Annotated in this window: 59 protein-coding genes (2 of these 59 cut by a window edge); 22 read left to right on the top strand and 37 right to left on the bottom strand. The window is 64.8% G+C overall.

Translation table 11 applies throughout. The features are described from left to right. From HAH_RS03390 to HAH_RS03365, 7 genes are all read right to left on the bottom strand, one after another. Positions 1 to 482 carry the start of a mechanosensitive ion channel family protein gene (locus HAH_RS03390; RefSeq protein ID WP_014039650.1) on the bottom strand. It extends 487 nt beyond the left edge of the window, so only the first 482 of its 969 coding nucleotides appear in the window; its start codon is at positions 480 to 482; its stop codon lies beyond the left edge, outside the window. A 149-nt stretch (positions 483 to 631) separates the two neighbouring features. Further along, positions 632 to 943, bottom strand: a complete 312-nt coding sequence (locus HAH_RS03385; protein ID WP_023843141.1) for a DUF7126 family protein — start codon at positions 941 to 943, stop codon at positions 632 to 634. Beyond that, the gene (gene guaA, locus HAH_RS03380; protein ID WP_008310611.1) at positions 940 to 1,857 is read right to left on the bottom strand and encodes a glutamine-hydrolyzing GMP synthase; all 918 of its coding nucleotides are present in this window, start codon (positions 1,855 to 1,857) and stop codon (positions 940 to 942) included. The genes HAH_RS03385 and guaA overlap by 4 nt, the downstream gene beginning before the upstream one ends. Next, a complete protein-coding gene (locus HAH_RS03375) occupies positions 1,857 to 3,518 on the bottom strand; it encodes a CTP synthase (protein ID WP_044951697.1) in 1,662 nt (553 codons plus the stop codon). Before HAH_RS03375 ends, guaA begins: the two co-directional genes overlap by 1 nt. Positions 3,519 to 3,595: 77 nt before the next feature. After that, entirely contained in the window at positions 3,596 to 3,787 is a 192-nt protein-coding gene (locus tag HAH_RS03370; protein WP_008310615.1) for a hypothetical protein, read from the bottom strand. Positions 3,788 to 3,835: 48 nt separating this feature from the next. Further along, positions 3,836 to 4,009 (bottom strand): hypothetical protein, encoded by a 174-nt coding sequence (locus HAH_RS19840; RefSeq protein ID WP_014039646.1) that lies wholly within the window; start codon positions 4,007 to 4,009, stop codon positions 3,836 to 3,838. A gap of 82 nt (positions 4,010 to 4,091) precedes the next feature. Further along, positions 4,092 to 4,685 (bottom strand): alpha/beta hydrolase, encoded by a 594-nt coding sequence (locus HAH_RS03365; protein WP_014039645.1) that lies wholly within the window; start codon positions 4,683 to 4,685, stop codon positions 4,092 to 4,094. 60 nt (positions 4,686 to 4,745) lie between these two features. On the opposite strand from HAH_RS03365, the gene HAH_RS03360 reads away from it, so the two are divergent. Next, the gene (locus HAH_RS03360; RefSeq protein WP_014039644.1) at positions 4,746 to 5,588 is read left to right on the top strand and encodes a PspA/IM30 family protein; all 843 of its coding nucleotides are present in this window, start codon (positions 4,746 to 4,748) and stop codon (positions 5,586 to 5,588) included. Positions 5,589 to 5,607: 19 nt separating this feature from the next. Here HAH_RS03360 and HAH_RS03355 read toward each other — a convergent pair whose 3' ends face one another. The 5 genes from HAH_RS03355 to HAH_RS03335 form a co-directional block, all read right to left on the bottom strand. After that, positions 5,608 to 7,536 (bottom strand): SLC13 family permease, encoded by a 1,929-nt coding sequence (locus tag HAH_RS03355; RefSeq protein WP_023843140.1) that lies wholly within the window; start codon positions 7,534 to 7,536, stop codon positions 5,608 to 5,610. Between the two features lie 90 nt (positions 7,537 to 7,626). Further along, the gene (locus HAH_RS03350) at positions 7,627 to 8,529 is read right to left on the bottom strand and encodes a diacylglycerol/lipid kinase family protein (RefSeq protein WP_014039642.1); all 903 of its coding nucleotides are present in this window, start codon (positions 8,527 to 8,529) and stop codon (positions 7,627 to 7,629) included. Positions 8,530 to 8,580: 51 nt separating this feature from the next. Beyond that, positions 8,581 to 9,621 (bottom strand): hypothetical protein, encoded by a 1,041-nt coding sequence (locus tag HAH_RS03345; RefSeq protein WP_014039641.1) that lies wholly within the window; start codon positions 9,619 to 9,621, stop codon positions 8,581 to 8,583. A gap of 95 nt (positions 9,622 to 9,716) precedes the next feature. Then, positions 9,717 to 11,645 carry a threonine--tRNA ligase gene (thrS, locus tag HAH_RS03340; RefSeq protein WP_014039640.1) on the bottom strand — a complete coding sequence of 643 codons (1,929 nt, stop codon included), beginning with the start codon at positions 11,643 to 11,645 and terminating at the stop codon, positions 9,717 to 9,719. Positions 11,646 to 11,703: 58 nt separating this feature from the next. Beyond that, a complete protein-coding gene (locus HAH_RS03335; protein ID WP_014039639.1) occupies positions 11,704 to 12,270 on the bottom strand; it encodes an HTH domain-containing protein in 567 nt (188 codons plus the stop codon). A gap of 181 nt (positions 12,271 to 12,451) precedes the next feature. On the opposite strand from HAH_RS03335, the gene HAH_RS03330 reads away from it, so the two are divergent. The 4 genes from HAH_RS03330 (at position 12,452) to HAH_RS03315 (ending at position 16,080) form a co-directional block, all read left to right on the top strand. After that, positions 12,452 to 12,883 carry a universal stress protein gene (locus HAH_RS03330; protein ID WP_014039638.1) on the top strand — a complete coding sequence of 144 codons (432 nt, stop codon included), beginning with the start codon at positions 12,452 to 12,454 and terminating at the stop codon, positions 12,881 to 12,883. Positions 12,884 to 12,993: 110 nt separating this feature from the next. Beyond that, complete coding sequence (locus tag HAH_RS03325; protein ID WP_014039637.1) at positions 12,994 to 13,506, top strand: gamma carbonic anhydrase family protein; 513 nt, start codon at positions 12,994 to 12,996, stop codon at positions 13,504 to 13,506. Between the two features lie 68 nt (positions 13,507 to 13,574). Then, positions 13,575 to 15,521, top strand: a complete 1,947-nt coding sequence (locus HAH_RS03320; protein WP_014039636.1) for a hypothetical protein — start codon at positions 13,575 to 13,577, stop codon at positions 15,519 to 15,521. An 85-nt stretch (positions 15,522 to 15,606) separates the two neighbouring features. Next, entirely contained in the window at positions 15,607 to 16,080 is a 474-nt protein-coding gene (locus tag HAH_RS03315; protein WP_044951693.1) for a peroxiredoxin, read from the top strand. Between the two features lie 50 nt (positions 16,081 to 16,130). On the opposite strand, the gene HAH_RS03310 is transcribed toward HAH_RS03315, so the two are convergent. From HAH_RS03310 to HAH_RS03290, 5 genes are all read right to left on the bottom strand, one after another. Beyond that, the gene (locus tag HAH_RS03310; protein ID WP_014039634.1) at positions 16,131 to 17,168 is read right to left on the bottom strand and encodes a dipeptide epimerase; all 1,038 of its coding nucleotides are present in this window, start codon (positions 17,166 to 17,168) and stop codon (positions 16,131 to 16,133) included. Next, complete coding sequence (locus tag HAH_RS03305) at positions 17,165 to 18,175, bottom strand: DUF1611 domain-containing protein (protein WP_014039633.1); 1,011 nt, start codon at positions 18,173 to 18,175, stop codon at positions 17,165 to 17,167. The genes HAH_RS03310 and HAH_RS03305 overlap by 4 nt, the downstream gene beginning before the upstream one ends. 75 nt (positions 18,176 to 18,250) lie before the next feature. Then, positions 18,251 to 19,144, bottom strand: coding sequence for a Vms1/Ankzf1 family peptidyl-tRNA hydrolase (locus HAH_RS03300; RefSeq protein WP_014039632.1), 894 nt, complete (start codon positions 19,142 to 19,144; stop codon positions 18,251 to 18,253). A 71-nt stretch (positions 19,145 to 19,215) separates the two neighbouring features. Continuing rightward, complete coding sequence (locus HAH_RS03295) at positions 19,216 to 19,881, bottom strand: helix-turn-helix domain-containing protein (RefSeq protein WP_008310652.1); 666 nt, start codon at positions 19,879 to 19,881, stop codon at positions 19,216 to 19,218. Between the two features lie 480 nt (positions 19,882 to 20,361). Next, entirely contained in the window at positions 20,362 to 20,727 is a 366-nt protein-coding gene (locus HAH_RS03290; RefSeq protein WP_008310655.1) for a DUF5802 family protein, read from the bottom strand. A gap of 149 nt (positions 20,728 to 20,876) precedes the next feature. Here HAH_RS03290 and HAH_RS03285 point away from each other — a divergent pair, with 149 nt between their 5' ends. The 3 genes from HAH_RS03285 (at position 20,877) to HAH_RS03275 (ending at position 23,576) form a co-directional block, all read left to right on the top strand. Further along, on the top strand, positions 20,877 to 21,521 hold the full coding sequence (locus tag HAH_RS03285; RefSeq protein WP_014039631.1) for a DUF1405 domain-containing protein: 645 nt from the start codon (positions 20,877 to 20,879) through the stop codon (positions 21,519 to 21,521). A gap of 96 nt (positions 21,522 to 21,617) precedes the next feature. Then, a complete protein-coding gene (locus HAH_RS03280) occupies positions 21,618 to 22,859 on the top strand; it encodes a hypothetical protein (RefSeq protein WP_023843137.1) in 1,242 nt (413 codons plus the stop codon). A 69-nt stretch (positions 22,860 to 22,928) separates the two neighbouring features. Then, complete coding sequence (locus tag HAH_RS03275; RefSeq protein WP_014039629.1) at positions 22,929 to 23,576, top strand: ArsR/SmtB family transcription factor; 648 nt, start codon at positions 22,929 to 22,931, stop codon at positions 23,574 to 23,576. 30 nt (positions 23,577 to 23,606) lie between these two features. Here the strand turns inward: HAH_RS03275 and HAH_RS03270 are convergent, their stop codons facing one another. From HAH_RS03270 to HAH_RS03260, 3 genes are all read right to left on the bottom strand, one after another. Then, entirely contained in the window at positions 23,607 to 25,172 is a 1,566-nt protein-coding gene (locus HAH_RS03270; protein ID WP_014039628.1) for a Na+/H+ antiporter NhaC family protein, read from the bottom strand. 361 nt (positions 25,173 to 25,533) lie between these two features. After that, positions 25,534 to 26,043: a hypothetical protein gene (locus HAH_RS03265; protein ID WP_014039627.1), complete on the bottom strand. Its 510-nt coding sequence runs from the start codon at positions 26,041 to 26,043 to the stop codon at positions 25,534 to 25,536. A gap of 73 nt (positions 26,044 to 26,116) precedes the next feature. Further along, complete coding sequence (locus tag HAH_RS03260; RefSeq protein ID WP_014039626.1) at positions 26,117 to 26,716, bottom strand: DUF5789 family protein; 600 nt, start codon at positions 26,714 to 26,716, stop codon at positions 26,117 to 26,119. Positions 26,717 to 26,911: 195 nt separating this feature from the next. Here HAH_RS03260 and gatD point away from each other — a divergent pair, with 195 nt between their 5' ends. From gatD to HAH_RS03245, 3 genes are all read left to right on the top strand, one after another. Further along, positions 26,912 to 28,159, top strand: coding sequence for a Glu-tRNA(Gln) amidotransferase subunit GatD (gene gatD, locus HAH_RS03255; protein ID WP_014039625.1), 1,248 nt, complete (start codon positions 26,912 to 26,914; stop codon positions 28,157 to 28,159). Between the two features lie 96 nt (positions 28,160 to 28,255). Beyond that, positions 28,256 to 29,146, top strand: coding sequence for a GNAT family N-acetyltransferase (locus HAH_RS03250; protein WP_014039624.1), 891 nt, complete (start codon positions 28,256 to 28,258; stop codon positions 29,144 to 29,146). Between the two features lie 150 nt (positions 29,147 to 29,296). Beyond that, on the top strand, positions 29,297 to 30,853 hold the full coding sequence (locus HAH_RS03245; RefSeq protein WP_044952154.1) for a histidine kinase N-terminal 7TM domain-containing protein: 1,557 nt from the start codon (positions 29,297 to 29,299) through the stop codon (positions 30,851 to 30,853). A 101-nt stretch (positions 30,854 to 30,954) separates the two neighbouring features. On the opposite strand, the gene HAH_RS03240 is transcribed toward HAH_RS03245, so the two are convergent. The 3 genes from HAH_RS03240 to HAH_RS03230 all read right to left on the bottom strand — a co-directional run bounded on the left by HAH_RS03240 (position 30,955) and on the right by HAH_RS03230 (position 34,434). Further along, positions 30,955 to 31,233: a ubiquitin-like small modifier protein 1 gene (locus HAH_RS03240; RefSeq protein WP_014039622.1), complete on the bottom strand. Its 279-nt coding sequence runs from the start codon at positions 31,231 to 31,233 to the stop codon at positions 30,955 to 30,957. Between the two features lie 121 nt (positions 31,234 to 31,354). Further along, the gene (locus tag HAH_RS03235; protein WP_014039621.1) at positions 31,355 to 33,157 is read right to left on the bottom strand and encodes a TrkA C-terminal domain-containing protein; all 1,803 of its coding nucleotides are present in this window, start codon (positions 33,155 to 33,157) and stop codon (positions 31,355 to 31,357) included. Further along, entirely contained in the window at positions 33,154 to 34,434 is a 1,281-nt protein-coding gene (locus HAH_RS03230) for a potassium channel family protein (protein ID WP_023843136.1), read from the bottom strand. The genes HAH_RS03235 and HAH_RS03230 overlap by 4 nt, the downstream gene beginning before the upstream one ends. Before the next feature lie 29 nt (positions 34,435 to 34,463). Between HAH_RS03230 and HAH_RS03225 the strand changes: the two genes are divergently transcribed. Continuing rightward, the gene (locus tag HAH_RS03225) at positions 34,464 to 35,672 is read left to right on the top strand and encodes an NAD-binding protein (protein WP_044951689.1); all 1,209 of its coding nucleotides are present in this window, start codon (positions 34,464 to 34,466) and stop codon (positions 35,670 to 35,672) included. Here HAH_RS03225 and HAH_RS03220 read toward each other — a convergent pair. Beyond that, positions 35,669 to 37,183 carry an HPP family protein gene (locus HAH_RS03220; protein ID WP_011224800.1) on the bottom strand — a complete coding sequence of 505 codons (1,515 nt, stop codon included), beginning with the start codon at positions 37,181 to 37,183 and terminating at the stop codon, positions 35,669 to 35,671. The genes HAH_RS03225 and HAH_RS03220 overlap by 4 nt on opposite strands. A gap of 117 nt (positions 37,184 to 37,300) precedes the next feature. After that, the gene (locus HAH_RS03215) at positions 37,301 to 38,026 is read right to left on the bottom strand and encodes a nucleoside phosphorylase (protein WP_011224799.1); all 726 of its coding nucleotides are present in this window, start codon (positions 38,024 to 38,026) and stop codon (positions 37,301 to 37,303) included. Positions 38,027 to 38,112: 86 nt separating this feature from the next. Here HAH_RS03215 and HAH_RS03210 point away from each other — a divergent pair, with 86 nt between their 5' ends. Beyond that, entirely contained in the window at positions 38,113 to 38,334 is a 222-nt protein-coding gene (locus HAH_RS03210; protein ID WP_014039617.1) for a hypothetical protein, read from the top strand. Position 38,335: 1 nt separating this feature from the next. On the opposite strand, the gene HAH_RS03205 is transcribed toward HAH_RS03210, so the two are convergent. Beyond that, positions 38,336 to 38,845, bottom strand: a complete 510-nt coding sequence (locus tag HAH_RS03205) for a hypothetical protein (RefSeq protein WP_014039616.1) — start codon at positions 38,843 to 38,845, stop codon at positions 38,336 to 38,338. 311 nt (positions 38,846 to 39,156) lie between these two features. Between HAH_RS03205 and HAH_RS03200 the strand changes: the two genes are divergently transcribed. Next, positions 39,157 to 39,570, top strand: coding sequence for a hypothetical protein (locus tag HAH_RS03200; protein WP_044951686.1), 414 nt, complete (start codon positions 39,157 to 39,159; stop codon positions 39,568 to 39,570). Between the two features lie 8 nt (positions 39,571 to 39,578). Here HAH_RS03200 and HAH_RS03195 read toward each other — a convergent pair whose 3' ends face one another. Then, positions 39,579 to 40,415 (bottom strand): DUF63 family protein, encoded by an 837-nt coding sequence (locus tag HAH_RS03195; protein ID WP_014039614.1) that lies wholly within the window; start codon positions 40,413 to 40,415, stop codon positions 39,579 to 39,581. A gap of 162 nt (positions 40,416 to 40,577) precedes the next feature. On the opposite strand from HAH_RS03195, the gene deoC reads away from it, so the two are divergent. Together deoC and HAH_RS03185 are read left to right on the top strand one after the other, a co-directional pair. Beyond that, entirely contained in the window at positions 40,578 to 41,261 is a 684-nt protein-coding gene (deoC, locus tag HAH_RS03190; protein WP_014039613.1) for a deoxyribose-phosphate aldolase, read from the top strand. A gap of 50 nt (positions 41,262 to 41,311) precedes the next feature. Further along, entirely contained in the window at positions 41,312 to 42,595 is a 1,284-nt protein-coding gene (locus HAH_RS03185) for a tRNA (N(6)-L-threonylcarbamoyladenosine(37)-C(2))-methylthiotransferase (RefSeq protein ID WP_014039612.1), read from the top strand. Between the two features lie 43 nt (positions 42,596 to 42,638). Here the strand turns inward: HAH_RS03185 and HAH_RS03180 are convergent, their stop codons facing one another. From HAH_RS03180 to HAH_RS03165, 4 genes are all read right to left on the bottom strand, one after another. Further along, positions 42,639 to 43,025, bottom strand: coding sequence for a DoxX family protein (locus HAH_RS03180; protein ID WP_014039611.1), 387 nt, complete (start codon positions 43,023 to 43,025; stop codon positions 42,639 to 42,641). 33 nt (positions 43,026 to 43,058) lie between these two features. Next, the gene (locus HAH_RS03175) at positions 43,059 to 43,973 is read right to left on the bottom strand and encodes a cation diffusion facilitator family transporter (protein WP_014039610.1); all 915 of its coding nucleotides are present in this window, start codon (positions 43,971 to 43,973) and stop codon (positions 43,059 to 43,061) included. A gap of 46 nt (positions 43,974 to 44,019) precedes the next feature. Further along, positions 44,020 to 44,907, bottom strand: coding sequence for a Rieske 2Fe-2S domain-containing protein (locus HAH_RS03170; protein ID WP_014039609.1), 888 nt, complete (start codon positions 44,905 to 44,907; stop codon positions 44,020 to 44,022). Positions 44,908 to 45,034: 127 nt separating this feature from the next. After that, complete coding sequence (locus HAH_RS03165; protein WP_014039608.1) at positions 45,035 to 45,571, bottom strand: HIT family protein; 537 nt, start codon at positions 45,569 to 45,571, stop codon at positions 45,035 to 45,037. Between the two features lie 243 nt (positions 45,572 to 45,814). Between HAH_RS03165 and HAH_RS03160 the strand changes: the two genes are divergently transcribed. After that, complete coding sequence (locus tag HAH_RS03160) at positions 45,815 to 46,012, top strand: DUF7835 family putative zinc beta-ribbon protein (protein WP_004518623.1); 198 nt, start codon at positions 45,815 to 45,817, stop codon at positions 46,010 to 46,012. Positions 46,013 to 46,189: 177 nt separating this feature from the next. Here HAH_RS03160 and map read toward each other — a convergent pair whose 3' ends face one another. Together map and HAH_RS03150 are read right to left on the bottom strand one after the other, a co-directional pair. Further along, positions 46,190 to 47,086 (bottom strand): type II methionyl aminopeptidase, encoded by an 897-nt coding sequence (gene map, locus HAH_RS03155; protein ID WP_014039607.1) that lies wholly within the window; start codon positions 47,084 to 47,086, stop codon positions 46,190 to 46,192. A 43-nt stretch (positions 47,087 to 47,129) separates the two neighbouring features. Further along, positions 47,130 to 47,972, bottom strand: coding sequence for an isoaspartyl peptidase/L-asparaginase (locus HAH_RS03150; RefSeq protein WP_014039606.1), 843 nt, complete (start codon positions 47,970 to 47,972; stop codon positions 47,130 to 47,132). A 151-nt stretch (positions 47,973 to 48,123) separates the two neighbouring features. Here HAH_RS03150 and icd point away from each other — a divergent pair, with 151 nt between their 5' ends. Beyond that, complete coding sequence (gene icd, locus HAH_RS03145) at positions 48,124 to 49,386, top strand: isocitrate dehydrogenase (NADP(+)) (RefSeq protein ID WP_014039605.1); 1,263 nt, start codon at positions 48,124 to 48,126, stop codon at positions 49,384 to 49,386. Positions 49,387 to 49,525: 139 nt separating this feature from the next. Here icd and HAH_RS03140 read toward each other — a convergent pair whose 3' ends face one another. Next, positions 49,526 to 49,753 carry a DUF7860 family protein gene (locus tag HAH_RS03140; protein WP_008310699.1) on the bottom strand — a complete coding sequence of 76 codons (228 nt, stop codon included), beginning with the start codon at positions 49,751 to 49,753 and terminating at the stop codon, positions 49,526 to 49,528. A gap of 81 nt (positions 49,754 to 49,834) precedes the next feature. Here HAH_RS03140 and HAH_RS03135 point away from each other — a divergent pair, with 81 nt between their 5' ends. Then, positions 49,835 to 50,059: a hypothetical protein gene (locus HAH_RS03135; RefSeq protein ID WP_014039604.1), complete on the top strand. Its 225-nt coding sequence runs from the start codon at positions 49,835 to 49,837 to the stop codon at positions 50,057 to 50,059. Positions 50,060 to 50,078: 19 nt separating this feature from the next. On the opposite strand, the gene HAH_RS03130 is transcribed toward HAH_RS03135, so the two are convergent. Further along, positions 50,079 to 50,876: a hypothetical protein gene (locus HAH_RS03130; RefSeq protein ID WP_014039603.1), complete on the bottom strand. Its 798-nt coding sequence runs from the start codon at positions 50,874 to 50,876 to the stop codon at positions 50,079 to 50,081. 37 nt (positions 50,877 to 50,913) lie between these two features. Further along, positions 50,914 to 51,252 (bottom strand): cupin domain-containing protein, encoded by a 339-nt coding sequence (locus HAH_RS03125; RefSeq protein ID WP_014039602.1) that lies wholly within the window; start codon positions 51,250 to 51,252, stop codon positions 50,914 to 50,916. Between the two features lie 92 nt (positions 51,253 to 51,344). Here HAH_RS03125 and HAH_RS03120 point away from each other — a divergent pair, with 92 nt between their 5' ends. Beyond that, a complete protein-coding gene (locus tag HAH_RS03120; RefSeq protein WP_014039601.1) occupies positions 51,345 to 51,869 on the top strand; it encodes a DUF5817 domain-containing protein in 525 nt (174 codons plus the stop codon). After that, positions 51,866 to 52,216, top strand: coding sequence for a hypothetical protein (locus tag HAH_RS03115; RefSeq protein WP_014039600.1), 351 nt, complete (start codon positions 51,866 to 51,868; stop codon positions 52,214 to 52,216). The genes HAH_RS03120 and HAH_RS03115 overlap by 4 nt, the downstream gene beginning before the upstream one ends. Before the next feature lie 24 nt (positions 52,217 to 52,240). On the opposite strand, the gene hmgA is transcribed toward HAH_RS03115, so the two are convergent. Beyond that, complete coding sequence (hmgA, locus tag HAH_RS03110) at positions 52,241 to 53,458, bottom strand: hydroxymethylglutaryl-CoA reductase (NADPH) (RefSeq protein ID WP_014039599.1); 1,218 nt, start codon at positions 53,456 to 53,458, stop codon at positions 52,241 to 52,243. Positions 53,459 to 53,539: 81 nt separating this feature from the next. Between hmgA and HAH_RS03105 the strand changes: the two genes are divergently transcribed. Continuing rightward, on the top strand, positions 53,540 to 54,122 hold the start of the coding sequence (locus tag HAH_RS03105; RefSeq protein ID WP_014039598.1) for an amidohydrolase. 914 nt of this gene lie beyond the right edge of the window; 583 of the gene's 1,497 nt are visible here — the first part of the coding sequence; the start codon lies at positions 53,540 to 53,542; the stop codon falls past the right edge of the window.

The raw sequence follows: 54,122 nt of genomic DNA, 5'->3' as shown, positions 1-54,122 counted from the left end.
CCGGGACTGGAGACGAGGCCGGGGACGAGCGTGCCCAGCAGTCGGCCGAGACCGAACCCGACGACCAGGAACACTGCGGCGGCGACGATGTTCGGAACGTACCCGAACAGCGTCGCGGCGAGCGTCCGGAGCTCGCTGATGTTCAGCGTTCTGACCGCCGCAAGAACAGCGACCAGATAGACGAGATATCGGGCGAGCAGACCTGCTGCGGACGCGACCGGGTCCGACTCCGCTGTGACGGCAGACACCGGCGTTTCCTCGGCGCGGTCGTCGAGCCCGCGTTCGAGCGTCCAGTCGTACACCGCGCTGTCGAGGTACTCGCCGACCCCGTAGCCGATGGCGAGGATGACTGCCGCAATCAGTATCGTCCCGACGGCCGATACGCCGTCGGCGATGAGTGTTGACAGATATTTGGCAATTCTATTAGCGACGTTCGCTTGCAGCAACAGCGGTCGTTCCGTGACGGCCTGAATCGCTAGCATAGGTGTATCCAGTAGTTACTCTCTTAATCTATCTATTAAATCCGTCGAAGAATATGTTAAATTATACCCTTCAACAGCAAGAGGGTGCGGCCGGACCGGCTGTTGGTACTGCTGGGCGGACACCATAGACACGAAAAGACCGGGCGAGCCTACAGTTCCTCGGCGACCGCCTCGGCGTCAAGCAGGTCCGGGTCGACGACGAGGTCGGTCTGTCGGCTGGCGAAGTCCGGCAGGGAGCCCGCCGCGTAGACGACGACCCGGAGGTCGGGGGCAAGGTCCTTGGCGACGGCGATGGAGGTCGCCTGCGACATCTCGGTCAGCAGGTAGACCTCGGCCTCGTGGATGCCGGCTTCTTCGAGCCCGGGTCGGTTACCGACGTCGGCGACTGTGACCGTGTGGCCTTCGGCTTCGAGCGCGTCGGTGAGCGCGTTCGGGTCCGAGCCGACGAGAACCACCTTCATTCGTACTCGATAGTCGCTGGCGGTTTGTGGGTCACGTCGTAGACGACGCGGGCGACGTTCTCGTGCGCCCCGGTGATGCGCGACTGGATGCGCTGGAGCGTGTCCCAGTCGAGTTCCTGTGCGCGGGCGGTCATCCCGTCCCGGCTCTCGACGGAGCGGACGGCGACGACCCAGCCGTGGACGCGGTTGTCGCCCTTGACGCCCGTGGCCTTGCCGATGACGGCGGCCAGCGCCTGCCACGGCTCGTACTCCTCCAGTTCCTCCTCGACGACGTGGTTGGCCTCGCGGGCCACTTCCAGTTTCTCCTCGGTGACTTCGCCGATGATGCGGACGGCGAGGCCGGGGCCGGGGAACGGCATCCGCTCTGAGATTATCTCCTCGAGGTCGAGCGCCCGGGCGACCTCGCGGACCTCGTCCTTGTAGAGGTCCCGCATCGGCTCGACGATGCCCTCGAAGTCCACCACTTCGGGCAGGCCGCCGACGTTGTGGTGGCTCTTTATCGTCCCCTCACTCTCGATGCGGTCGGGGTAGATGGTCCCCTGAACGAGGTAGTCGGCGTCGACGTCCTTGGCGACGGTCTCGAACTCCCGGATGAACTGCTCGCCGATGATGTGACGCTTCTCCTCGGGGTCGGTCTCGTCGCCGAGCGCATCGAGGAAGCGGTCCTGGGCGTCGACGATCCGCAGCGAGTCCATGTAGCTGAACGTCTCGCGTATCTGGTCGGTCTCGCCTTTCCGCATCAGCCCGGTGTCGACGTAGACCGGGGTGAGCTGGTCGCCGATGGCCTCGTAGGCCAGCGCGGCGGCCGTCGAGGAGTCGACGCCGCCCGACAGTGCGATGACGGCGTTCTTGTCGCCGATCTCGTCGGCGATCTCGGCTTTCGCGTCGGCGATGAACTCGTCGACGTTCACCATCAGTGGCTCACCTCCTCAGTCGTCACAGTGTGTGGGTCGTCGCCGAGCACCGCTTCGAGCAGGCCGACGAAGGGCGGGCTGGCGCGTGTCGGTCGGGAGCGGAACTCCGGATGGAACTGCGTCCCGATGAAGTACGGGTGGTCCTCGGGCGCGAGTTCGAGTATCTCCATACGGTTTTCGGCGTAGCCAGAGAACTTCAGCCCGGCGGCTTCGAGGTCGTCGATGTACTCGGGATTGACCTCGTAGCGGTGGCGGTGCCGCTCCGTACAGGACTCGCCGCCGTACAGCGTCGCGGCAAGCGTGTTCGCGTCGATTTCGGTTTCGTGAGCACCCAGCCGCATCGTCCCACCCATGTCCTCGATCTCGTACTGCTCGGGCAGGATGTCGATGACGGGGTGTGGGGTGTCTTCGTCCAGTTCGGCGGAATGGGCGTCGTCGAGGTCCAGTACGTTGCGGGCGTACTCGACGACGGCCATCTGGAATCCGAGACACAGCCCGAGGAATGGGATATCGTTCTCGCGGGCGTACCGAATCGCCTCGATTTTACCCTCCGTACCACGGGCACCGAAGCCACCCGGCACGACGATGGCGTCGGCCTCGCGCATCCGGTCAGCGTGGTGGTCGTTCATCTTCTCGGAGTTGACCCATTGGACGTTCACGTCGACGTTCTTCTCCAGGCCGGCGTGTTTCAGCGCCTCGTGGACGGACATGTAGGCGTCTTCGAGGTCGTACTTGCCAACGAGGGCAATATCGACTTCGCCCTCGGTGTTCTGGGTGACAAGGTCGCGCCAGCGGTTCTCCCGCTCGTCCTCGGGCAGGGCTTCGGTCGCGATGTCGAGTTCCTCCATCACGTACTGGTCGAGGCCTTCCTCCTCGACCATCAGCGGGACGTGGTAGATGTCGTCGACGTCGGGATTCGAGAAGACGGCTTCCGTCGGCACGTCACAGAACAGCGCGATCTTCTCTTTCGTGTCGATATCGAGTTTGTCCGAACAGCGGCCGACGAGAATGTCGGGCTGGAGCCCGATAGAGCGCAGTTCCTTCACGGAGTGCTGGGTCGGCTTGGTCTTCTGCTCGCCGTTTTTCGAGTAGGGAACGAGCGTGACGTGGGTAAAGAGAATATCGTCCTCGTCTTCCTCGTGGGCGAACTGACGGAGCGCTTCGAGATACGGCATCCCCTCGATGTCGCCGACGGTGCCGCCAACCTCGATGATACAGACGTCGTTTCCTTCGGCGGCCTCGCGGATGCGGCGCTTGATGTCGTCGGTGATATGCGGGATAATCTGGACCGTGCGACCGAGGTAGTCGCCGGACCGCTCCTTCTCGATGACGTGCTGGTAGGTCTTCCCCGTGGTGACGTTGTGGTCGAAGGTCATGTCGATGTCGAGGAAGCGCTCGTAGTTCCCCAGGTCGAGGTCGACCTCCCCGCCGTCTTTGAGCACGTACACCTCCCCGTGCTGGAAGGGGTTCATCGTACCGGCGTCGACGTTCAGATACGGGTCGATTTTGACCGCTGTAACGTCGAACCCGGCGTTTTTGAGTAATCTACCTGTGCTGGCGGCGGTGATGCCTTTCCCCAGGCCAGACATCACGCCACCGGTGACGAAGATGAACTTCCGACCCAGTTCCGGGTCGTAGTCCGTTTCGGGTTCGGTCGGCATACCGACGGTGAACCCCGCGTAGTCTAAACGGTTTCGGAGCGCGCACTGTTCGCCACCCCGTCGCAGTGTCAACGGGGCTACAGTGACGGCTGTGTGAGGACGCGCCATGCCGCCACGAGAACAGCCAGCGTCAGCGCCGAGAACAGCGCATCACCGGGACTAGAGCCGATGGCGATGAACAACAGGTAGCCGGCGACGAATCCACCCAGAAGCGAGACGACGCCGTGCCGTGTCGAGTGCGACACCGCCGCCCTGGTTCGTGTTGACATAGTTCATTATTTATCAGTATATAGTATAAATGTACCTTCGGCTGGTCGTCAGGACTTGAGCACGCCGGATTTGATAGCGACGTAGGTCCCGAGGCCCCCCAGCGAGGCGAGGACGAGCGCCCGGGCTGGTCCGCCCGCGACGAGCGCCGTCTGCATCAGGACTAGCAGCGCCACCAGTGTTGCGATAAACGAAACGGCAGCGAACGCAAGCGGGCGGTTCATGATCGGAGATTGGGCCGACAGCGCCTCTGTCTTTCGATACTGTCCGGTAGTCTCGGGTCCCGGCAGTCGGATTCAACACCGGCTACAGGTGGTCACGGAGAAACGGCCCAACAGTCTCACCGACACGGCCGCTCTGGCCGACGAAGTGGTGGTCGGCCGGCAGTCGCTCGACGGCCTGTCCCAGTTCGGTGGCCCGGTCGACGACCGGCTCCCAGTCCACAGTGTCGTCGCGCTCGCCGACCACGACCTGTACCGGGCAGTCGATAGCGTCGAGCGCGGCGACAGCATCGAGATGGGCGGTCAGTCCGGCCGGCGGAGCGAGGACGGAGAGGACCGACGGCTCGGACTCGCTATCGAGTTCGGCGGCCGCACAGAGCGCCACAGCTGCGCCGAAACTGTAGCCAAACAGGCCGACGGCGTCGGCCCGCTCGCTCGCCCACGCCAGCGCGTTCTCGGCGTCGACCCGCTCGCCGCGGCCCTCGTCCCACGCGCCGTAGTCGAAGCGGAGACAGCCGACATCAGGGGCCAGTGCGTCGCTAACCGCGTTCAGGCGCGTGTCCGACCGCTTACCGCCGTACTGTGGATGGGGCGGGCACGCAACGACGATAGCGTCCGACCCGGGTCGGTCGAGCGTCGCGGTGACGTCTCGCCCGCCCGGAATCCCGACGGTAGTCATACGTGTTCACTCGCCAGCCCTCTGTAAGAAATTTAAGGTTGGAGAGACCAATGCGCATATATGGGAATCCTCTCGCGCGCGTCGTACGTCATCCGCTCGAAACTCAACGCCGTCCTGAACCGAGCGGAGGACCCGACAGAGACCCTCGACTACAGCTACGAGCAGTTGCGTGACGAACTGCAGGACGTCAAGCAGGGCATCGCGGACCTGACGACCCAGAAGAAACGACTGGAGATACAGAAGCGCCGCCTCGAAGAGAACGTCGAGAAGCACAATGAGCAGGCGCGCCAGGCCGTCGAGCAGGACCGAGAGGACCTTGCCCGCCAGGCGCTGGAGAAGAAAAAGCAGAAGATGAGCCAGATCGAGGATCTGGAGGGCCAGATACAGGACCTGCAGAGCCAGCAGGACCAGCTAGTCGAGCAGAAAGACGAACTCCAGAAACAGATCGAGCAGTTCCGGACCAAGAAGGAGACGATGAAGGCCCGCCACGAGGCCGCCAAGGCGTCGGCGCGCGTCAACGAGGCAATGACCGGCGCTGGCGACGAGATGCAGGACATCAATCAGGCTATTGAGCGCGCGGAGGAACGCACCGAGGACATGGAGGCCCGCTCGCAGGCGATGGACGAACTCCGCGAGGATGGCGTCCTCGAAAGTCAGATATCGGATGAGAGTTCGCTGGAGCGGGAGCTTGAGGAAGTCCGACAGAAAGGCTCAGTCGACGCCGAACTCGACACGCTGAAAGCCGAGATGGGCAAAGCCGAGGACGGCGACAGCGGGTCAAGCGACGCGGACGTCTCCGAGGCCGAACTGGAGAAGGAACTCACGGACGAGAGTACGCAGGTCGACGTCGACGAGAGCGAGGTCGAGTCAGAACTCGACGAACTGAAAGAAGACGAAAAGTAGCGCCGCCGCCGCGGGATTTTTACAGCGGCCAGACGACAGACACCGAGAGCGTCGTGACGACGCACAGAAGGAGCTGTAGCGGGCCGCCGACGCGCAGGAAGTCGGTAAAGCGGTACCCGCCGGGGCCGTACACCATCAGGTTCGTCTGATAGCCGATGGGTGTCAGGAACGCCGTTGCGACTGCGAACGTCACGACGACGAGGAACGGGAACCCGGCGACGCCGATCTCGGCGGCGGTGGCGACGGCGATCGGGATCATCAGCACGACGGTCGCAGCCGGAGTGATGACGCTGGCGAGGACGGCCGTCAGGAGGTACACCAGCGCCAGCAGCGCCAGCGGCGGGAGGACGCCGGCCGCGTCGACGAGGAGGCCACCGACGAACGCGGCCCCACCGGTCGCTTGCATCGCCTGCCCCAGCGGGAGCAGTCCGGCAAGCAGGAACACGATGTTCCAGCTCACCGCGTCGTAGGCCTTCGATGCGCTCAGCGTGCCGGTCGCGACCGTGGCGACGACGCCGCCGAGTGCGGCGATGTAGATTGGAAGCAGATCCAGCGCCGCGAGCGCGATGACTGCGAGCAGGGTCGCGAGCGGGACCGCCGCCGCGGCGTCGAGCGACGGCGGGCCGCCGTCGAGCGCGTCGAACAACTCCGGGGGACCCTCGGTCAAGACCAGGTACCCCTCGTCCTGCAGGTGGCCCACCTCGTCGAGAGGCGTCTGGAGCAAGAGCAGGTCGCCAGCGGACAGCTCGACCGCCGCGAGGTTCTCGTGGATGATCTCGTCGCCGCGGCGGACGGCGAGGACCGTCACGTCGAACCGACTGCGCAGTTGCACGTCGGCGAGCCGCCGCCCGCGGAGCCGGGACTCCCTGTGAATGACGGCCTCCGCGAGAACGGCCGGATGGCCACTCTCTGCCAGGAGGTCCGCCGTGACGGACTCGCGGGCGAGGTCCCGCAGGTCGAGCGTCTGGGCGAACTGATTGACGGCCTGTCGGTTCCCGCGGACGGTCAGCACGTCGCCGGGTTCGAGCGGTCGGTCGGTGGCCGTCGCGAAGAACGACTCGCCGTTGCGGTCGATCTGGAGCACATCGATGTCAAGCGGGTCGCTCGCGGCGAGGACCTGTTCGACGGTGGCCTCGGTCGGCAGCGACTCTCCCGCATCGACTACGTCCGCGACTGCTTCGACCACGTCGTCGGGGACACCGCCTTCCAGCGCCTCCTGCACCGTCAGTCCGACCAGCGGCGACGAGTCCCGCACCTGTAACTGCGACAGGTGGCGGTCCATGTCGAACTCCTCCGTGAAGTCGGCCGCGGGGTGGACCCGTTCGGGAACGAGCGCCCGACCGACTGTCAGCAGGTAGGCCACGCCGACGGCGAGGATGACGACGCCGACGGGCGTCAGCGAGAACATCGAGAACGGTCGGCCAAGCAACTGCGCCGAGAGGTCGCTGGCGAGGAGGTTCGTCGAGGTACCGACCAGCGTGAGCGTCCCGCCGAGCATCGCGGCGAAAGAGAGCGGCAACAGCAGGTTCGACGGCGAGATACCGTATCGCTCCGAGAGCCCGGTGACCAGCGGGATGAAGACCGCGACCACCGGCGTGTTGTTGACGAACCCCGCGCTGACGCCCGTCGTGCCCACGATGGCGGCCAGCAGGCGCTGCTCATCGCCGCCGGTCAGCGCCGCCAGCCTCCCGGCCAGCCAGTCGACGACGCCGGCCGATTCGACGCCGGCGCTGAGGATGTACATCGCGACGATAGTGACCACCGCCGGGCTGGCGAATCCCTCGATGGACGTCCGTGCCGGGACACCGGTGTACGGTTCCAGCACGACCAGCGCGACGAGGACGGCGATGGCCGTCATGTCAGGCGGCAGCCACTCGGTGACGAACAGCGTCAGGGCGGCGGCGACGAGCGCGAAGACCACGAGCGCACCCATCGAGAGCGGGGGCATACCATTGCCCTCGATGGATGGGGGCAAAAGCGTCGGGGGCGATTCCGACCGATCACCCCGCCGGTGGACGGCTGGGACAGGCGACCGGTCTCACTCCGGGTTCGGCGCGTAGCCCGCCCCGACGCGAAGCGTGAGGGCGCGCTCGCGCACCGACAGCGACAGCGCCTCGTGCGTGCTGAGTTCGCCGTCGCGGCTGAACGTGAGTTCGTCGCCGTCGCCGCTAACCGAGATCTCCTTCGCACGAACGTGGGTCACCCCGTCGGTATCGAGCGACAGGAGTCGCTGACCGATGGCCTCCGCGACGAGGTTCCCCGTTGGCATCTGTTCGACGATAGCCACGTCCAGCAGGCCGTCTTCCATGTTTGCTTGCCCGCCTTCCGCGACGAACTTACGGGCGTTGCCCACCAGGAGACAGGCGGACTCGCCCGACCATGTGAACGGGCCGTCCTCGCCGACAGCCGCGACAGTGATGTCGAACCCGTCGAAGCGGAGCGCCTCCTGTGCCCCGGTGAGCAGAAAGGCCAGCGTGCCGAACCGCTCCTTGAGGTCGCCCGGTGTCGAGACGCTGGCGTCGGCGGGGAGACCGGCGATACAGGAGACGAGAAACGGCTCGTCGTCGGCGACACCGACATCGACCGGGCGCGTGTCGCCGGTGTCGGCGATTTCGACACCGTGTTCGATGTCCGTGACGCCGATGTTCCCGGCCAGGAGGTTCGCCGTTCCGGCCGGGATGACGCTCAGCGTCACCGAGTCGAGGTGGCCGGCGTCGTCGAGCCCACGGATGACCTCGTTCACCGTCCCGTCGCCGCCACAGACGGCGACCTCCGAAGCTTCGGCTCGACCCGCCTCGCGGCCGAGTTCGACCGCGTCGCCCACCGCCTCGGTTTCGTACACCTCGAACCCGCGCGCCGCCATCAGCCGCGGGACGTAGTCGGCGTGCTCGCCGTCGCCACTGACGGGGTTGAGGATACACCGACGCGAGCCAATCTGCATGGTACTAGCGAGTCCGGTCCGGCACTTATACCGTGGTGATGTGCGGCGGCGTCAGTCCCAGTCGACGTCGACGCGCCGGTCCGTCTCGCGGAGAATGAAGGGACCGATAGCGAGCGTTCGTTTGGTTATCGTGACGATACGGAGGATGTACGATATCAGGACCGTGAACGGAAGCAGCGATGCTGTCGTCGTCACCGCGAGGAGCCACAACACGTCGGGGACGCCGGCCGTGACGCCGACGAAATCTTGCACATCGAGGAACAATAACGAGGTGATTGCGACGGTAAGCGCCGGGATAGCGACGTACAGCAATGTCCGGGAGAGGTCGGACAGTTCCCACTGAAAGTACAGCGTCTTGAAGTGTTCCCGGGCCAGGCCGAACAGTTCGAGCGTCTCGACGAGTTCCGCAAGCGAGTCGTCGATTTCGTCGGTGAGTTCGTCGGCGTAGGCCTCGCGGATGCGTCGACCGGCGTACAGCTTCCAGGAATAGTTGTAGTCCAGCGCGGCCTTGACGACGTCGAACTCGCCGAAGGTCCCGTCTTCGAGCTGAGCGGTGACGCTGTCGGCGTTGGTCAGCACGTCCGCCAGATAGTTCGACAGCAACGCCGCCAGGTCGTCATCGAGCGCCGCCTCCTCGGCGGCGTTCCGAGCATTCTCGGCCCGTTCGGCGGTCCCGCGGACCAGCGACCGGAGGAACGCCGAGGGCTCTGCCGGACTGACTGGCGTGTCGACGGCGTCGGCCACGTCGGCGCGGAACTGCATCGACCCGTCCATCCGCTCGCGCTGATCGCCCACTGCACCGAGTTCCTGTGACAGGACGAGCTGGTTCAGTGTCAGAACCAGCGTAACGGCGGTTACAGTCCCCGTAATCAGCGCCTGAAACAGCGTTTCGACCGGGTCACCACGAGTCAACAGCGTCAATGCCGGTGTGGGATGCAAAAGTCCGACGGCGAGAATCCCACAGAACAGGACACCGGAGAGGAGGGCAGTGACGAGCCAGCGGTCCGCGTCGAGCAGGAGCCAGAGAAGTCGGGTGTCACCGGTGGCGCGCTCCCGCATGGTATCGCTCGACGCTCCACTGTCAGTGGTCATACAGGTCGGCTCGCCCGCCGGGGATAAAAGGGCGTGCCTGGCAGATGCCAGAAAGCCAGTACACCGTCGGTGAGAATCGGCCGAACGAACTGCAGCTATCGGCCGGCGAGGAACGTCACAGCGGTCCGCTGCTGCTCGACCTCGGTTTCGAGGTGGTCGCGGAACTCGGCGATGTCGATGTCCTTCTCCTCGCGTTCCTTGCGGTCCCGGACCGAGATGGTCCCGGCCTCCTCCTCGTTGTCGCCGATGACACACATGTAGGGCACGCGGTCGTCGTGGGCCTGCTGGATCTTCTTGCCGACCGTCCAGGAGCGGTCCTCGATGGTGACCCGGAAGTCATCGAGTTCGTCCTGAATCTCCTCGCAGTAGGCGATATTGTCGTCGCTGACCGGCAGCAGGCGGATCTGCTCGGGTGCGAGCCACGGCGGGAACTTCCCGTTGTAGTGCTCAGTCAGCACCATGAAGAAGCGCTCGTAGGAGCCATACAGCGCGCGGTGGATCATCACCGGGCGGTGCTCCTCGTTGTCCTCGCCGGTGTAGGAGAGGTCGAACCGCTCCGGCATGTTGAAATCCAGCTGGACAGTCGGGCCGTCCCAGTGGCGACCGAGCGCGTCCTCGAACGCGAAGTCGATCTTCGGGCCGTAGAACGCGCCGTCGCCTTCCTCGACGACGTAGTCGATGTCCTGCTCGTCGAGGACGGCTTCGAGCTGAGACTCCGCTTTCTCCCAGATTTCGTCGCCGCCGACGGACTTCTCGGGCCGGGTGGCGAACTGGACGGTGTAGTCGAGGTTGAACGTGTCGAGCGTGTCGAGGATGATGTCGACCGTCGCCAGCACCTCCTCCTCTATCTGGTCCGGCCGGACGAACAGGTGGCCGTCGTCGATGGTAAAGGCCCACGTCCGGGAGAGCCCGGAGAGTTCGCCGCGCTGCTCCTTGCGGTACACCTTCCCGTCCTCGAAGTACCGTACCGGCAGGTCCCGGTAGCTCCAGGAATTCTGCTCGAAGATAGTGGCGTGGCCCGGGCAGTTCATCGGCTTCAGGCCGTACTCCTCGTCGTTGACGTCGAGCAGGAACATGTCGTCGACGTAGTTCTCGTAGTGGCCCGACTTCTTCCACAGTTCAGTGCGGAAGACGTGGGGCGTCTCGACCTCGTCGTAGCCGGCGTCGCGGTTGAGGCCGGCGACGTAGTCCGACAGCTCGTTGAGGATCTTCTTGCCGTTGGGTTCGTACAGCGGCAGGCCCGGCCCGGTCGTCTCGTCGATGGAGAACAGGTCCATCTCCTGGCCGATCTTGCGGTGGTCGCGCTCCTCGGCCTTGCGGCGCTGTTCGAGGAACTCGTCGAGCGCGTCCTCCGTCGGGAAGGCGGTCCCGTAGACGCGGGTCAGCGTCTCGTTGTCTTCCTCGCCGCGCCAGAAGGCCGCCGAGATTTCAAGCAGCGCGAAGCCGCCGATTTCACCGGTCGATTCGACGTGGGGGCCCTGACAGAGGTCCTCGAACTCGCCTTGGGTGTAGAAGGAGACGTCCTCGTCGTCCGCGGCCTCGGTTTCGAGGATGTCTTGTTTGAACTGATTGTCCTCGTAACGCTCGAAGGCTTCGTCTCGGTCGACGAGTTCGCGCTCGATGTCGAGGTCCTCCTCGATTATCGCCTCGGCTTCGGCCTCGATGGCTTCGAGGTCGTCCTCGTCGATGTCGACGTCGGTGATATCGTAGTAGAACCCGTTGTCGGTCCACGGCCCGATTGTGAGCTTGGCATCGGGATAGAGGCGCTGTAGGGCCTGTGCGAAGACGTGGGCGGCGGAGTGCCGAAGCACGTCGAGATACTCGTCACTGCTCTCGGTGACGATTTCGAGCTCGACGTCGGCTGTCAACGGCGCGTGCTTGTCGACAAGTTCGCCGTCGACGACGCCGGCGACCGTGTCGTCACCCAGCCCTGGCCCGATTTCGTAGGCGACATCCTCGACCGTGCTGCCGCGCTCGACCTCTAGTGGGGTCCCGTCGGGCAGCGTGACCGTGACCGTACTCATATCCGAGGATACGACGGCGGCCGGGGATAAGTGTATTGAGACGCGGGCGACGCTGGCGTTACTCTGGCAACAGCGGGTCCGAGTCCTCGTCGATAGCGTCGGCCGCCGGCAGGTCAGACTGGGCTGGCGGCCGCGCCGCACTCGCCCGTTCCAGCGATGAAAACGTCGATTCGTCTTCCCCTTCGAGCATGGTGAGCCGGTCCCTGACAGTGACCGTCTCCCCGTCGGCTGTGTGCGGCGTCACGCACCTGAGCTTCGCTCCGTCGTACTCGGCTAATAGTTGGATCGGGAACACGAGCGCGCGGTACTGCTCTCCCGTTATTTCCGAATCTACCGACCGCACCCGGAACGCTGGGTCGAGTGAACAGTCGTTTCGTTTTGCCCACTCCTGAAAGACGCTAACTCGGTTGAGTGCGAATAGCCCGAGCTCAGTCCGTGCCTCCGCTGGTGTGGACGGGATCTGCCGGCCAATTACCTGAACGGCAATATCTGACAGAACGTCAGCGTCCGACAGTCCCTGAAGCCGGTCGATGACCGCAGCCTGTTGCTGCGTGTGCCCGTCGGGCAGGAGTGAACGAACGTACAGTTCTGCCCGTGTCTCGTCTGGCTGCGTGCTCCCCTGCATCGTATAGAAATTAATGGACAGCGACCGGCAAAAGTATTCCTGTTGACAAATAATGGTTAGAACGATTATACACTGAACGACGGAAGGTGAATCAACGGTTTCACCGTCGGTTGGACAGCCACGGACCGCGTCAACGTGATAGGGAGTACTATGTGGGCACAGTTCGCATGAGAAGCCGGATATGTACGATTCGGTGCTCGTAGCCACAGACGGCAGTTCGGGTACGACGGAGACGCTCGCACACGCCACCTCTATCGCGCGCGACAACGACGCGACCCTCCACGGCCTGTACGTCGTGGACAAGCGGCTGTACCTCGCGGCCGACAAGTCCAATCAGGACGAAGTGCGGCAGTCGCTGGAGGAAGAGGGGGACGTCGCGCTCGACGACATCGTGGTCAGCGGCGAGGAGTCCGGCGTCGAGGTCGTCACGACCATGGAAGAGGGCATTCCCCACAAGACGATCACCGACTACGCCGAGCAGGAGGATATAGATCTCATCGTGATGGGGACCCACGGTCGAACCGGACGGGACCGGGTCGCCAATCTCGGGAGCGTCACCGAGCGCGTTGTGCAGAGCGCGCCCGTCCCCGTCCTCGTGGTCCACATCGAATAGCTCAGGTGGGGTACCGTTCGTATCGCGGACGTGCTTGACGGCGGACAGACCACCAGGAACACCCCGTTCTGACCGGTATCTTTTCGAGCCGCCGACACGATGGGAGCAGTATGGACAGCCGAGAGTACACCTTCGAGGGAGCCACGCCGGACATCCACGGATACGCCCACGTCAGCCGCGAGGCGACGCTGGTGGGCGACGTCACTGTCGGCCCGAACGCGAACGTCTGGCCCGGCGTCGTGTTGCGCGGCGACGTGGCGCCCGTCGAGGTGGGCCGCGAATCGGCGATCGGTGACGGGGCTATCGTCCACGCATCGACCGTCGGCGAGAAGGTGATGGTCGGCCACGGAGCCGTCCTCAACGACGCAGCGGTCAAGGACGGGGCGCTCGTTGGCTTCAACTCGACAGTCAGCGACGCCACCATCGGCGAGGGCTCCATCGTCGCGATGGGGACGGTCGTCCCGCCGGGCTACGAGGTTCCTGCGGAGTCGTTCGTCCGTGGGAGCCCGGCCACGGTGACACCGCTGTCAGAGACAACAATCGACCCGAACGAGGTGTTCGAGGCGTTCAGCTCCGGCGATTACGCCAACCTCGCGGCCCGCCACGAGGATCTCTTCGAGTAACACCGGGTATCAACGCTGGAGACACACGACGGGTCACTTATAGTGGAAGAGCCCACACAGTACCGAGCATGGATGATATCGTCGACCTGGTGACCCGGTCGCTCGCCGACGACACTGCCGCCGAGTTCACCGAGCGGGTCGACGAACAGGCGATGCAGCTCCGGAGAGCCATCGAGGCCGGGGAGTTCGACAACGAAGCGTTCTCCGTCGGCCTGGAGATCGAACTGTACGCCATCAACGCGGAGCCGGACCCACCCGAGCCAGACGAGGAAGCAGACGACGAGGGAGTCGCCGAAGAAGACCTCGACGACGACCTGAGCGGATCGGGCGGGGCGGCCTGGAGCGGCTCACTCGACGCGACGGCGGAGCCAGAAGGCGGCGGTGGCGCATCGCTGGAACCAAACGGCGACGGCCCGTCGCTGGAGCCAGACGAGGGCGACCCGCTAGAATCCGCCGGCAGTGAGTCATTGGACCAGAACGCCGGCGAAACCGCTGCCGAGTCCGAGGATTCGTTCGGTCCCGGGGAAGGACCGTCACTCGACATCGACCCGGACAGCCCGCTGGCCGAGGACGAACCGGAGACGCCAGAGGAGGAGGAGGCCGAACCGGCCGTCGAGTCGTCAGTCGAGGAAGAAAGTGACGAGCCGTACATGGACCCCGAAGACTGGAAGGGGCGGCTGACCCGCCTGCCCGACGTGGTGTTCGAGGGCGAGGCCAACAAGGAACTGGGCCTGCACAACGCCGAGGTCAACACCGAACCGAACAGCTTCGACCAGACCGGGATGGAGGTCCAGACGACGGCGGTGGAGATGCAGACGAAACAGGCCCGCCAGCAGGCGAGCAAGCACAACTGCGAACTCGTCCTCGACGCGATGTGGACCATCCCGCCCGAGGAGGGCAGCGAGCAGTACCTCTCGGCGCACGAGACGAACGACGGCGTCGTCCTCGCGGACAACATGCGGCAGGCTCCCAGATACGTGGCGCTGGACAACGAGGCGCTGGACCACGCCGGCGGCAGTATCGACTTCGACGTGCCGGGGCACAGCGGGTCGTTCCCGACGATTCTGTTCGAGTCGCTGGCCACCTCGATCCAGCCACACCTTCAGGTTCCGGATGCCGAGGCGTTCCCCGAGTACTACAACGCCGCGATACGGACGCTCGGGCCGCTGCTCGCGCTCTCGGTGAACTCGCCGTTCCTCCCCGCGGACATGTACGACGACACCGACGGCGAGTGGCTCTGTGACAACACCCATCACGAACTCCGCATCGCGGCCTTCGAGCAGTCGGTCAACACCAGCGAGAACCCGAAAGTGCGGGTCCCGCGGGACCTCGACGACACGACGGATGTCGTCGGTCGCGTCGTCGACGACGACCTGTTCGCGCCGTTCCTGCGGGAGTTCCTGCACGACGACGAGCGAACGGCGTTCGAAGACGAGTTCTGGGAGTTCGACCACAAGCGCGGGACCTACTGGCGCTGGCTCCGCTGTGTCGTCGGCGGAGCCCCCGTCGACGGGGCAAGCACTGAAAAGTCGCTTCGCATCGAGTACCGCCCGCTGCCGACCCAGCCCCACGCCAAAGACATGATCGGACTGCAGGCGCTGACGGTCGGTCTCATCCGCGGGCTGGTCGTCGCCGACCATCCCACCGCGGAACTGCCCTGGCAGGAGGCCAGGCGGAGCTTCTACAGCGCCGCGCAGGACGGCTCTGAGGCCGACCTCTCGTGGGTGACAGCCGAGGGCGAGCGAACAGCCGACCACGACGAGATCTACGACGAAATCTTCGAGTACGCCCGTCTGGGGCTGGCCGAGCAGGGCGTGCCCGAGGCTCGCATCGACGAGTATCTCGACCCGATTGAAGCCCGCTACGAGGCCGGCATGACCCCGAGCGACTGGAAGATCGACCGGGTTCGACAGTCCCTCGATTCCGGCGACGACCTCTCGACGGCCATCCAGTCGATGCAGCGGGACTACATCGAGGCGAGCCGCGAGCACCACTCCTTTGCGGAGTGGCTGTAAGCGGCCAGTCTCATGGCGGCAAGAAGTCGGGGTCGCCCTGCCGGATGGCGGGTATTTATTCGGGTGACGCCGTTATATTTGGGTGATGGTATCCACAGGCGACACAGCGCCGGACATCTCGGCGACAATCGCGAACGGTGAGGTAGCGGACTTCGAACTGAGCGACCACCTGGGCGACGGGCCGGTCGTGCTCGCCTTCTTCCCGGGCGCGTTCACGCCGCCGTGCTCCAACGAGATGGTGGCCCTGCAGGAGCACCTCGGGGACTTCCACGACGCCGGCGCGACGGTGCTCGGCCTCAGCGCCGACTCGGCGTTCTCGCTGAACTCCTTCCGCGACGAGCACGGTCTGGAGTTCGACCTGGTCAGCGACATGGGCCGGTCGGCGATTCAGGACTACGACCTCGAAATCGACATCGAAGACCTCGGGCTGCTCGGCGTCGCGAACCGCGCCGTGTTCGTCGTCGACGACGACGGCGAAGTCTCCTATAGCTGGGTCGCCGACGACCCGACCAACGAGCCGGACTACGACGAACTGCTGGACGCCGTCGAGTCGGCGTAAACGGGCCACATAATACTCCGAACCGAATTTTTATCGGTACTGTCTCACAGCTACGCGTCTCGCGCCCGCCGAGCACCGGTGCCGGCCGACACCGCAGCGAGGTCGAACACGGCACCGTCAAGCGGCACGCCGGCGTAGGGGTCCGATGCCAGCAGGAGCGCCCCGTCGAGGTCGACGTAGTCGACAAGCGGCGCGAGGTGGACCGCCGCGGCAATGCTGGCGTTTGACTCGACCATGCAGCCGAGCATCGAGTCGAGACCGTGCGCGTCGGCGGCGTTGAGCAGTCGGGTTGCGGGCCGGAGCCCGCCGCATTTGACCAGTTTGGCGTTGACGATGTCGCAGGCGTCGGCGACCCGTGGCACGTCCGACGCGGTGACGCAGGACTCATCGGCAGCGACGGGGATATCGGTCGCGTCGGTCACGCGGCGGAGGCCGTCGATGTCGTCGGCTTCGACCGGCTGTTCGAGCATCGTGACGCCGGCGTCGGCGAGCCACGCAGTCTTATCGATAGCCTCCCCGGCGGTCCAGGCGGCGTTGGCGTCGACGCGTACCTCGGCGTCGGGGGCCGCGTCCCGGACCGCGTCCAGTCGCGCCCGGTCGTCGTCGGTTCCGAGTTTGACCTTCAGGTGGCCGAAGCCGTTGCCCGCCGCTTTCCTGGCCTTCTCGGCCATCCGCTCGGGCGAGTCGATGCCGACCGTATAGGTCGTCGGCGGGACAGCGTCAGGGTCGAGTCCCCACTGGCGGTACAGCGGCAGGTCCAGGCTTCGAGCGGCGAGGTCGTGGACGGCGATGGAGAGTGCCATCCGGGCAGCAGGCTGATTCGGCGCTTGCTCGCCGAGTTCTCGTTCAATACGCTGCTGGGCGTGCGGGTCGCCGATGCGGTCGACGGCCTCACAGAGCGATGGTAGTGTTGCGGCCACTGACTGCGCGCTCTCGTCGTAGTACGCCGACGGCGTGACAGCCCCGATGCCGGTGGTTCCCTCGTGGGTGAGTTCGACCACGACGGTCTCGCTGGTCTCGCTGGTCTCCCGCGAGATGCCGAACGGGTTCGACAGCGGCAGGTCGTGGCGGTCGACAGTCCAGTTCATAGGATGGCGTCCAGCACCTCGTCGGGGACGCCGTGGCGGACGGGGTCCGTCGCCGGTGCGCCGAGGGATTCGCTGTACCCCGCGACAGCATCCGCGGCCTCGCTGTCGTCGAGATGGCGCGTGTTCAGCATCCCCGCGACGACTGACGCGTCCGAGATAGGCGCGGCCAGCCGCTCGTAGATGTCGACGTACTCGGGGAGCGGTGGAATGTCGAAGGACTCGTAGCCGTGAATCGCCTCGCGGCCGGCCTCGTGGCACATGACGAGCGCGTCGGGAGCCGACCCGTGGAGGATGCTCGTCGTCACGCCCGAATAAGCCGGGTGGGCAAGCGCGCCCTGACCCTCGACCACGAGGAGGTCCGCCGCCTGTGCCGCTTCGACCAGTCGCTCGACAGCGCCGGCGGCGTAGTCGGCGATGACGCGGTCGACGACGATGCCCCGGCCGGAGATGGCGATGCCGGTCTGACCGGTCGGGACGACGGCGGCGTCGAGGCCGCGCTCCCGCGCCGCGTCGCGAATTTCGAACGATGCGGTCATCTTCCCCGTCGAGCAGTCGGTGCCGACGGTCGTCACGACCGTCGCGTCCACGTCGCCGGCGGTCCCCGCCGCCACAGTCAGGTCCTCAGGTGGCTTGCGGAGGTCGTGCAGTTCGGCGTCGTGTTCCGCGGCGAGGCGGGCGAACTCCTCGTCGTCGGCCAGGAAGTAGTGCAGTCCCGAGTACACGTCACAGCCGCGTTCGAGCGCCGTTCGCACGTCAGCGCGCCAGGACTCGTCGAACTCGCCGCCGATGGGCGAGATGCCGATGACGAGCGCGTCGACGTCGGGTGCGTCGGCCATCGACGCGACGATTGGGGCGTCCTGTACGTCCGGCAGCGAGTCGTGGACGCGTTGGCCGGCCCGCTCGCGGTCGACGAGTGCTCGTACTTCCCGGTCGCCGTACCGCAACAGCCCGACAGCCGTCTTGGCTCGGTCGGGAAAGGCGTCGTGTGTTAAAATGGCTACGGCCATAGCCGGACAGAGTCGCCGCCCTGCGAAAAAGCTACGGAACCCGCACCGACGGAGCTGGGACGACCGGGCCCCGAACTACGGCACGCGCAACCGAACAGTCCACAGCGACCGGACGGCGTCGTCGAGCGCTTCGTCCGGTTCCCCAGTCGCGTCGACCGGCTTCGTCGCCGTCGCGAGGTCCTCGAACTCGTGGATGACCGATCCCTCGCCGACGACGTACAGCCGGTCGGGTGACACCTCCTCGATAGCTGCCCGACAGCGGTCGAGGTGGGAGTCGATCTGCTGGTCCCGGAGCCGCTCGAACCGGCTCTGTGAGAAGCCGCCCTTCGAGTGCTGGCTTTTCAGCTCCGAGTCGAAGCCGTGGAAGGCAGTCTGCTCCCGGCCGTCGTACTCGCCCAGGGCGAACAGGTCGGAACGGACTAGCGCGACGACGTGCTTGCCGGTGGGCTCGAACCACGACCGCTCCAGTCGAACGGCGTCGGCCCACTCGGTGAACGGCGACGGCGGCGCGGGGACGGACAGACACGCCGACAGAAGGCCTGCGTCATCCGTAACAGCCAGGCACGGCGCGGCGCTGGCGACCAGCGACGCGCGGTCGCCGAAGGCATCCCGGACCGGGCCTGGCAGGGAGTGCTCCCCGTCGACGTAGGCAGTAAAGACGCCTTCCGGCTCCGTCTCGAAGGACTCCAGCCGGTCGAGGACCTCACTCAGCCGCGACCTGCTGAGCGTCTCCTCGGCCCGGAACGTCGATTCGCCTTCTTCGTCCTGCAACCGCTCGACGCGGTCTTGGAGTTCGGCGACGCGGTCCTCCAGCCGGTTGACCTCGGCCTCGGCCCGCTGGCGCTCGGTCGCTGCGTCGGCGCGGCGTTCCTTCTCGGCGTCGAGCTGTCGTTCGAGGTGATGGTTCTCCTCTTCGAGTTCGGCCACCCGCTCTTTCAGCGACGCTCTGCCCAGCAACCGGTCAAGCATCGACTGGATGGCGGACGGGGACGGGCTTAAAAGTGACTTCCCGGACCGCCACTGCACCGAGGAGCCGTCAGTCAATCTGGCGTTTCGCTGTCATCACGCAGTGACGATATGATGAGTCGCTTGATGCCGCGTCGGAGGAGCCCACTGGCAGCCGGCTGAGAGATATCGAGATCCGCGGCGACATCGCTGAGGGTCGCGTTCCGCGGTTCTTCGAAATACCCTGTTTCGAATGCGACGAGGAGCGCCTCTCGCTGGCTATCGGTCAACCCGGCGTCGGTGTTCCCCAAACTGGCGTATTCGTTCACGCGCAGTAAATCGATATCAATCCCGTTCTGTTGTGCGTAGTCCCAGAGGTGAACTAGATCCGTTCGGTCGGGCATCCACACTGTGAGAATCCAGGCACTCCCGTCGTTCTCCATGTCGAGTATGACACCGTTCGCGGAGGAAATTACAGGTGAGAGGATCTTCGCTTCGTCCGTGTACTCGAAGCTGTAGATGGCCTCGTCGTCTCGGGTTTCGATGACTCGCTCGAATTCGCCGATGGTACTGTCGTTCCGTAATCCGTCTTCGAACTGCTGGAAATCGGACGATTCGATGTGATAGAAGAATTTCCCCGAGGTCGGGTCTGTTCCCGCCTCTGACACCGACCTGACTTTCGAACTGCGGTCGTGAGTAACGGTCTCCGTGAGCACGATGTCCGGGTGCTCGGCTCGGACGACCGCCGTGATATCGGTCATTGTTCTGTATCGTGGTTTGGTGCGCTAACGCGGACAAGTAGGCGTTATAACGGTAGCCGTGCGGTAGCTTAACTGGGTCGGTTGGTCGTGGTTTCTGCGCACGGGACTGCGGTCAGGGTTTGCACGTCGATACGAGCCGGTCAGCCTGGGAGACCCGATCAGAAATCACCCCACTGTTCACCACAGTCTCGCACATCGATGGTTCAGACGCGATGATTGAACAGCACGGCCCAGATACGTTCGAACCAGCCGGCTTCGGATGACGGGGTGGTCCCTGCGGGGAGGTAGAATTTGGATTCCGTAGCTCTGTCCTGATCGTCTGCAAGGTTCCGCTGTGGCATCAGGTGAATAGTAGTCCCCTGACTGCATTGCTCTGTAGCTTAAGCGTATAACCTACTTATACCGGCCCGCGAGAAGTCGCTCGCTTTCTGCCCGCTCAGTGAAAACGGAGACTGTCATCAGAGCGGGGGTTCGACGACCTCAGACCGCGGTATCGGGCAGTGTCGGCGTCCCCTCGGAGATAGAGAGCAGTTGTGCGGCGTGGTCCGCTTTCGCCAGGAACACTTCTTCGAGGCTGGGCGGGTTCCGAACGTTGGCGTCCGCAAGCATCGTTTCGGGAACGACGAGTGTGTCCGCCGGGACCTGTTCGTCCCCGTGGACGGCGAAGTGCTGGGAGCCGAGTTTCATTACCAGCGGATAGTCTGTGCGTTCGACCCCCTCGCCGGAGGCGTACAACTGTTCGTTCACTCGTTCGTGCTGCTCGCGACACATCGCGGCCGCCGCGTCGTCTCTCGGTTCGACGTAGAGGCGGCCGAGGTAGTATCCGCGCGAAAACTGTTCGAACATCGGTGCATCTGGATGTGTGTCATTGACATACATAAGTGTTCGCCGGCAGCCTTTTGCCGTCGTGCAAACAGCGCGGACTCAGTGGGTGGACGACGCGGTGTCGGCTCCCGTCCGACAGGGCTATGCCGCGAGCGGCCCCGATTCGACCTATGAGCGAGCAGCGGGGGCCGTTGCCACGTCGGTACGCGCGGTACTATCTGGAACAGACACCGAGCCTCGTGTGGCTGCTGGTCGTCAACGCCGTCGCGATGCTCGTCGGCGTCCGGTACTACGTCGAAACGATGCCCGAGGTGTCGACGTTTCTCTGGCCACTTTATGCTGATTCGCCGGCTGCGCTATTCCTGATGACACTGTCGGTGGCTACCCTCCTGCCGTTCCTCGGCAAGTCGCTCGACGAGGTGCCGCTGACGGTGCCGCTGGCGTACCTCCATACCATCGCGCTTGTCTGGCTAGTCAAGATGGGTCTGTGGACCGTCGTGGCGTTAAACATCGGCTTCGACGCCTATTTCCCGGCTCCGTGGGCGTACTTCGGCATCATCGTCACCCACCTCGGGTTCGTTGCCGAGGGGCTGTTAGTCCCTCACTACGCCCGGACGACGAAGGGTGCGCTCGTGACTGCGCTGGTTTTGGCGCTCGGCAACGACGTGCTCGACTACGGCTTCGGCTATCATCCGCCACTGCGGTACGACCCAGGTCTCGTGTTACCGCTCGCCACCGTCGCGCTCTCGGTGCTGTCGGTAGTGATCGCCTGGCAGCTGCTGCCGATGGAAAGGCCGATGCAAAAGGCAGCTTAAACACTCTTGGACTATCTGCGATTGTTTCAGTCGTCTGTGAACGACACGAACGAAGGCGTTTCTTTTTGATGTGGGAGGGTAGAGGTATGGATAGGAATGAGTCCACGTCAGGCCACGCTCCTCACCGTGCTGGTCATCCTCGGGACTGTCGCTGTCGGCCTCCCGGCCGTGACAGCGCAGGAGACCGCGACGGAGACAGTGGCCACGCAGAACGACTCTACTAGCGGGATGGGGACGCAACTCACGGCGTTCCTCCAGTCGAACTCTGCCGCCGCGAACGACACGGTCGAGAACGGGATGTGGCGGTCGGCATACAACCAATCGAACGGAACTGAACGAGCCGAACTGGTCACGGAGCGAGCTGGCTCGCTCGAACGCCGGCTCGAACGGCTTCAGGAGCGCAACGCCACGCTTGAACAGCGATACGAGAACGGAAACATCAGTGAGCAGGCGTACATAGCTCAGCAGAGCCGCCTCACGGCGGAGATCGCGGGCCTACAGACCGCGATTAACGACACCGACACGGCCGCCGAACAGACCGGTGTGAACGACACCGCACTGGAGCGACTGAAACAGAACGCAAGCAAGCTCTCCGGCCAGCAGGTCTCGTCGATTGCTCGCGGCATCGCCGGACCACCAGAGACCGCCGGCCCAGGTGAGCAGGGACCACCGGACGACGCCGGAGTCAATCGAAGTGAGCAGGGACCGCCGGACGATGTTGGGACCAACCAGAGCGAACAGGGACCACCAGCCAACACGTCCGAACGGGGTGCAAACCAGAGTGAACAGGGACCGCCTGCTGACGCCCCCGGACAACAACGAAACGAGAGCGACCAGGGGCCACCGGACGACGGGCCTGACGACAGCGGAAACGAAACCGGGGAGTCCACACAGGGAAACGGGGCTGAACAGGGCAACGACAGAGGCAACGGGAATGGGGACGGCAATGACAGCGGCGACAATACCGCAGGAGACGACAGCGGTTCAGATGAAGCCGACAGTGGTGGGGAGGATGATTCAGCCGGTACATCGGACTCGGACGACAGTGCTGACGACAGTTCCGATGGCTCTGACGGAAGTTCTGGCAGTGACGGTGCTGACGACAGTTCCGATGGCTCTGACGGAAGTTCTGGCAGTGACGGTGCTGAGGACACCTCTGATAGTAACGGTGCTGATGATTCTGGCGGCGCGTCCGGCGGTAACAACGGCGACGCGAATAACGGCGGAAACGATAACGGGCAAGGGAACAGTGGCGGACAGGGCGGTAATGGCGGAAGCGGCCAGGGGAACGGAAACAGCGGCTCACAGAGCATGTCGTGGATTGACCTGCTAACGTAGCCGGGAGACACCAGTAAACCGCCCGACGAGAGTCATGCTTTTGAACCGTGACCCGCTACCTACGTATCGATGGACTCCGCCGAGTTACTCAATCTCCTTGGAAACGCCAACCGCCGGCGGATTCTCAAACTCCTCGCACACAAGCCCTGCTACGTCACCGAAATCAGCGAATACATCGGCGTCAGCCCGAAAGCGGTCATCGACCACCTCCAGAAGCTCGAAGACGCCGGGCTCGTCGATTCCCGGACGGACGACCAGCGCCGGAAGTACTTCTCTATCGCCCGGAATCTCCGCCTGGAAGTCCGAGTCTCTCCCTACGAGTTCGGTACCAAGAGCGCCTACCCGGCAAACCCCGAGTTCGAGATGCCCTCCTGTCGCCATCTCTCGATAGACGTGGGGTCCACGTCCGACGGGGATTTTCACGACTTGGCGCGGGAACTGGAGCATCTCCAGCAGCTAGAGAACGAACTGTCGCTGGCCCAGCGATGGGTGCAGGCCCGCATGACCGACGTACGGGACCGCATCGACTCCGGCTTCGCGAACGGCGACGGACGACTGTACGCAGAACTGGTCAGCGGGCTCGCAAACGGTATCGATACCGTTCCGGCGCTGGCCCGAGAGATCGAGGCCCCGCCGGAAATCGTCGAGGAAGCGCTCACTCGGCTTGCAGAGGACGACGTGGTCGAACGGACCGACGACGGCTGGGAAATCGTCTGAACAGAACAGTAGTTCAAACAGCGGACCGTCTCAGTCCGCTTTCGACCCGTACGAACTCGGGACCTCGACGGACAACTGTTCTGAGAGCAGGTACGTCACGGACCCGACAGCGGCCAGTCCGATCGGAAGCGCGATGTACGCCGGGACGCCGTAGCCGGCCATCAGGAACAGTCCCGTTGCGACGATGCCGGCCAGCACCGCGTAGGGAATCTGGGTGTTCACATGGTCGACGTGGTCGCTCGCGGCGAACATACTCGACATCACCGTCGTGTCGGAGATGGGCGAGCAGTGGTCGCCGAACAGCGCACCGGTCAGGATCGCCGCGATGGCCGGTGCCAGCGGCGCGCCGAGCGCGTGTCCGAGCGGGATCGCGACCGGGAACAGAATACCCATCGTCCCCCATGACGTGCCGATGCTGAAGCTGATTATGACGGCGCTGAGAAAAATGATAGCGGGCAGCATCCCGGCCGTAATAATCCCCTCACTGATGGCGACGACGTAGGGGCCGACACCCAGTGCCTGGCTCACAGCGCCGATAGACCACGCGAGCGAGAGCACCGCGACGGGGAACATCACCATTTTGAACCCCTCGAAGATGGCGTCGCTCACTTCGTCGACCGCGATGCGTGCGTGCCCGACCAGAATTGTCAGAATGACCAGACAGGCCGAAAACGAGGCCCAGACGATGGCGTCCGCGGTGGCCGCGTTCGACAGTGCGTCGGTGAGACTGCGCCCGGCGAACCCGCCGCCGGAGTAATACAGCGAGAACCCGGTCACCCCCACGAGTGCGGCGATCGGCGCGGCGAAGTACCACCACCGCGGGTCGACGTGGTCGGGCGTCACGATATCGTCCTCCTGTGTTTCCATCAGCGGGTCCGCGTTGTCGCCGAGGACTTTCCCCTCCTCTCTGGCTCTGCGTTCGGCCTTCGCCATCGGGCCGAAGTCCAGGTCCGCGATGACGATAATAAAGACCATTGCGAGCGCAAGGAGACTGTAGAACCGATAGGGAATCGATTCGAGGAACAGCAGGAACGCGCTTCGGTCCACCCCGATTGTGGTCAGTTGCTCGGCGATGAGTCCGACTTCGAACCCGAGCCACGTCGAGACGACTGATATCGACGCGGTCGGTGCAGTGGTGGAGTCGAGGATATACGCCAACTTCTCGCGACTGATGTCGAACTTGTCGGTGATCGGGCGCATGACCGACCCGGTAATCATCGTCGAGGCGTACGAGTCGACGAAGATGGTCATTCCCAGTAGCGACGTGCCAAGCGCCGCCTGCCGGCGGGTCCGAATGCGCTTGACCATCTGTGACGCCAGCGCGTTCATCCCGCCGGAGAGGAAGATCATCCCCAGCATTGCCCCGATGAGGAACGTAAACAGTAGCAGTTTGACGTTGAACGGTTCGGTCACGTTATCCACGACGAACTGGAGGCTCCGGGCGGCTCCGGCGGCCGGATTCCAGCCGACCAGCACCGTCGCACCGATCCAGATACCTGCAAACAGCGAGAGGAGTACTTGGCGAGTGAACAGCGTCAGTACAATGGCGAGCATCGCCGGAAACAGGCTGATGAGCCCGTATGTCTCTGGTGCCATGCGTTCTATTTCTGGGATTACATACGAGATTTATAAGCGTTATCAACCTGAGATACTAGGTGTGAAAACCCAGAAGACGGAATATCTACCCAGAACTAGCACTTTATTCTGGACATATGCCGTTATATTATGGTTGACTGACAAGACCGTGACAACCAAGATTACGTGACAAAGAGTTCATTCGCGTCGAAACTGCTACGGTCTGTCGCTCTCGTAAACAGGAGGTACCGACATCAGACATCGCTATAACTTGGCGGGAGAGTAGGATATACTGCATACGGAACGACGGGATCGTGAAATACAGTTTAGCGAGTGCAGCAGCCACGGCCCCGGTACTAACCGGAATATGCAGTCAGCGGAATCACAAGTCCTTCGTCAGCCCGCTCCGCAGGTCGCGGCCGAAGTAGTGCCCGACAAGCGCGAGCACGAGGCCGACCCCGCCAGCGATAGCGAACAGTCTGGTGCCGTTCAGTCCCGCGGCGAGCTGTGGGAGGAGGGACAGAACAGCCGTTGCGCCGCCGCTGACAGCGCCCGCCAGACCCAGTTCGGCGTATCGGCGCTCGCTGGCGAGCAATCCGTAGACGAATCCGCCAAGCAGGATGCCGACCAGTTCGGTGAACGGGACGAGCGGTATCAGCCCGCCGAGCACCATCCCACCGCCGACCGCACCGAAAGCGAACAGCAGCGCCCGCAACGAGAAGTAGCTCCCGCTGTCTGTCGTGGACGTTTCGGTGACAGACGTCTCCGCATCGCGCGATTCCCCGACAGCGACGTCCGTCTCCGCTGACTCCGTCACGCCGACATCGACGCCGAGGTCACTGCCCGATTTCGCGTCCGCATCGCGGGTCCGCTCCTCGGTTCGTTCGGCCATATAGAGTGTGTGACCGCGAGCAGTATGGTCCTTGTGGGGGCCGCCGGCAGTCAGGGATACGGTGGTGTGTCGCTCAGATACCGAGCCACTCGTCGTTGCGAACCGAGTAGCCGCTCGACCGGCAGAACTTCGCCGCCTGTCGGCGGACGTCGCGGGACCCGGGAAGCGTCTCTTTCTCGTGGATGCGCCCGATGATCCAGTCGGCGATGGCCCGAATACCCTCGTCGTCGTCATCCGCGTCGATAGCCCGCAGCTCCCGGAACGTCCGCTCGTAGCCGTCGCGCTGTGAGGCGCCAAAGGACGCGCTCTGGTGTTCGTCGGCGGCCTCGACGACGCGTTTCATCGCCCCGGCTACCGTCGGCCGCTGGACCCGCGTCCGGACCTCGGCCGGCGATTCGAAGGACTCGACCTCCGCATCGGGCAAGAGGTCCGCGACAGTGTACGTCCCGTCGGCCGACTCGATTTCGTGATCGCCGACCGTAGCGACCACGTCAGCCGCTGTCGCCGGGAATTCGAGCGATTCGAGTTCTGTCTCGAAGTACGCGAGTTCCGTCGGATCGACCGGCGGCTCGGGTTCGTCCGCCCGCTCAAGTTCCTCAGTGATAGCGCGCTCCCGCTGGCGGCGCTCCTCGTTTTGGGCCTGGGCTTCACGGCCGTTCTTGTTGTCTGCCATACTTGTTAGGAGAATGTCTAGTGGGATAACATTGTGGTCTGATAGCGTTTGTAACTCGCAGTAACGGACGTAGATATCCCGGACCAGAGCCGCGGCGAGCGCCCCAACCGCCGGCCGGTCGCCAGATCCGGCGCGTGGCTGAGAGCGCTCGCCGAAACGAGTGGGTTCAAGTCCCACCGGCGGAAAGTGCCGCGCATGAACGCAGGCGACCGGGTCCGCGTCGAGCGCGCGGCCCAGACCTACGAGGGCGTGGTGCTCCCGTCGAGTACGCCCGACCACCTCGTCGTCAAACTCGACGGCGGGTACAACGTCGGCATCGACCGAGAGGACGCGTCCGTCGACGTGCTGGAATCGGACGTGTACGACGTCGAGAGCGCACAAGACGAACAGAGCCAGTCCGCCATCGAGTTCGACGACGACCTCCCGACGGTCTCGCTGATCTCCACCGGCGGCACGATTGCCTCGACGGTCGACTACCGCACCGGCGCGGTGACGGCCCAGTTCGACGCCGAGGACGTGCTTCGGGCGGTGCCGGACCTAGCGGGGATGGCGAACTACCGCGGCCGCGTCGTCGCCAACATCCTCTCTGAGAACATGACCCCGGCAGTCTGGCAGGACCTCGCGCAGGCGGTCCACGAGGAAATCGAGGCCGGCGCGGACGGCATCGTCGTCATGCACGGCACCGACACGATGCAGTACTCCGCGTCGGCGCTGTCGTTCATGCTCGACACGCCGGTCCCCATCGTCTTTACGGGCAGCCAGCGCTCGGCGGACCGACCGTCCTCGGACAACGTGATGAACGCCGTCTCCGCCGTCGAGGCCGCCACGAGCGACTGCGCGGAGGTGCTGGTCTGTATGCACGCCGACGAGTCCGACGACCGCTGTGCGCTCCATCGCGGCACTCGCGTCCGGAAGAACCACACCTCGCGCCGGGACGCCTTCGAGACGGTCGGCGCGAAGCCGCTCGGCGAGGTCGACTACGATATAGACGGCGAGAGCACAGTTACGTTCCACCGCGAATACGCCGAACGGGACGCCGTCGACCTGGCGCTGCACGACGACATCGAGACAGACGTGGAACTCCTGAAGTTCTCCCCCGGAATGGACCCGTCGCTGCTAGAAGCCGCCGCCGAGGACAGCGAGGGCGTCGTCATCGAGGGAACCGGGCTCGGCCACGTCAACACCGACTGGATCGGGACCATCGAGAACCTGGACATCCCGCTTGTCATGACCAGCCAGTGCCTCGAAGGGCGGGTCTGTGACCGCGTCTACGACACCGGCCGGGACTTGCTCGACGCCGGCGTCATCGAGGGCGAGGACATGCTCCCCGGCACAGCGAAGGTCAAGCTCATGTGGGCGCTGGCAAACAGCGACGACGTTGCCGACGCCATGCAGGAACCCCTTGCCGGCGAGATTCAGCAGCGTTCGACGCCGTGGCTGTAGCACCGAACACGGTGTGGTAGCCTCGGCGGGACGGGCCGTTCCCGGCTGGCGAATCGACGCGACCCTTTTTTCACCGTCGCGGGAGAGTCTGCCCGTATGTCGCCGACTGTTCGGACGGCTCGTCACGACGACTACGACGATATCGTCGAACTGACAAGCGATGTCTGGGCCGACCGCGCGATGGCCGATTACATCCCCGACGTGTTCCGTGACTGGGTCGACGACGACGGCGCGGACCGGAAAACCCTCGTCGTCGATGTTGACGGTCACGCCGTCGGCCTCGCGCAGGCCGTCATGCTCACTGAGACCGAGGCGTGGTTTCAGGGCATGCGTATAGACTCGGACTACAGAGGGCAGGGATTGGGGTCGCTGCTGACCGACCACCTCATAGAATGGGCGGCCGATGCCGGCGCGTCAGTCGGCCGAAGCATGGTGTTTTCCTGGAACGAGGCCGGACTCGGGCAGTCGCTGGCTGCTGGCTTCGAGGCGGTCACGTCGTTCCGCTGGGTACACCCCGAGCCACGGGACGAGACGCCCGGGATGACTGTCGGAAACGACCCCGCGACAGCGTGGCGCTACTGGCAGGAGAGCGACGGACGAGACGTCCTGTCCGGGCTCGCGCTCGACAGCGGGGAGAGCTGGGCGCTCTCGACGCTGACGCGGGACACGCTCGACCGACTGGCGACTGACCAGGCGGTCCTGACCGTCGGGGATAAGCCACGAGGCCTGGCGTGTCGCGTCCGGACGACCGAAGCTGACGGCGAACGGCTCGCGGAGTACGCTGTCGGGGTGTGGAGCGACGTCGACGCTGCGCGGGCGTTGTTCACTGCGATAGCCGCCGACGCAGCTACGCTCGGCGTTGACGGGACGCGGGTCCTCATCCCCGAGACACCGCGCCATGTGGCCCAGGCCGCGTACGCCAGCGGGAACATCGACGGCCGCCCGGACTTCGTGTTCGAGATAGACGGCCTCGGAGAGTTATCATAACCGATAACGCGGACGCAACACTCATTCAGATACACGCCCAGTCACCGATAGATGGATCTTGTTGGGAGTTCGCCGGCATTTCTCGTATACGTCGCGGCGTACGGCCTCGCGGCGGTCGGCTGCGGCGTCGGGCTCTACAGAGCGACTCGCATGGAAGATCCCGATACCCGCCGCGGGATGGTCGGACTCCTTCTCTGTAGCGGCGGCTGGGCGGCGCTGCAACTCGGGTTCCTGATCACGCCCGGGACGCTTGGATACGCGTTCTACCTCGGCAGCCTCATCGTCGGTCTCGCGACGGTCGGTGCGTGGTTGTACTTCTGTTCGGCGTACACCGGGCGGGCGTTCCACCGGAACCGACTATACCGTGTGGTCGCCGTGAGCGTGTACCTCGGTATCGTCACGGTGAAGCTGACCAATCCGCTTCACGGGCTCTATTTCGCCACGCAGTTCGTCTCTGAGCCGTTCCCGCATCTGGCAATCACACACGGCGTGTTTCACTGGGTGGTGACGGGACTCTCCTACGCGCTCGTCACCGTCGGCTTCTTCATGCTGTTCGAACTGTTCCTCGAAGCGGACTACGACACCCGCCCGCTGGGCGTTCTCGTCGGTGTCACGGCGATCCCGGCGGTCCTCGATATCGTCGGGTTCGTCACCGACATCCTGCTCGATATCAACCACGAGCCGCTCGGCGTCGCACTGTTCGCGTTCGGTGTCCTCTACGTGTACGACGAGGCGTTTCTCGCCGTGCAACTGACCGATGGCGTCGACGATGCTGTCGTATATCTCGACGATGACCGCTACATCAAGGAGTCTAACGGCGAGGCACAGCGGCTCTTCCCGGCGCTGGCCGGGAGCCGCGGGCAGCAGCTCGACACAGTGTTGCCGGCCGTCACTGAGATACTGCAAACGGACGAGCAGATTCTCGAACGGAACCGGAACGGCGGGACGGAGTACTACCTCGTCAGCGACACCTCGTTTTCGCTGGGGCAGGTCGACATCGGTCGGATGCTCGTGTTCACCGACGTGACCGAAAGCGAGCGACGTCGCCGCGAACTCGACCGACAGAACGAGCAGTTGGAGGGGTTCGCAACCGCGATCAGACACGAGCTTCTGAACACGCTCCAGATAATCACCGGCCGCGTCTCCGTCGCCGGAGACGCTCTAGACCGCGGCAAGGTCGGTCTGGCGAAAGAATCCCTCCAGTCGACGTCCGAGACAGCCGAGCGGATGTCCGAAATCGTGGACGGACTCGCGACGCTGGCCCGACACGGGCAGACAATCGACGAAACGACAGCTGTCGACCTCCAGCCGGTCATCGACGGAGCCTGGGACCGTGCCGACACGAACGGCCTCATGATGGCGGCCGACGTGGAGGGACAGATAATCGCCGACCCGACTCGATTGCGGGACCTCTTCGAGAGTGGGTTCACGTTCGCGGCCCACAACGACGCGTCGACGGTCACCGTCGAGCGAGAGGCCGACGAGATCGTCATCACCGACGACGGAACCCCGGCGGGCGAAACAGCGGCGGAGGCCTTTTTCGAGTACGGCGGTGCGATGCCGGACGCCGAAGCCGGGATGACGCTCCCGAACCTGCGGATGCTCGCCCGGACCCACGGCTGGGACGTGACGCTCGATACTGAGTATCAGGACGGCGTGCGAATCGTCATCGCGAACGTGACGGTGGCGTGCGCGCTGGAAAGCTGACACAGACGACAGGTCGTGCTATACGGATTGTCGAAGATTGTTTCGGGAGAGTGCCGGCTCCAAAGTCGACACATACCCGAAAACCGCTCCGACGAGCCGTATCAACCGCCGCTGACCGGCGGGAACAACGCCAGTTCCGTCTCCTCGTCGACTGCCGTCGCCAGCCCCTCACCGGCGGCGAACGGGTCCTCGCCGTCGACGAGCACCCGGACGTGGTCGGCCAACTCCTCGTTCTCGTCGAGCACCTCCTCGGCGAGCGCCGGTCGCGACGCGAGCAGCGCATCGAGCGCCGTCTCGACCGTGGCCTCGCCCTCGATATCGACGCTGACCGACTGGCCGTCGGCCGCGTCCCGGAGGTGTGCGAACAGTTTCCACTCCATAGCCGTACTCCGGGCGTCCGGCAAAAGAGGGTTCCGGACCGAGGTGTGTCCGGCCCGTTCAGGTGGACCGGGGAAGGGCAGCCGGCGACGGCGTGCATCCAGCAATAGGGAGGCCCGCCTCTCAGTTTGACTTCTCCGAGTCGTCACCAGCGCCCGATTCGTCGTCGACGCCGTCTCCGTCCTCGGCGGGCGCTTCGGAGTCCGCCGAGTCGCTGTCGTCGACCTCGTCCGCAGTCAGCTCGTCGTCCGCCCCGTCGATTCGCTCTTCCGGGTCCCACACTTCGACGGTGTCGTCGCCGTCGTCTGCCGGCAAGTCCTCGAACGCCTCGTCCGCAGTCAGCTCGTCGTCTGCGTCCTCCACATCGGCGTTCCGAAGCGCCGCCAGCGGGTCGTCGTCCGTGGGTTCGTCTCCGGTCTCGGTTGTCCCGTCGTCAGCGCCGATATCAGCCAGGCCAGCGTCAGCAGCAGTATCAGCCGCCCCATCCTCAGCGGCGGTGTCAGCCGGTTCACCGGCAGTGTCGGTGTCAGCTCTGTTTATCTCAGCGTCGGTGTCGGTCGTATCCTCGGCATCGGTCTCGGCCGCGTCGACATCCCCCGCGCTGTCGTGGGCATCGGCATCAGTCGTGTCGGCCGCTGGTTCAGCCGCCCCGTCAGTCTGCTCAGTTCCAGCAGCCGGGTCAGACGCGCCTGACTGGCCGTCCTCGTCAGCAGTATCGTCTTCCGACTCGTCCGTCACAGTCGCTGTCGTGGTCCCTTCCGTGGCTTGCTCCAGCCGCCGCAACGCGTCCGGCGTGGCGATTGCGTAGATAGTGTCGCCGGCCGCCAGCACACGCCCGCGAGACGGAATCGTCTCCGGTTGCTGGTCGTCGCGGGTAATCGCGACCACAGTGACTGCCAGACTGCCGACCGCCGCACCGTCGAGCGTGCTCCCCGGTTCAACAGTGGCGGTTCCCATCGTCTCGTCGGCCGCACGAAGCAGCGAGGCGAACTCCCGGTCGGAGCGGTCCTGCACCGGGAGCGTGACGAGCTTGTACTGCGTTTGCGGGTCGAGTTTCGGCGTGTCGGCGGCGTCGATAGCGACTGTCACCACGTCGTCGGCGACGCCCCGGAGTTCGCCGGTGAGCACGCGCTTCGCCGGCGCTTGCTCCCAGACCTGAACCAGATCGCCGGCGCTCGCGGCGTGGGCCGGATCGGCCTGGATGGCGACGGCGTTCGTCGAGGGCGGCAGCGTCGGGCCGATGCCGGCCGCCCGTGAGCCAACGGCGAGGTAGTCGACGTTGCCGTCGTCGGCCAGTTCGACGTCTACGTGGCCGACGCCGTAATCGGTCTTGAGGCGGACGACCAGGCGGTCCCGGAGTTCGTCTTTCGTCAGCCGCCGCGGGAAGAGAAAGCGCCGGTTCGCGAGCGTCTCTTTGGTCTCGTCTGGCATCGGGTCGTAACCGATGATGTCGTCGATATCCTCGGGCAGGCGAACGGACGTGACGCGGCCGACGGTCTGGACGATTTCGCTCACGTCGGCGTCGATGTTCCGGCCGCCGGTCGCGGCGAAGAGGTCGACGCCCAGTCGGTCCCCGATACGCATCCCGCCGTAGGCCCCGACGCCGCCGGCGAGGAACGCAGCGAGGTTCAACAGGACTGCACCGGCCGCCAGCACGTCCTCGCGCTGGGCGATGACCTCGCTGAGCGCCGTCGTTGCGCCGATAACGAGGACGACCGCGGTCAGGCCGAACAGGACCGCCAGCCCGGTCTGAATGCGTTCGCGGACGTACCAGCGATAGAAGACGGCGATAGCGCCCGCCGGCGTCGCGGCGAGCAGCGTGATGACGAGGAGCCAGACAACGCCCTCGACCAGCGCCCGCGACACCGTCCCCAGTTGCAGGTTCGCACCGACCTGTGCGAGCAGTGTCAGGCCGAGCGGCGTCATGCGACCGCCTCCGCGAAGGCGTCGAGGTCGGCGCGGCGGCCAATCGCGTACAGTTCGTCGCCGGCCTCGACAGCCGCGTCGCCGCGTGGCGCGACCTGCCAACCGTCCGCCGTCCGGATAGCGACGATGGCAACGTCGTAGACCTCCCGAACTTTGGCGTCCCGGAGCGTCGTCCTATCCAGCGGGCCGTCGGCGCGAACTGTGAGACGGCGAAACCGGCTTCCGGCCCGACGGAGCAGGGAGACAAGTTCGTACTCCCGATGGGTTCCGCGGGGTTCGACCACGACCTTTGGCTGAGCCGACCGCAGGAGTGGTTGCACGTCCGTCCGGGTCACGGCGACCGTGAGCCGGCCCTCGCCGCCGTCAGTCGTCGGTGCCTGTACCGGCGTTGGGGGCGTCTCGGAGTCAGCGATCTCCGGTTCCGTCGGCGTCTCGGCGGGCGTCTCGTCGGCCGACGGAGTCGACCGCGCGCTCACGACGGTCCCCCGGACCTGTGCGTCCTCAGTCAGCACCGTCACCTCGTCGTTGCGGGCCAGCCCGGTCGGCAACAGGGCGTCTACCGAGACGGCGTGGCGGTTGTCGCCCACACGCTTCGAGAGGCCGGAGAACGGCGGCGCGGCGACGACCGTCGCCCGCCCCTGCTCGTCTATCGAGACGGCAGCGTCGCCGAGGTCGAACTCCGATTTCAGGCGCTCCTCCATCCGGCGTTCGAGTTCGCCGATACGGAGGTCCGCCGGGAACCGCCACTCTTCGGTGCGTATCTCGGCCCGGAGTGGCTCCGAAAGCGGCGGATACCCTTCCATGTCGGCCACGTCGCCGACGACGCGGATACGAACCTCGTCGCGGCCACCGACAAATTCGGCCACGTCCGCCGAGAGTTTCTTCTCGCGTAGCCCCTGGAAAGAGAGCCGCTTCGGGAACTCCGCCCCGAGCTGGTCGCCCTTGCTGTGAGCGTACAGCGACACCATCCCGACGAGAACGATTGCAGTAATGATTCGCTCGGCGTTGGGGGCCTGCGTAATCGACTTGTCCGCCAGTGCCATGAGGCCCCCGCTGACGCCGGCAAGTGCGATTGCCAGCACGACAACACCGAACCCCGGCACGGTAATGCCGGTAAAATACTTGAAACTGAACCCCAGCGCCCACGACACGAGCGCCGGTATCACTCCCACCAACAACCCCAGATAGATCCCCATCAACACCTCGACCGGGAGCGAAGCCATGTCCACATCCTGCGTGGCCGGTAGTAAATCGCTTCCGGCCCGCGGACAGTACATTTACACCGACCGCTGTAATCTGGATGGGTATGGACAGGCCGCGGAACTGGTTGGGAGTGCGCACGACAATCCTCTTGCCGGTGCTTGTGGCGGTGCTGTCGTTCGTCACTGGTGTGGTCAACATCAGTGCCGTATCGATCAGCGGACCGCTCGGAGACCTCATTCCGCGAAGCATCCAGCGTACCGCCGGATTTACCGGTGCGCTCACCGGATTCACGCTACTCGTTAGCGTCGTCGGACTCCGACGCCGCCTGCGAATCGCGTGGTACGCGACCATCGTCTTACTGCCCGTGGCGGCGGTTCAGGGGCTGGTACAGAACTCGGCGGTGACGCTTCCGTTCGTCGGCCCCGTGCCGAGTTCGGCGGTGTCGATTCCGCTCGTGGTGCTCTCGCTGATTTCGCTCCCGGCAATGTTGCTGAACCGGCGGCGGTTCGACCGACCAATCGACCTCTCGACAGCGCAACTGGCCGCTGGCGCGGCACTCCTCGGTTCGCTTATGTACGGAACGGCGGGCTCGTACGCGCTCCGGGACGATTTCACCAATCTCTCGACAGCGACCGATGCGTTCTACTACACACTGGTCACGGCCAGTACCGTCGGGTACGGCGACGTGACCCCACAGAGCCAGCAGGCGAAACTATTCGGGATGTCCGTGGTCGTCCTCGGGACGGCCAGTTTCGCCATCGCGCTTGGGTCGCTGCTGGGCCCGGCAATCGAGAAGCGGCTTTCGGAGGCACTCGGAAACATGACTGACGCACAACTGGACTTGCTCGAGAACCACGTACTGGTGCTCGGCCACGGCGACCTGACGGAACCGATTATCGAAGAACTGACCGGCGCAATCGATTTCGTGGTCATCACGCCGGACACGGAGACAGCGACACGGCTCCAGCAACAGGATATCGCCGTCCTGACTGCGGACCCGAGTGACGAGGAACCCATGCAACGGGCCGGTATCGAGGACGCTGTGGCGGTCGTCGCAGCGACGAACGACGACGCACAGGACGCGCTAGCGATACTGACGGCACAGACGCTCAACCCCGAGGTTAACATCGTCGCTGCGGCGACCGACCGCGAGAACATCGAGAAACTCCGACGAGCGGGCGCGGACACGGTCATCAGCCCGGCAGTGCTGGGTGGCCATCTCATCGTCCAGTCGGCGCTGGGCCGGGAGGGGATGGAAAATATCGCCGACCACCTGCTCGATGTGAACGACGAGGACGACGCAGATATCTAGGCCCGGCCGCGGTCGACGATAGCGATGTCTGTTTCCACGTCCTCCAGTCGTTCGAACGTCGGTGGCGAAATGAACCGCGACGCCTTGCTCCGGTCACGGCTTGCTCCGATCATGACGAGGTCGTATTGCGATGCAGTATCGGACAGAAACGTCTGGATGCTTGTCCGCGGAACCCTTGTCTCGAACGCGCCCTCGTACGGTTCGATGAGGTCCGCAAGCATCTCTTCGGCCCGGCGGCGGTCCCCGCGAGAACCGATACAGGTTGCGACGGCGACCCGCCCGCTCCGACCGGCCAGTCGCGTTGCGAAGTCGACCATGTTGTGGGCTACATCGCTGACGGACCGGACGGGGACGATGACCTGTTTCCAGCGGGTCCGGTCGCTCCGGGACCGATGGACGACAATATCGCTCTTGCTTCGAAACAGCCGCTGCAGATACGGCGTCAGCGCTCCGTGTTGGCTCTCGTAGGGCGCGACGATGAGGTCACAGTTGGTTTCGGCCGCGGTTTGCAGCGTCGTCTTGGCCGGCGAGCCATCGTCGCTCGCAACGACGACCTGACAGGACACGCCCGTTCGCGTCTCGATTCGGTCGGCGTGGGTCTCCAGCCAGTCGACCTCCGCGTCGAGGTCAGTCTTGTCGGGCGACACCCCCGCAGTGGCCGGGTCACCGCCATCGCCGATGAGGCGGGTCCGGGCCGGCGGCGACTCTGAGCCATTTTCTGACCGGATATCGAGCTGTATCGTGTCCCGCGTGAGCGATTGCTTGGTCGTGGCGGCGTCGCTGTCTGCAACCATGTCGAGCAGGACGACTTTTCCGGCTTCGTGGGCGGCCGCGAGCCGTGCGCCCAGCATCGCTGTCTGTCCTGCCGAGTCGCCACGCATCGGGACCAGCACGTGGTCGTCACCGGACATCGACTCGTACAGGTACGTCGCTCGCTGCTCGTAGAACTGCTCGCGCCAGATGATAAAGAGGACCGCCACAAGTACACTGGCGAGGAAGATGCTAGTAACGAACGTCGCCCGCTGGTTCGGTTCGACCAGCAGCGCCAGCAGGGCGGTGGAGTACGACGACGGCTCCTCGATGTCCAGCGGCCATGTGACAACGCCAGTCGCAAAGACGGCCAGGCCGGCACCGAGCGCGTTGACGCCGAACTGGCCGCCCGGCGCTGTGAGGTAACTGTTCGAAACGGCAAGTGCGCCCAGTCCACAGACCGCGCCGATGGTGAGCCCCGCGACGAACCGCTTCGGGTCGGAGTACTTGCTCGTCGGGTCGACGAACAGCGTGTACGACCCCGCTGCGAGCGGCGGAAACAGCAGGAAACTCAGTCGTGGGACGGCGTTTGCCAGCGTCGTCACCAGCACGATAGCAAGCGGGACGAACACCAGCATCGAAAGGTGGACAAGGTTTTCAGTCACCTCGGCCCAGCGTCTGAAGTCCTGTAGTTCGCGGCGCTCGACCCGCCGGAGTCGCCTTGCCGCCGCACGGAGTCGCTTCCGGAACTGGTCGAGCATACAGTTTCCCACGGGAGAGCGTCTGTTAAGCCCTCCGCCGGAGCGCGGCGCGAGCGGCCGCGCATTCCGGTTCGATAGCACCGTCGGCGGCTCTCAAAGAGACAGTCACTCCAACGCCTACAGCGACGCGGCCGCCGTCAGACTGATTTCGATGGCACGCTCAACGTTGTTCTTGGCTTTCTCTGGGAGTTCCTCGTCCTCGGTTTCGCCCTTCTGTGTCCCCTCGACGAGGTTTCCGTCGACGGTACAGATAGCGCCTGAGCGCAGGCCCTTACGGCGACACAGGGAGAACAGCGCGGCGGCCTCCATCTCGACGGCCAGCAGGCCGGCGGCCTCCCAGTCGTTGATGTATTCATCCGTCTCGGCGTAGAAGGCGTCGTCCGTGGCGATGGGGCCGACGTGAACGTCCTCGTCGTTCGCCTCGGCGGCGTCGACCAGCGACGAGAGCACGTCGTAGTCCGGCACGGCCGGGACAGCCTTGGATTCGTAGCGCTGGGACGTTCCCTCGTCCTTGGCCGCGCCGTTGGCGACGACCATGTCGCCGATTTCGATGCCTTCCTGAAGCGCGCCGGTCGTGCCGACGCGGATGAGCGTCTCGACGCCGACAGCTTCCAGTTCCTCGACGGCGATGGCCGTCGAGGGCGACCCGATGCCGGTCGAACAGATCGTCAGTTCGCGGCCGTCGTAGGTCGCATTGACGAGTTTGTACTCGCGGTTCTCCGCGACGACCTCGTGGTCGTCACAGAGACCCGCAATGCGGTCGACACGCCCGGGGTCACCCGGCACGAGCGCGATGTCTGTCAGGTCACCCGGTTCGACGAGTAGATGCGGTTGTTTCGCCATACAGGCCAGTCGCACGGAACTATTTAGTAGTCAGTGGATTCCCGTCGGTCACAACAGTGAGGTAGGACGGCCGCGAGAGCGGACGTATGGCAGACGATCTCTCGCTGTTCGACAGGCGGATGCGAGGACCGGCGGGTATCGCTCTCGCCGCCGGAGTCGTCCTCGGACTGCTGACCGGCTACACCGTCGGCGCGGGAACGCCGGACGGCCCCTCGTGGACCCTCGTCGTCCCGTTCGCGCTCCTTGCCAGCGTATTCCTGTATCTCGGAGCCTACAGAAACCTCTCGAAGCGGGTCGAGGATACGTAGCTTACAGCCAGGTGACGAGCACCGGGACGAACAGCGCGAGCGCCGTCCCGAAGATGAACGCCGTGAGCGCCCACTGTCGAATGATCTCGTCGGCATCGTCCCGGACGCTGCCGCCGAAGCGAGGCATGGCGATGCGGGCGAAAAAGTAGTAGATGAACGCGGTGACGCCCGCAACGCCGATAATGTGCGGTAGCAGCGGGACGCCGTTGAGCGAGACTGCCGTCGGAAGCACGGACGAGAGGCCTGCAACGACCGCGCCGTAGAGCAGTGCCGCAACGAGGGCGGTGCCGTGATGCACGACGGCGGCGAGCGGACGGCCCACTGCGGCCGGGTCAGCACGAGTGAGGCCGGCCGCGGCGACGTGCGCCGGCAGGTACCCCTGGTCCTGTGTCATCATCGGGATGTTCAACAACAGACCGACGACCGCACCGGCGACGACACAGACGAACGCCCACTGCGTGAGGGGGTAGTCAAGCACGTATCGTCCCTTGTTCGCAGTGCCAATGAGCATTGTGTCATGCGGCTGGGGAGAGCAGAAACGACAGGTCTGGTGGCGGGATAGTCCGTTGCGAGGATACCATCCCGAGATATCACCGACGGCTCTGGCACTGTCGAGTGTAGTACCGCAGAGTCAGACAGGATACATAGGGTGATGAGATAGTGCGGTATGCGGACCCAGGTGTTATCACACCCGTTTCAACACCCTCAGCTGTGTCGTTTCGGGTCAATCGGGGACGGCTGTCCTCGCCGTTCAATTCACTCAATATATTACACCACGGTGATATATATGTCGCCGGCCAGTTATATGTGGTAAGTTATACTATGACACAGCAACGCTACCAGAACGGGAAGCAGGTGATTAGACGCTGGGACGAGGTTTTCAAGGCCGTTACGGCCGAGCCGCGGCGGCAGCTCGTCATCTCGTTGTCAGACGCCCACCCCGACGAGACAGTCCCACTCCCCGAAAGTGCCGTAAACCCCAACGTCCCGCGCGACCCGGCGGTCCTTCGACAGGAACTGTACCATTGTCACCTGCCGATGCTGTCCGACCACGAGTTCATTACGTGGGATACAGAGCCACTGGTCGCCGGTCGCGGACCACGGTTCGAGGAGGTGGCCGTCGTGCTCGAATCGCTGCAGTCGAACGCGACGGACATGCCGGAGCCGCTCGTGTTCGGGTGTCAGCGGCTCGAACAGGAACGGCAGGAGCGACGCAGCGATTCGGTGGCAGAATAACGCCGCCCTCAGACCGGGCTGAACAGGAACAGGACGATGTTGTTCGTGGCCGGGCCGATACCGACGGCGGTCACGAGCGCGAGCAGGAGGCTCGCTTCGACCGGGTCCTCTTCGAGGTAGTCATCGAGCAGGAAGACGACCGCAATCGCCACGAGCAGTTTGACGAACACGAACAGCCAGCCTTTGCCGAGATACGGCGCTGTCGGGAGTGTCCCGGCAAGCTCCATGATACGGGCGGGGATCGGCGTTCGCTCCGTGATACCGATAACGTCAGCGCCGACCGCCGTCGAGACGCCGTCGAGCATATGCGCGAACACGACAGTCGGGGCCGCATAGCGCATCCGAACCACGACCGGCGTCCGCCACAGCGCGACCGCAAGCACCGTTACAGCGGTGACAACAGTCGCGACGACGACGGCGACAGTCGGCCAGATGAGCCCCAGCAGGCCGGACTCCAGTGCCATCACGACGGCGATGACGAGCAACACAGTCAGGAGTCCAATGCCGATGTACCCCAGATTGCGCGATATCGTCTCGCTGTGGCCGCGCCGGACGCTGAACAGCGTCAGCGTGATCCAGACGACACCCAGTGTGACGAACGTCGTGAGGTACACCGCCGGTGCGCCGAACAGCGGTGCGACCACGGGCCTGTACGCTTCAATCGGTGGCTGGTGGAACGCGTGGAGCGCGCCGCCGAGTGCCATCCACGGCGTCAGGGCGACCACGGTCCGCTGGTCGATCGGTGGTTCGAGGGCGTACAACAGCGCTGTCACCACGAGTGTGCCCGCAAGCAGCGCCACGGTGTACTCAAGCGGCGGGAGCGCTAACCCCGAAGGCAGTACCATGTCCCTCACGCCGACGCCGACGAGGGAAAACCTTCCGAACGAGACCGACGGAGGGCACACCGGTACGAGCGGCTATCGCGGACAGCCACTACAGCGGGACACCCGGCCCGCACCGTCCGCCGCCCGCCGTCTTTACGTAGACACCGCGTGTCACCCCGCGGTATGGACGACATTCCAGACCGCATCGAGCATACAGTCCTCGGCCCGACGACGACACCGGACGACGTACGAACCTGCCTCGACGAGGCGCTGCAGTACGGGATGCGGGCGTGTATTCCGCCGTGTTACCTCCCGCTGGCGACGGAGTACGCGAACGTCCCACTCACGGCCGTTATCGACTTCCCTCACGGCCAGGGCCAGACCGACAGCGTCTGTCAGGCGGCCAAACTGGCCTGGGACGCCGGGGCCGACGAACTGGATATGGTGTGTAACATCGGCCTACTCAAGGCCGGCGAGGACGACGCCGTCCGGGACCACATCACCGAGGTCGTCGCCAGCGTCCCGGTTCCCGTGAAGGTCATCGTCGAAGCGCCGCTGCTCTCTGACGACGAACTCGAACGGGTCGGCCAACTGGTCGCAGACGCTGACGCCGCGTATCTCAAGACCGCGACGGGGTTCAGCGAGGGCGGCGCGACAGTCCACGACGTGGAGATCCTCAGCAAGTACCTCCCGGTGAAAGCCAGCGGCGGCGTCGGGTCGTGGGCCGACGCCGAGGCGATGTTCGAGGCCGGGGCCGAGCGTATCGGGGCCTCTAGCGGCGATACTATCGTCCGAGAGTGGCAGGGCGAAACTCCAACCAAACCGGAGACAGACCGAGACGACGCGGACACAACCGACGGCTACTGACCGGTCTAATCCGTCGCCCTTTTGCCGTCCTGGCGATAGTGTCTGGATGAATGGCCCGGTATCATATCGAGACGTACGGGTGCACCTCGAACAGAGGTGAGACCCAGCAGATCGAGCAGGCGCTCCGGGAGGGCGGGCACCATCCCGCCGACGGGCCGGAGTCGGCTGACGTAGCGATTCTCAACACCTGTACGGTGCTTGAGAAAACCGAGCGGAACATGCTCGCACGGGCCAAAGAACTCGACAAAGAAACGCCGGCCGACCTCGTCATCACGGGCTGTATGGCGCTCGCACAGGGCGAGGAGTTCCAGAGCGCCGACGTCGACGCGGAGGTACTCCACTGGGACGACGTGCCCCAGTACGTCCTCAACGGCGAGTGCCCGACAATCACGCCGGACACCGAAACGGTGCTCAACGGCGTCGTTGGTATCCTTCCCATCGCACGGGGGTGTATGTCGGACTGCTCCTACTGCATCACCAAGCAGGCGACCGGGCGAATCGAGTCGCCGTCGGTCGAGGAGAACGTCGAGAAGGCCCGTGCGCTCGTTCACGCCGGCGCGAAGGAAATCCGCATCACGGGCCAGGACACCGGCGTCTACGGCTGGGACACGAACAAGGGGACGAGCCTGCTGCCGGAGCTACTCGACCGCATCTGCTCCGACATCGACGGTGACTTCCGGGTACGCGTCGGCATGGCGAACCCGAAGGGCCTCCACGGCGTCCGCGAGGAACTCGCGGCGGTGTTCGCCGAGCACGACGAACTGTACAACTTCATCCACGCGCCGGTCCAGTCCGGCAGCGACGACGTGCTGGCCGATATGCGCCGGCAACACGCCGTCTCGGAGTATCTGGAGGTCGTCGAGACGCTGGACGACCACCTGGACTACTGGACGCTGTCGACGGACTTCATCGTCGGCTTCCCGACCGAGGAGCCGGCCGACCACGAGGAGTCGATGGCGCTGCTGCGCGAGACCCGGCCCGAGAAGATCAACGTCACGCGCTTCTCCAAGCGGCCCGGCACCGACGCCGCCGACATGAAAGGCCTGGGCGGCCAGACGAAGAAGGACCGCTCGAAGGAGATGAGCGAGGCGAAGATGGAGCTGATGGCCGAGGCCTACGAGGAGATGGTCGGCCACACGTCCTCGGTGTTGCTCGTCGAGGACGGTACCGACGAGTCGCTGGTGGGCTACGACGAGGCCTACCGACAGGTCGTCATCGCCGACGCACAGGAGCGCGGCCTCGAAATCGGCGACACGGTCGACGTGGAGATCACGAGCCACAACACCGTCTACGCCTTCGGCGAGCCGATCGAGCGGGCGCAGGTCGCGGACTGAGCGGGTCGGCAGCCCGAATTTTCAGTCGGAATCGACCGAGCCGTCAGTCACCGCTGTAGGCTTCACGAAGGTACGCTATCGCTCCGCCGAACATCGCGAGGTTGCCGAAGAAAGCCAGGCGCTCACCACTCTTGTCGTCCGGGTCGGCGTTCCAGAAGTCGTGCATCGTCGGGGTAACGACGGCGAGGAACGTGGCGACGGCACCGGTCGAAACGCGCGGGAGCCGCCAGAATGCCGTCCCCAGCCCGCCGACCAGCATCATCCCCGAGGCCAGCGGGGCCAGCAGGTCCGGCGCGGGGACACCCGCAGACTCAGCGTACTCGATTGCGTCCTCCATATCGCGGAAGTCCTCAGCGGCCTGGAGGGCCACACCGAGGCCGAACAACAGTCGTCCAAGCGCGAGCCAGCTACGTGATGAGTCGTCACTCATATGCTACGGCATGGCACGGAAGCTACTAAAACGTCACTCCAGGTCAGCGAGTCGTTCCACTTCCTCGTCGTCTTTCCACTCGCCGAGTTCCTTCGGGTCGACGTGGATGAACGCGTCGTCGACCTCCGGGAGTTCCTCGATGGACTTGATGACCGCCGTCTCGATGTCGTGGGCCTCGAACAGCGTCAGGTCGCCTTCCACCTCGATGTGGAGGCTCACGTCGATTTCGGGGCCGACGTAGTGGGCGATAACGTCGTGTGCGCCTCGGACCTGCGGGTGGTCCAGCGCGCGGCGAAGAATTTCGCGCCGGAGGTCCTCCGGTGGTGCGCCGCCAACGAGATAGGTGACGTTTTCCTGTACGACCTCGATGCCGGTGTAGATGATGCCGATGGCGACGACGAGCGCAGCCAGCGGGTCGGCAATGGGGTAACCGGCCATCGCACCACCGACGCCGACCAGCGCCGCTCCCGCGGTGAGGATGTCGTTGCGGTTGTCCTTCGCCGTCGCAATGAGCGCCGGGGAGTTACGGTCCGTGCCCGCGCGGAGACAGTAGCGGTAGAGGGCGTACTTCGCGACGGCCGAGAAGGCGAGCACGAGCACGGCGGCTGGCCCCTGTGTTACCGAGATGTTCCCGGTCAGCAGGGCAGTACCGGCGTTCCAGAGGACGAACCCGCCAGCGGAAAAGATACCCGCGGCGACGAACAGCGAGACGAACGGCTCGATACGTTCGTGGCCGTGGGGATGCTCGAAGTCCGGCGGGCGCGTCGTCAGGTACAGCCCAGCGACGATGACCAGCGAGTAGGCGGTGTCGGCGGCGCTGTTGACCGCCTCGGACTGGACAGCGAAGCTCCCGGTGGTGAGCCAGACGCTGGCTTTCAGCAGCACGAGGAGGAGATTGACGCCGAGAACGAGCAGGCCGACCCGCCTGAGCGTCGCGCGGCGTGACATTGCTCCCCCGTTGTCGGGCCGCCGTCAAAGCCGCTTCGACACTGAGCTATCCCTGTGGCCGAGGCCGCGACGCAAAAGTTGCCGTCGTCGGCGAGAACGGATCGTATACCGACTGGTGGCAGTTACAGTACACCTTGTCGGCAGCCTCGAACTTCGCGCTTCCGGGCATCGTCTTATACCCGGGATTACAGCAGAGGTGCGTACAGCGGTTCACCCATGCGATGAAATCCTTAGCAGTGGCCGCGTCCAGGAACTCGCGTATCTCACCGGCGAGGTCGGCATACTCGTCGTCACCGGCGACCATCTTCGAGACAGCAGGTGTCCGGAACACTTGCACCTGTATCTCTTTGACGTCCTCGCCCTGTGAACGCCAGGTCGCGACCGCTGGCTTGCCGAGACCGTCGCTACCGATATCGTTTCCCCAAGACTCGTAGTCCTCGAAGTGCTCGACACGGAGTTTATCTCCGTCATTCAGCTGTGATTGCCAGTCATATGCCGCCTTCGACCTGAGGAACCCGTCACGCTCGGGGTCTGGCTCGAGTCCCGCGGCGACTTCGAGCCCGCAGTACTGGAACCACTGCTGGGAATACGTCACGCCGCCCAACTCCGCTTTGGCGATACGGAAAGTATCACCGCCCGTGGTCACTTCCGAGACGGACGGCCACTTTCCGCGGAGTGCGCCATCGGATATCTCCAGCGGAACGAGCGGCATCGGTCGGTTCGCCGGGCCAGCGATGTTCTGGATGCCGATATAGGACACGGTACCACCACCGACACCGCCTTGGTCAGTCGCTGCGTCGACTGCGAAGCCGCCGACAGTCGTCACTCCCGACAATGCACTGGCACCGACCAGTCCTTTGACGAAGCGGCGGCGACCGGACGGGGCTGGGTACTTATCACGCTGGCCGTGATTTGGAGGGGCTTCTTGCGTCATGGGACCATACGACAGTTTGGCGTCTACTGAAAAAGGCCCACCCGATGCTTTTCAGCTACCGGAAATCGGCTGTTTCACCACAGTCCCACGGACGAAGACCGCGTCTCTGTCGGTACGGCCGGCCGAACTACTCGATTCGGACAGCCCCGTCCTCGGGAGCGGTTGTCCCGTCCTGTGATGCGAACGCAGCGTAGAGCCGGTCGTACGTCTCTTCGACGGCCTCGACGATGACCTTCGTGTCGCTGATGACCGGCATGAAATTGGTGTCGCCGTTCCACCGCGGGACGACGTGAGTATGGAGGTGGTCGTCAATCGACCCGCCGGCCGCGGAGCCACCGAGGTTCAGCCCCGCGTTGAACGCGTCCGGGGACAGCGCCGTTTCGAGAGCATCGAAGGTCCGCTGTTTCAGTCGGGCGTGATCGAGCAGGGTTTCGTCGTCGAGGTCGCCGTACTCGCCGGTGTGGGTGTGGGGAATGACCATCACATGCCCGGGGTTGTACGGGTAGTTGTTCAGGAGGACGAAGGCGTGGTCGCTTCGTGCCACGAGGTTGTTCGCCCGGTCGTCGTCCCCCGCTCGAAACGCACAGAACACGCAGTCGACGTCGGGGTTCGTCTCCTCGCGTTCGACCCACTCGATGCGCCACGGCGCAAACACCTTGTCCATACCGCCAGTTGTCGACCCACCAGCAAAAACGACATGACCGATACCGCGAATGTAGTATATAAAAGTGTTGGCCGTTCACGGCCGCAGACCGGGTTCTATTGTCTTAGAATATCTTTTAAACATTCTCAGCCTTTCTAAGACCGCAATCAGCAAAAATCGACCACTGTCTGGCGATAAACAGTGCTGAACGGACCAGAACTGAGGGTGGTTTTTATACTCCGTACCCGGCTTGTGTCAGACGGGATGGCAGCGATAAACGACGGCGTTGACATGGCTGAACACTGTTCGACGTGTGACCGCGAGACACCGCACGCCGTGCGTGTCCAGATACAGACAGAGTCGGATAAACGCGAGAACGCGGCGTTCTCCCGAGAGCCGTATCGGGTCAGCGAGTGTCAGATCTGTGGTACAACCACGTCCACGCGGATGAACAACGCCTGACCATCCCACACACCCCACCCCCACCCCACCGTTTCCATACGCCACGCGGTCTTTGACTGCGTGGCCACACACCCCACCCATCACACCCTTTCACACCGGCCACAGAGAGATGTCGCTGTGGATGCTCAAGAAGCGGAGTCCGGTGTCAGTCCAGCGGGTTCGAAGCCGGTGTTCACGCTACCGCGAACGGGTCGTCACTTCACAGCCGTCCTCGGTGATGATAACGGTGTGTTCCTTCTGACTGACGTAGGCCCCGTCCTGCTCCTTAAGAACTGGATAACCGTGGACGATATCCTGCTGTTTCAGGCGGCGAAGCGCCATCTCCGCTCGCGGCGAATCGAGCCAGCGGGCCGCGAAGGGGAGGGTCCGATACTCCTCGGTAATCTGTTCGAGGACCTGTCGAGCCTGCCGGTTCCGAACTGACCCTTCCCGTTCGAGGGCGAAAATCTCCTCGTCGGCCCCTTCCTGCACCTTACCGCGGCCATCGGTGGCGAACGGCTCGATGGCGACCACGTCGCCCACGTCGAGCGTTGCACCCTGTGCCACCTCGCGGTTCGGGATGTTCGGCGACGTGTGCTGCTCCCAGTGGCCCAGTCCGTGGCCGGTGAGGTTCACGACGGGGTTGTAGCCGTACCCCTCGATGACCTCCTCGACGGCCGCGCCGATCTGGCCTACATCGACACCGGGGCCGGCAACGTCCAGCGCGGCGTCCAGGGCCTCGGCGGGCGCTTCGGCGAGTTCGTCCTGCCCGGAGAGGTCGACCGTCACGGCGGTGTCGGCGAGCCACCCGTCGACGTGGACGCCGATGTCGAGGTTGACCATCTCCTCGCCGAATGTTGCGTCGTCGTCGCGCTCGGGCGTGGCGTGGGCCGCCTCCTCGTCGATGGAGATGTTCACCGGAAACGCCGGCTTGCCACCCAACTCCTTGATTTTGTCCTCGGCCCACTGGGCGACTTCGAGATGGGAGACGCCCACCTCGACGCGTTCGGCTGCCTCGTCACGTACCTGTGCTAGAATCTCGCCTGCTTCACGGCATTTCTCGTACTGCTCGGAATCGAAGTCCACGTCAGTCATGCACGCCGGTTAGTCGGTGGCGGCCAAAGGGGTTTCCCTCTGGCTATCTCGTCGCGGTCTGCATCGCGGCGGTGTTGCGTTCGGCTCCGGTGTGGCCGGCGTGGTCGAGGACGATTACGCCGGCGCGCCTGCCAGTAGCGTCCTCGAACGCCGCAATCGCCTCCTCGGCGGCCTGTCGCGGGCCGTACGTGTCGAGCAGTTCGACGGCGCGGCGGGCTAGGCCGAACCGGGCAATAGCCTCCCCTTCGCCGGTCGCGCTCGCGCCACCGCGGTCGTCCGCGTAGAAGCCAGCGCCGATCTGCGGTACGTCGCCGACCCGACCGGCCAGCGCGAACCAGCGCCCGGCGGTCGATGTCGCCGCCGCGAGCCGGTCCCCGTCGGTCGCGACCGCGCCGACGGTGTCAGTGCCGCTGAAATGCTCACGGACCCATTCAAGATGATCTGCGGGTCCGCCATCAGGAGGGTCAGCGGCCTCGTATCGCTGTCGTGTCTCCGCAGTCGTGAGGTCGCGACCGGTTTCGACACCCATGCCTGCCGCGAAATCGACGGCCTCGTCACCGGCCAGCAAGACATGTGGTGTCTCAGTTGCCACCGTATAGGACACGTCCGCGGCGTGTACAACGCCAGACATTGCACACGCCGCCCCGACCCGACCGTCGTCGGTCATCAATCCGGCGTCGGTCCGGACCTCCCCATCGCTCTGGACGGCCCCACCGACGCCGGCGTTGAACGCCGGATCGGATTCGAGCGGTCGAAGCGCGGCCAGCACCGCGTCCATCGGACCCTCCGCCGCCGTTGCCTGTTCAGCGGCGTCAGTGAGTGTTTCCTGCCGAGTAGCCGGTGACTCCGGTGGACTGCCCGCGCCGCCGTGGACGATGACGTGCATGCAACCCCGTTGACACACGAACGGCATATCACCTCCGGCTATGACGTTAGTGTCGTCCCGACGTTCGGTCGAAGCCCTTTCTTTACGGACTGTGTTACCATGTCTGAGGGAAAGCGGCACGCCTTTAGGGGCGACTGTCAATTGGCGGAATATGGGCTACGATTACGATAAAGTGGAGGTTCCCGACGAGGGACAGCAGATTCAGGTCACGGAGGACGACGAACTCGACGTTCCGGAGAACCCGATCATCCCCATCATCCACGGGGACGGTATCGGGACGGACGTCGGTCCGGCCGCACAGAAGGTGCTCGAAGCCGCCGCGAACGCCACCGGCCGTGACATCTCCTGGATGCGCGTCTACGCCGGCCAGTCCGCCCGGGACAAGTACGACGAGAACCTCCCTGACGACACCGTCGAGGCGATCAAGGAGTTCAACGTCGCTATCAAGGGGCCGCTGACGACGCCGGTCGGCGCCGGCTTCCGCTCGCTGAACGTCGCGCTCCGGAAGACGCTCGACCTCTACGCGAACGTCCGCCCGACCTACCACATCGAGGGCGTCCCGTCACCGGTCAAGGACCCCGAGGAGATGGACATGGTCACCTTCCGGGAGAACACCGAGGACGTCTACGCCGGCATCGAGTGGGAGGCCGGCACCGACGAAGTCGAGGAAGTCAAGGAGTTCGTCGAGGACGAGATGGACTTCGACGAGACCATCCACGACGGCCCGGTCGGCATCGGCGTCAAGCCGATCACCGAGTTCGGGACTAAGCGCCTCGTCCGCGAGGCCATCGACTACGCCCTCGAAGAGGACCGCGACTCCGTTACGCTGGTCCACAAGGGCAACATCATGAAGTTCACCGAGGGTGCCTTCCGCGACTGGGGCTACGAGGTCGCCGAAGAGGAGTACGGCGAGCACGTCATCACCGAGGACGAGCTGTGGGACGAGTACGACGGCGAAGCGCCCGAGGACGCGCTGGTCGTCAACGACCGCATCGCCGACAACATGCTCCAGCAGCTCCTGACCCGTACCGACGAGTACGACGTCATCGCGACGATGAACCTCAACGGGGACTACATGTCCGACGCCGCCGGCGCACAGATCGGCGGGCTCGGCATCGCCCCCGGTGCGAACTTCGGCTCGGCCCGCTGTCTCGCCGAACCGGTCCACGGCTCCGCGCCGAAGTACGCCGGCGAGGACAAGGTCAACCCGACCGCGATGATTCTCTCCGGCCGACTCATGCTCGAATACATGGGCTGGAAGGACGCCGGCCAGCTCGTTCGTGACGCCGTCGAGGAGACCATCTCCTCGGGCGACGTCACCTACGACCTCGAACGCCAGATCGAGGGCGGCAACAAGCTCGCCACCAGCGAGTTCGCCGAGAAGGTCGTCGAGAATATAGAGAAGCTCGCGTAAGCGAGTCGCGCTGATCACCCAAACTCTACATTTTTATCGCGCACAACAGCCGGGACTGGCGAGACGAGCGGTCGTGCTGTCGGGAGAACGGGGCCGTAGCTCGGGAGTCGTTTTATCGAGCGTATCCGTCAGAGAAGGGTTACTCCGTCAGCGGAAGGACCACACCGAACACGAGCGGCGAGAGGAGACCGACGAGAATACCGAGCATTTCCATGTCGACCAGCAGCGTGTCGCCCCAGGCGGGGAGCGTCCCGAGAACGGCGCTTCCGGCGACTTCCCCCGCGATGCCGAGGAGGAACAGCCCCGCCCCGAGCATGAACCCGCGCTTTGCGAGTGTCGCGTAGTCCGCGTTCCAGTTTTGGCTCATACAGGTCCGTTCTCGCGAGCCTACAAAGCTCTCTCGGATCGAAAGAGCTACAAGCGGGTTGACACTGATATCTGCGCATACATGGTTTCAGAATCGCTTCCGGAGCTACTTGAACTCCTTCTCTCGACGGTTCTCGCGGCCGGGCTAACTGTGGGAGGAGCACTCACCGAACAGGCCGCTCTCGCCGACCTGTCCGGCGGCATCTCCGCGTTCGCTGCGTGGGAAGTATATATGGGGCTGGTCCTCCTGTACGCCGGCTATATGCTCGCCTCCCGCCGAGTCCTGCCCGCGCTCGGTAGCGCCTGAATTCGTTCGTTGCGGGCGGTTATTCCTGAAGCGACCGCTGGGTCGTGTTCGTGACCCACTTCGGCTGTGTCACTGTCGTAGACCCGACGTTTCGTAGCCGCAGGTATTGCGTGACACGGACCTGCTGGTCGCTCCGTTCGGCATCGAATGCCAGCCGAAGCGCCGAGACGGTACCGTCGTGACTGACGCGGAGCCGGACAGAGACATTGCGAGGGGCGCTCACGAACAGGGGTGTACTGAGCCTGTCAGGGTCCGTGAAACGGGTGCCGACGAGGACGACGCCGCCGTCGCTCCGGTCGGCAACGGAGAGATCGACGGCTTCCCCGATACCGCGTATCATCCGCCGCTCCGAGAGGTCTGAGACCGGGCCGTCGTCGCGGACAGTCCACTTGACCCGCTGGGGCCCGTTCGATCGCTCGTCGTACCGGGCCGCGACGATGGAGCCGTTGGTCCAGTAATCAATGCGGGTCGTAAAAGTGTTCAGTTCGGTGCCGTTCTGGCGGAACTGCCCGGCGTACGTCGTCTTGTTCGCCGCGACGTGGCGTGTGTGGTCGGACCGCCGGAGTACCGTCCCGTTGCTGTCGGTGACCCGCTGGCGGGAGACCAGCGTGTAGTTTGTCGTCGCGAGCGTCCGCGCGTGGGCGCTGGCCAGCACTGGCGGCACCACTGCCTCGTCGCTCACGCCCGGCGGATACCCGACCCCATCGGTCGGCACCGCTGCCGGCGTGACTGTTTCGGGGCTGTCCTGCTGGACGAAGCCCGAGCACCCGGCGAGTACGAGCGCGAGCGTCACGACAGCAGCCACTGCTCGCGTCATTGATTGCGCTACGGCCGCCGGCCCCAAACAGTTGTGGCTAGTCCTGCCAGTCCGGGTTCGATCTGGGCGGACTGAACACGTCGATACCCCGGACCGGTTCCTCGCCGTCGTTGCGCGCTTCGTGTGGCTCCTCACTCGGGACCACGTAGGAGTCCCCGGGGCCGATGACGTACTCCTCGCCGTTGACGTGGAAGGTAAAGGTCCCTTTCACAACGTAGCCGACCTGCTCGTGGCGGTGGCTGTGTTCCGGGACGGCCGCACCGGGGTCGATGTGGAACTGCTGGACGCTCATCTGCTCTCCGACCGCCAACTGTGTCAGGTGCACGCCGTCGACTGCTTCGACTGTCTCACAGGCCGCCTGTGGTACTTCTTCCATGCTCAGCTATGTCATGTCCACCGCACCTAAGCCTTCGTCCCCCGGCATCGGACGTCGGTGGATTCAGTACCGTCCGGCCCTGACAGAGAGGTATGTACGCGGTCGTCGGGTGTAGTGATTGCAGCGCGCTGTGGGTCACTGAGGGGCGACCGGAGACAACACAGTGCCCGCGGTGTGGCACGCGCCGCAAACACGAGAAGCGGCGGAAGTTCGTCGAAACGGACGACGAGGCCCACGCCCGTGAGGTCCGGGCGTCGATGCTGGCGAACCGGCAGGGGGAGGGTGACGCCTTCGCGGAGTTGGATTCCTACGCCGAAATGGAGCGCCAGGTCGACGGCGCAGGCGTGGACGACGAGACGTACCTCGAAGATTCGGGGGTGGATACAGACGCCGTGTCGGCGGCCGCCGACCGCGCCGAGCAAGGGGCGACAAGAGGGTCGAGCCGTAAGGAGACGGTCACGAACGCGCTCCGGAACCTCGACGAGCCGACCGAGGACGACATCGTGGCCTACGCCGAGGAGCGCGGCGTCCCGGCGTCGTACACCCGGAAGGCACTGACAAAGCTGGTTCGTGCCGGCAAGGCATCGGAGAGTCGGGGGCAGTACCGGCTGCTATGACCGCGACGTTAGATCTGGAGCGCGGCCCGGTCGCGGTCGGAGTTCTTGTCGGTCTCTCGGGACTGCTGTTTCTCCTCACACCGGTCGTTGACCCCGTCGCAGTCGGCTCACTGCAGGTGAGCACCGTCGCGCTCTCGGCGGTCGTTCTCACGCTCGGGTTCGCGCTGGGTACAGCCGTGTTCGCCCGGCGGGGCCAGCGGCTGTTCGCCATCGCACACGGTGTCTTCGCCGTCGCGTGGGCGTTGCTGGTGTTGGGTCCACTGCTTGGGCAGGAAGCACTCCTGCTCGCCGGCGTCGTCGTTCTCGTTGCGGGGGCCGGCTTTCTGGTAAGCCAGAGCCGGCAGTGATAGTGCGCCGCCGGGAAGCCGGGGCTACCGCCCGAGGTCGGCGTGCGCCGAGGAGAGGTGACGCGAGGACAGCGCCGCAAGTAAGGAGAGTTCGCCGGCCAGTGCGCCGGCGGCGATGACCTCCGCGAGCGCGTCGGCGTTGCTGCCGGCGGGGTCGCCGCCGCCGCCGTAGCCCAGCACGTCAAGCGCCTCGGACTGCGTGGGGAGACCCGTCCCGCCGCCGACAGTGCCGACCTCCAGCGACGCGATAGTGACCGATGCGTACAGACCGTCCTCGCGGGCGTCGACGGTCGTGATAGCGTTGCTCCCCTCGACCACCTGCGCGATGTCCTGCCCGAGCGCGAGGAAGGCCGCGGCGACGACGTTGGCGGTGTGGGCGTTGAACCCCAGCGCGCCGGCCTTCGCCGAGCCAACGAGGTTCTTGCGGGTGTTGGCCTCGACGATAGCGTCGGAAGTCGTATCGAGTCGCTCCTCCACCTGCTCGTGGGGGATGAGCACGTCCGCGGCGACGGTCCGGCCGCGGCCCTCAACGGCGTTGATGGCGGCGGGCTTCTTATCCGAACAGAGGTTGCCCGACAGCGCCACGAGGTCGGCCGGGGTTTCGGACTCGACAACGTCGCAGGCCGCCTCCGTCGCGATGGTGGCCATGTTCATCCCCATCGCATCCTTGGTGTCGTAGGAGAACCGCAGGAAGACGCTGTCGCCGACGACGTAGGGTGTCACGTCCTGCAGTTCGCCGTGGCTGGTCGTCGACTCGGCGGCATCGGCGAGTACGTCGACGTGTTCGCGGACCCAGGCCGACACCTCACCCGCCTTGGCCACGTCCTCGACGCGGAACACCGGGGCGCGGGTCATCCCGGATTTGAGGACGCGAGCGGTTGCACCGCCGGCGTTGCGAATCGTCGAGACGCCGCGGTTGACGGAGGCCAGCAGCGCGCCTTCGCTGGTCGCCAGCGGGAGGTGGTGGTCGCCCTCGGCGGCCCCGCCGTCGACGGGCAGCGGGCCGACCACACCCATCGGGACCTGCACCGCGCCGACCATGTTCTCGATGTTGCTCTCGGCGTCGGCAGCGTCGAAGGTGTAGTCGCCGACCGCCGAGAGGTCCGCGCCGGTCTCCTCGGCCAGCAGGTGTCTACGGGCCGCCGCCGCAGTGTCGGGGTCGGCGTGGTCTTCCAGTTCGTAGAGCCGCAACTCACCGTCACGAACGCGCTCCGCGAGCGCCGTAGCGTCGGAGTCGGTCATACTGACCGGTGTGGCTTCGGGACTCCTAACAGTTGCTCTTGGCAGGCCAAGCGTTTTGCAGTCGCCGCGCCCGGAGTCTGTATGGTCGACCGCGTATTCACGAACTGTGAGGTGCGGCCGCTGTCCGGCGACGGTCCGGCATCGGCGGTCGCAGTGACGAACGGAACTGCCACAGCCGTCGGCGACCCGGATGACCTCTCGACCGCGGGTGCCGAGACCGTCGACTGTCGCGGCGGCGTCTTGCTGCCCGGCTTCGTCGACGCTCACACGCATCTGGACATCGTCGGCCGCCGTGCAGTCGAGGCAGACCTCGCCGGGGCAGACGGCCCGGACGACTGCATCGACCGGCTGCTGGCGGCCGACGACGGCGAGGACTGGGTTCTGGGCTTTGGCTACGACGAGAGCGACTGGGACGGAGACTTGCTGCAAGCGGCGACGCTGGACCGGGTGAGCGCTGAGCGCCCGGTCGCGGCCGCGCGCGAGGATATCCACACGGTGTCGGTAAACCACGCCGCGCTGGACGTACTGGACCTGCCCGGCGACGGCGTTCGGACCGAGGACGGAGCGCCGACCGGCGTGCTCGTCGAGGAAGCCGCCGAGGCCGTCTTCGACGCTATCGCGCCCGACTACACGCAGACCCGAGAGTACCTGCTGGCCGCACAGG

Origin of the sequence: Haloarcula hispanica ATCC 33960 (assembly GCF_000223905.1) — an archaeon.
Classification (GTDB): domain Archaea; phylum Halobacteriota; class Halobacteria; order Halobacteriales; family Haloarculaceae; genus Haloarcula; species Haloarcula hispanica.
This window is presented reverse-complemented; position numbering and strand designations above follow the sequence as displayed.

What these genes read in the sequence shown, in the direction of transcription:
- HAH_RS03355 (WP_023843140.1), bottom strand. Translation starts at nt 7,536, where the DNA reads ATGCCCCCGCTCTCGATGGGTGCGCTCGTGGTCTTCGCGCTCGTCGCC.
- HAH_RS03180 (WP_014039611.1), bottom strand. Translation starts at nt 43,025, where the DNA reads ATGAGTGACGACTCATCACGTAGCTGGCTCGCGCTTGGACGACTGTTG.
- HAH_RS03320 (WP_014039636.1), top strand. Translation starts at nt 13,575, where the DNA reads ATGGATGATATCGTCGACCTGGTGACCCGGTCGCTCGCCGACGACACT.
- HAH_RS03200 (WP_044951686.1), top strand. Translation starts at nt 39,157, where the DNA reads ATGACACAGCAACGCTACCAGAACGGGAAGCAGGTGATTAGACGCTGG.
- HAH_RS03225 (WP_044951689.1), top strand. Translation starts at nt 34,464, where the DNA reads ATGGACAGGCCGCGGAACTGGTTGGGAGTGCGCACGACAATCCTCTTG.
- HAH_RS03300 (WP_014039632.1), bottom strand. Translation starts at nt 19,144, where the DNA reads ATGCTTGACCGGTTGCTGGGCAGAGCGTCGCTGAAAGAGCGGGTGGCC.
- HAH_RS03170 (WP_014039609.1), bottom strand. Translation starts at nt 44,907, where the DNA reads ATGACGCAAGAAGCCCCTCCAAATCACGGCCAGCGTGATAAGTACCCA.
- HAH_RS03195 (WP_014039614.1), bottom strand. Translation starts at nt 40,415, where the DNA reads ATGGTACTGCCTTCGGGGTTAGCGCTCCCGCCGCTTGAGTACACCGTG.
- HAH_RS03385 (WP_023843141.1), bottom strand. Translation starts at nt 943, where the DNA reads ATGAAGGTGGTTCTCGTCGGCTCGGACCCGAACGCGCTCACCGACGCG.
- HAH_RS03150 (WP_014039606.1), bottom strand. Translation starts at nt 47,972, where the DNA reads ATGCACGTCATCGTCCACGGCGGCGCGGGCAGTCCACCGGAGTCACCG.
- HAH_RS03310 (WP_014039634.1), bottom strand. Translation starts at nt 17,168, where the DNA reads ATGAACTGGACTGTCGACCGCCACGACCTGCCGCTGTCGAACCCGTTC.
- HAH_RS03135 (WP_014039604.1), top strand. Translation starts at nt 49,835, where the DNA reads ATGGTTTCAGAATCGCTTCCGGAGCTACTTGAACTCCTTCTCTCGACG.
- HAH_RS03160 (WP_004518623.1), top strand. Translation starts at nt 45,815, where the DNA reads ATGGCAGCGATAAACGACGGCGTTGACATGGCTGAACACTGTTCGACG.
- HAH_RS03285 (WP_014039631.1), top strand. Translation starts at nt 20,877, where the DNA reads ATGAGCGAGCAGCGGGGGCCGTTGCCACGTCGGTACGCGCGGTACTAT.
- HAH_RS03345 (WP_014039641.1), bottom strand. Translation starts at nt 9,621, where the DNA reads ATGACCACTGACAGTGGAGCGTCGAGCGATACCATGCGGGAGCGCGCC.
- HAH_RS03140 (WP_008310699.1), bottom strand. Translation starts at nt 49,753, where the DNA reads ATGAGCCAAAACTGGAACGCGGACTACGCGACACTCGCAAAGCGCGGG.
- gatD (WP_014039625.1), top strand. Translation starts at nt 26,912, where the DNA reads ATGAACGCAGGCGACCGGGTCCGCGTCGAGCGCGCGGCCCAGACCTAC.
- HAH_RS03235 (WP_014039621.1), bottom strand. Translation starts at nt 33,157, where the DNA reads ATGACGCCGCTCGGCCTGACACTGCTCGCACAGGTCGGTGCGAACCTG.
- HAH_RS03215 (WP_011224799.1), bottom strand. Translation starts at nt 38,026, where the DNA reads ATGGCGAAACAACCGCATCTACTCGTCGAACCGGGTGACCTGACAGAC.
- map (WP_014039607.1), bottom strand. Translation starts at nt 47,086, where the DNA reads ATGACTGACGTGGACTTCGATTCCGAGCAGTACGAGAAATGCCGTGAA.
- HAH_RS03305 (WP_014039633.1), bottom strand. Translation starts at nt 18,175, where the DNA reads ATGGCCGTAGCCATTTTAACACACGACGCCTTTCCCGACCGAGCCAAG.
- HAH_RS03275 (WP_014039629.1), top strand. Translation starts at nt 22,929, where the DNA reads ATGGACTCCGCCGAGTTACTCAATCTCCTTGGAAACGCCAACCGCCGG.
- guaA (WP_008310611.1), bottom strand. Translation starts at nt 1,857, where the DNA reads ATGGTGAACGTCGACGAGTTCATCGCCGACGCGAAAGCCGAGATCGCC.
- HAH_RS03240 (WP_014039622.1), bottom strand. Translation starts at nt 31,233, where the DNA reads ATGGAGTGGAAACTGTTCGCACACCTCCGGGACGCGGCCGACGGCCAG.
- hmgA (WP_014039599.1), bottom strand. Translation starts at nt 53,458, where the DNA reads ATGACCGACTCCGACGCTACGGCGCTCGCGGAGCGCGTTCGTGACGGT.
- HAH_RS03360 (WP_014039644.1), top strand. Translation starts at nt 4,746, where the DNA reads ATGGGAATCCTCTCGCGCGCGTCGTACGTCATCCGCTCGAAACTCAAC.
- HAH_RS03245 (WP_044952154.1), top strand. Translation starts at nt 29,297, where the DNA reads ATGGAAGATCCCGATACCCGCCGCGGGATGGTCGGACTCCTTCTCTGT.
- HAH_RS03375 (WP_044951697.1), bottom strand. Translation starts at nt 3,518, where the DNA reads ATGCCGACCGAACCCGAAACGGACTACGACCCGGAACTGGGTCGGAAG.
- HAH_RS03330 (WP_014039638.1), top strand. Translation starts at nt 12,452, where the DNA reads ATGTACGATTCGGTGCTCGTAGCCACAGACGGCAGTTCGGGTACGACG.
- icd (WP_014039605.1), top strand. Translation starts at nt 48,124, where the DNA reads ATGGGCTACGATTACGATAAAGTGGAGGTTCCCGACGAGGGACAGCAG.
- HAH_RS03230 (WP_023843136.1), bottom strand. Translation starts at nt 34,434, where the DNA reads ATGTACTGTCCGCGGGCCGGAAGCGATTTACTACCGGCCACGCAGGAT.
- HAH_RS03335 (WP_014039639.1), bottom strand. Translation starts at nt 12,270, where the DNA reads ATGCAGGGGAGCACGCAGCCAGACGAGACACGGGCAGAACTGTACGTT.
- HAH_RS03125 (WP_014039602.1), bottom strand. Translation starts at nt 51,252, where the DNA reads ATGGAAGAAGTACCACAGGCGGCCTGTGAGACAGTCGAAGCAGTCGAC.
- HAH_RS03165 (WP_014039608.1), bottom strand. Translation starts at nt 45,571, where the DNA reads ATGGACAAGGTGTTTGCGCCGTGGCGCATCGAGTGGGTCGAACGCGAG.
- HAH_RS03270 (WP_014039628.1), bottom strand. Translation starts at nt 25,172, where the DNA reads ATGGCACCAGAGACATACGGGCTCATCAGCCTGTTTCCGGCGATGCTC.
- HAH_RS03120 (WP_014039601.1), top strand. Translation starts at nt 51,345, where the DNA reads ATGTACGCGGTCGTCGGGTGTAGTGATTGCAGCGCGCTGTGGGTCACT.
- deoC (WP_014039613.1), top strand. Translation starts at nt 40,578, where the DNA reads ATGGACGACATTCCAGACCGCATCGAGCATACAGTCCTCGGCCCGACG.
- HAH_RS03290 (WP_008310655.1), bottom strand. Translation starts at nt 20,727, where the DNA reads ATGTTCGAACAGTTTTCGCGCGGATACTACCTCGGCCGCCTCTACGTC.
- HAH_RS03295 (WP_008310652.1), bottom strand. Translation starts at nt 19,881, where the DNA reads ATGACCGATATCACGGCGGTCGTCCGAGCCGAGCACCCGGACATCGTG.
- HAH_RS03365 (WP_014039645.1), bottom strand. Translation starts at nt 4,685, where the DNA reads ATGACTACCGTCGGGATTCCGGGCGGGCGAGACGTCACCGCGACGCTC.
- HAH_RS03220 (WP_011224800.1), bottom strand. Translation starts at nt 37,183, where the DNA reads ATGCTCGACCAGTTCCGGAAGCGACTCCGTGCGGCGGCAAGGCGACTC.
- HAH_RS19840 (WP_014039646.1), bottom strand. Translation starts at nt 4,009, where the DNA reads ATGAACCGCCCGCTTGCGTTCGCTGCCGTTTCGTTTATCGCAACACTG.
- HAH_RS03265 (WP_014039627.1), bottom strand. Translation starts at nt 26,043, where the DNA reads ATGGCCGAACGAACCGAGGAGCGGACCCGCGATGCGGACGCGAAATCG.
- HAH_RS03250 (WP_014039624.1), top strand. Translation starts at nt 28,256, where the DNA reads ATGTCGCCGACTGTTCGGACGGCTCGTCACGACGACTACGACGATATC.
- HAH_RS03185 (WP_014039612.1), top strand. Translation starts at nt 41,312, where the DNA reads ATGGCCCGGTATCATATCGAGACGTACGGGTGCACCTCGAACAGAGGT.
- HAH_RS03315 (WP_044951693.1), top strand. Translation starts at nt 15,607, where the DNA reads ATGGTATCCACAGGCGACACAGCGCCGGACATCTCGGCGACAATCGCG.
- HAH_RS03280 (WP_023843137.1), top strand. Translation starts at nt 21,618, where the DNA reads ATGAGTCCACGTCAGGCCACGCTCCTCACCGTGCTGGTCATCCTCGGG.
- HAH_RS03210 (WP_014039617.1), top strand. Translation starts at nt 38,113, where the DNA reads ATGGCAGACGATCTCTCGCTGTTCGACAGGCGGATGCGAGGACCGGCG.
- HAH_RS03325 (WP_014039637.1), top strand. Translation starts at nt 12,994, where the DNA reads ATGGACAGCCGAGAGTACACCTTCGAGGGAGCCACGCCGGACATCCAC.
- HAH_RS03130 (WP_014039603.1), bottom strand. Translation starts at nt 50,876, where the DNA reads ATGACGCGAGCAGTGGCTGCTGTCGTGACGCTCGCGCTCGTACTCGCC.
- HAH_RS03205 (WP_014039616.1), bottom strand. Translation starts at nt 38,845, where the DNA reads ATGCTCATTGGCACTGCGAACAAGGGACGATACGTGCTTGACTACCCC.
- HAH_RS03260 (WP_014039626.1), bottom strand. Translation starts at nt 26,716, where the DNA reads ATGGCAGACAACAAGAACGGCCGTGAAGCCCAGGCCCAAAACGAGGAG.
- HAH_RS03175 (WP_014039610.1), bottom strand. Translation starts at nt 43,973, where the DNA reads ATGTCACGCCGCGCGACGCTCAGGCGGGTCGGCCTGCTCGTTCTCGGC.
- HAH_RS03350 (WP_014039642.1), bottom strand. Translation starts at nt 8,529, where the DNA reads ATGCAGATTGGCTCGCGTCGGTGTATCCTCAACCCCGTCAGTGGCGAC.
- HAH_RS03115 (WP_014039600.1), top strand. Translation starts at nt 51,866, where the DNA reads ATGACCGCGACGTTAGATCTGGAGCGCGGCCCGGTCGCGGTCGGAGTT.
- HAH_RS03370 (WP_008310615.1), bottom strand. Translation starts at nt 3,787, where the DNA reads ATGTCAACACGAACCAGGGCGGCGGTGTCGCACTCGACACGGCACGGC.
- thrS (WP_014039640.1), bottom strand. Translation starts at nt 11,645, where the DNA reads ATGAGTACGGTCACGGTCACGCTGCCCGACGGGACCCCACTAGAGGTC.